The sequence below is a fragment of the Parvibaculum sp. genome (assembly GCF_045863935.1).
Lineage (GTDB): Bacteria > Pseudomonadota > Alphaproteobacteria > Parvibaculales > Parvibaculaceae > Parvibaculum.
In genome coordinates this window covers 1-55,704 of record NZ_BTVP01000026.1, presented here as the reverse complement: position 1 = coordinate 55,704, position 55,704 = coordinate 1, and the positions used below count along the sequence as shown (strand labels likewise).

Sequence of the window (55,704 nt, the reverse complement as noted above, 5' to 3'; positions counted from 1 at the left end):
CCTTCAATTGACGGACTCTACTCAAATCTGGAGGAAGTTCAGGGGCTCACGTCAAGTGGAACAGTCTTTTGTGTGGCCCCCACTCCAAAGGCATGTCGGAGCGCTTTGGGCATTGACTGGCTTGGGCCAACTCCAATCATTCGCATGACCTGCTTAACCTGCGTCCACGCGGTTGTTCGCCCCCAAGGCCATAAGCGCTCGGTCCGCCGCCCCAGATCTGATTGAGCGTCATGAAGACCGTGAACTGCCTCAAGTCGCGCGAGGAAGTGTGTTGGCACGGGCACGGCCCGAAAGACGCCACGCCGACGCTTTTTGAGACTCTCAATGATGATAATTCCAGCGCCGGTATCGATATGCTCTGGCGTCAGCGCGAGAATTTCAGATATGCGCGCGCCCGTGTAAACGAGTGCCAGGCAAAAAGTCTCCGCTTCTGGTCGCAAGCTATGTGCGGCCCCAATAAATGCCTCGCGTTCATTGATCGTGAGATATTTCCTTCGCCCCGTATTGTCGTAAATCATAATTTGAAGGTCACTCTTCCATACGCAACAAAGCGTAAGAAAGAGGTTGACCTGATTACTATTAAGTGAACAGAATTGCTCATTCTGTTCAATCTATTCTACATAAATACTGAATAGACGTTCTAGGCCGACCGAACATCGCTGGGTGAGCACTTCTTGCGAGCCAGCCTCGAGTGTTGGCTTCGGGACAGAAGCCGAATTTGCGTCTTGTGCTCTAAGCGTCAGGCTATCGAACTACAGCAGATGATCGCGAGATGCGTTCAAGGGCATGGTCAATGAGCTCCACGGCGTAGTGAATATCTTCATCGGTTGTTTCCCGTCCGAGACTGAAGCGAATCGATCCATCCGCCTGCGCTGTGCAAAGTCCGATTGCCCGCAATACATGCGATGGCTCGGGGATGCCGGACGTGCAAGCCGATCCCGTGGAGGCGGCAAGATAAGGCTGAAGCGTTCTGAGAATATCCTGGGCATCAAATCCTTCGAATCTCAAATTGGCGTTGCCCGGATGCCGACGCGCAGCGTCGGGACCATTCAAGAGGACAGGCCACGAAAGGCTTTGTACAAGACTGATGAATTCTGTGGTGCGACCCCGCAGGCGTTTGCGTTCGCTTACGGCGTCGGATGAGCAAAGGAGGCGTGTTGCTGCAGCCATACCGACGCAGAGCGGGACCGGGATTGTGCCAGCCCGTAAATTGCTTTGTTGGCCGCCGCCATAGATGAGCGGTTCGATTTGAGGGTGTAAGTCCCGGCGAATGTAGAGCGCGCCAATGCCCTTCGGGCCATAGATTTTATGAGCCGATAGGCTAAGCAGATCGGCAAATTCCGCCATGTCTGTCATATCGATCGCACACGGCGCTTGTGCGCCGTCGCAGTGGAGAAGCGCACCAACAGCCCGAACCATCTTGGAAATTACATTGATGTCTTGAATCGTGCCGATCTCATTATTCACCGGTGCGATGGAGACAAGCAGAACCTCTTCGGACAGATGTTGTTCGAGCATCGACAGATTGATGAGCCCCTGCTCATCCACAGGAAGATATTGTACATCGTACTCGAGCTGTTGCTCTAGAGTGCGGCTCGCCGCCAGAACGCATTTGTGCTCGATTGCCCCGACGAGGACGCGCCCACGCTTGCCTCCAGCCGCGCGTCGAGCGAGCCCAAGAAGGGCGAGATTGTTCGCCTCGGTAGCGCCTGATGTGAAGATGATTTCGTCTGCGTCCGCGCCAATCAGATTGCCGATCGTTGCAGCCGCAGCTTCAACCGCCTGCGATGATTCCCATCCGAGCGAATGATCTGTGGAATGTGGATTGCCGAAGCACTTCGCAAAATAGGGGGTCATTTCGGCAAAAACTTGGGAATCGACGGGTGTCGTTGCTTGGTGATCGAGATAGATAGATTTCCCAATTCGCATTTAATATCAATCACATGGTCGAACTATGTGGCCTTTGGCCATCGCCAATTCGATTGTGGCCGTTCTGGAGGACATATCCAGCCTTCATTGACCCTAACACTGTTCCCACCATACAGTCGACCTGGACGTACGATCCAGTAGCCCGGGAGAAGGCATGGCAAGAGGACCACTATATCAAGATGGCTACAGCCCGCAGTTTTCAGGCCACGAGACCTTTCCGCTTCGCTATGGGTGGCTGAAGAAGGCCTTTGACCGGGTCGCCGAAACCGAAGATGTGCCCGAGAACCGGGTGGCCTGTTGGGACGATGAGGCAATTGCGCGTTTCGGCGTCGGCAAAAATATGGTCGCGTCCATGCGGCATTGGGCAAAGGCTGCGGGCATTATTGATGAGCCAACGGTTAATAGCGTCCGCACCACCGGACTTGGACGGTTGCTCTTCAGCCCGAAGGGGGTGGACCCTTTCATGGAGCATCCGGCGACCCTGTGGCTCATCCATTGGCAATTGGCCGGCCACGCTGAGAAGACTACATGGTTCTGGGCGTTCAGCCACTATCCGGCGCTCACCTTCGAGCGTGAAAGCTTCATCAAAAAGCTCGATCGTCTGGCCAAGGATCGCAATTGGTCACGCGTGGCACAGGCCACGCTTAAAAACGACGTAGCCTGTTTCATTCGGACCTACGTCGCGCGGCCACCATCCGGCAAAGTTGGGCACGACGATGCGCTGGAATCGCCGTTGACGGAACTTGGGCTTATCAAGGCCATTGGCAAAAAGGACGGTTTTCGTTTCGTGCGCGGCACAAAATCGACTTTGGGCGATGGCGTTTTCGCCTATGCACTTCTTGATTTTTGGTCCCGCTATTCGGGAGCGGCGACACTGTCGTTCGAAGCCATTGCGCATGCGCCGGGCAGTCCAGGCCGCACCTTTCTCTTCGACGAAAATGACGTCGCAGACCGACTTGCCGGACTTGAGGAGGTCACGAACGGGGCCTTGCGATGGTCCGAGGCGGCTGGCCTGAAACAGATCGTACGCAACGCGTCGATCGACGCAGACGCTGCGTTGGCGTTGCTGATGAGGGACTATGACGATCGGACCGAGAGGGAAGCTGCCTGATGACCTTGCGCGATCATGTGCATATCGCTCGCCGGTTCATGAGATCGATCCGGATTGACGCCGATTTGGGCGATGCAGCCGCTCTTGAGGGCTTTGTTTGCCCCCAGTCGTCAGCCAACACCCTTTCAACGATGGTGCGGCATGTGTCGGAAGCGGGCCAGGGCGCATTTACCTGGACCGGCCCCTATGGCAGCGGCAAGTCGAGCCTAGTCATCGCTTTGAGTGCGCTGCTGAATGGAAATCCAGGGCTCCAAAGACAAGCCGCGAAGCTCTTTGGCCAAAAGCTGACGAAAGAGATCCACACCGCTCTTCCTACCGGCACGAAGGGGTGGCGTATCGTTCCGGTCGTTGCCCGACGTGACGATCCAGTGTCCGTGATTGGAGAAGCTGTCGCGAAGACCGGTCTCATTTCAAGGCGGCCGCGCGGCGGTTGGACTGAAAGCAACCTCATTGCCGCGCTGATCGAAGCGGCGGCTGAGAAACCGCGGACGCATGGCGGACTGCTCCTATTCATCGACGAGATGGGCAAATTTTTGGAAGGCGCAGCCCAGGACGGCTCCGACATTTTCATCTTGCAGCAGCTCGCTGAAGTCGCGTCTCGCAGCAAAGGTCGATTTCTGATTGTGGGCGTCTTGCATCAGGCCTTTGATGAATATGCGCACAGGCTGTCGCACGAAATGCGCGACGAATGGGCGAAAATACAAGGACGTTTTGTTGATCTCGTGGTCGATACCGCCGGCGAAGAACAGATCGACCTTGTCGCGCGGGCTATCGAGAGCGATCACCAGTATAAAAAGCCGGGACCCGTTGCGACGGCGGTTGCCAGGCTCGCCCACCGTGATCGCGCGGACGACAATGAGCGGCTGGCCACTATGCTGGAGGATTGCTGGCCGCTGCACCCAGTAGTCGCTTGCCTGTTGGGACCGATCTCGCGGCGGCGCTTTGGTCAGAATCAGCGTAGCATTTTTGGGTTCCTGAACTCATCGGAGCCGCATGGCTTCCAGGATTTTCTCAACCAGGCCGGCGATCGCGACCTCTACGGACCGGAACGGCTGTGGGATTATCTGCGAACCAATCTGGAGCCGTCGATCCTCGCTTCTCCCGATGGGCATCGTTGGGCGCTGGCGGCCGAGGCGCTCGAACGCTGTGAGGCGATTGGCGGCGGTGACCTGCACGTCAAGCTGCTTAAGACTGTTGCGGTCATCGATCTGTTCAAGGAACGGTCGGGCCTAGTCGCGAATTCGGCGCTCCTCAACGCTTGTTTTCCCGAGGCTTCGGCCAGGGCGCTCGAAAAAGCACTTGCCGACTTGGACCGGTGGTCCTTTACGATCTTCAAAAAATTCCTGGATGCGCGAGCGATCTTCGCCGGCAGCGATTTCGACATTGATCGAGCCGTGCGTGCCGCGCTCGACGAGGTTGATGAGATTAATTTCAAGGAATTGAAGGCGCTTGCTGGGTTGCAGCCCGTTCTAGCGAAGCGACATTATCATGAGACCGGCGCGCTACGCTGGTTTGACGTCAATATCGTGCCCGTCAGCGGCTTGGTGGATTTTGCCGCTGAGCTCGAGCCCGAGAATGACGCTATCGGTGAATTCCTGCTGGCTATTCCGACCGAGGGAGAAGATGAACAGCATACCGAAGAGCTTTGCCGCAAAGCCGCTCGCCAAAGTGATGAGTGGGATATTATTGTCGGCATATCGAAGCGCTCTTGGGCAATTTTACCGCTGGCCCGCGAGCTGTTCGCCCTTGAAAGTGTAAGCAACGATCACCCCGAACTCCAGGGCGATGCGGTTGCGCGTCGCGAAGTGTTCGCCCGCTTAGCGTCATTGCAAGCGCTTCTCGAAACGGAGCTCCACAAGGCGTTTGACAATGCGTTGTGGTTTCGCAAGAACTATCAGCCGAAGCGCTTGCGCCAGGCCGACCTGAACAGTATCGCGTCGGATTTAGCCGACCGCCGATTCGAGGAATCTCCCCGCCTGCACAACGAGTTGCTCAATCGGCAAAAGCCGTCGAGCAATGCAATTGCAGCGCAGAACAATCTTCTTCGGCGCATGGTTCTGAACGAGGGTGAGCCGCGTCTCGGGATTGAAGGATTTCCCGCGGAAGGCGGATTGTTTGCGTCTGTCCTGGAATCAACAGGCCTTTATGTGCAGGATGGCGATGTCTGGCGGTTTGCGGCGCCAAATACTGGCGCTGCTGATCCACGTCGGTTGGGTCCGATCTGGAAGAAAGCCTCCGACTACGTGCGGAGACATGCCAAGAGGACCGTGGCGATTTCCGAGCTGTTCGCGGAATGGGGCAAGCCTCCGTTCGGCGTGAAAGATGGGCTGATGCCGATCTTTGCGGTCGCCTTCATTCTATCGCAACGTGAACGGCTCGCAGTTTATCGCAATGGCATTTTCCGTTCGCGCTTCGACGATGTAGATGTTGAGCTATTGGCGAAAGACCCAGCCTTCATCCAGCTGCGCTGGATGGACTTGTCTGATGTTTCGCGACGCCTTTTGTCCGGTATGGCGGAGGTTGTGCGGAACTTGGACAAGTCTAATGATCTCGTCAATCTGGCGCCCATCGATGTGGGGCGCGGCCTCGTCGCAATTTATGATCGTTTGCCCCAATGGACGGCGCGTACAATGCGCCTGTCGTCCAATGCGGTGAATATCCGAGATCTCTTCAAGAGGGCGCACGATCCCAACCAATTCCTCTTCGACGATATTCCTGGAATACTCGGCGAAGACGTATCGTTTGGCAAAGAAGATGACTTGCGCCGTGTGATCGAGAGCGTCCGCGATGGGCTCGGCGAGTTGGTGCTCGCCTATCCGTCGATGCTGCAACGTCTGCGCGACATAATGCTCGCTGAACTGCGTGTTCCGAATGTTTCGCCCCAATCGCTGGCGGAGCTGCGCGCACGCGCGGAGAATATTCGGCAATTGGCAGGTGATTTTCGGCTTGATGCGTTCGCCGGGCGTTTGGCCCAGTTCAATGAAAGCGAAGAAAGTTTCGAAGGGATCGCAAGCCTCGCTGCGAACAAGCCTCCCCGTGATTGGGTAGACCCCGATCTCGATCGCGCCACCGTCGAGCTAGCCGAATTGGCGCAGAAATTCCTGCGCGCCGAGACCTATGCGCGGGTTAAGGGACGCCCCGATAAGCGGCAAGCCATGGCTGTTATGATTGGCGTTGATGGTCGGCCTGCCCCGTTTCTGGAGGAATTCGACATCGCGGACTCCGATCGAGAGAACGTCGACGCGCTGATTGCGCGGGTCGAAGTCATACTGGAGAATTCACACGTGAAGCAGCGAAACGTCATTCTCGCGGCTCTAGCCGAACTGACAGCAAGCTACATGCGCCCAACCGCCGAAGCAGGTTCAGAAGTAAGGATGGCTCACAATGAGTGAAGCTTCGCCCGCTGAACAACTTTGCTATGTTCAGAACTTTGAGCAGTTTCGAAGCCTCAATACGCAGATGAACCACGTGCCTGTGCTCGCTATGACGCTCACCGGCGGTCTCTGGTTTGGTGCTGGCGTTACCGAAAATCTGGATATGGAAATCAGGTTCGCGCTCATAATGCTGGCAGGTTTCAGTAACCTCGCTCTGATCTTGATTGTTTATCGAATCCGGGATGTTTTAGAGAGTTACCTTGAGCGCATCGAAGCTTTTCATCCGGCGAGCTTCGCCGGTGGCAAACCCACAAATCCTCAACTTCCCTGGCTTGGCAGCTACAGCATGATAACGATCTTCTGCACGCTCATGATGCTGGCCGCCATTTTCTCGTTTATCAGCGCTTTCTGGACGTATTGGCCATTCGCAATAAGTCGTTGCTGGGGTGTCGGCGGGTTCGTAGTGCTGTTGGCTGCCCTCTATCTGCTCATCTTCAATAGGAGCGGTCAGGGAAAAGAAAGGAAGAAGACTGGAGGCGCGAATGTTTAGCGCCGCGCTAATGGCGGTAGCGGGTGAATGTGGAACCTCCAAATACTATGAGGAGCAGGCGAGCGCATATTCGGCTGCTACGCTCGGCGTGGACATGTCGGAGGTCTATGTTCGTTTTCTGCGCTATCTTCCTAAGCACGCGCGGATACTTGATGCTGGCAGCGGCTCCGGGCGCGACACACTCGCATTCAAAGAGCGCGGATACGATGTTGATGCCTTCGACGCTTCGCCTTCGCTTTGCGCTCTATCAACGGAATTAACAGGTGTTCCCGCACGTGTTCAGCGTTTCCAGGAATTTGAATCCGAGTTGCTCTACGAAGGCATTTGGGCCTGCGCTTCTCTGCTCCATGTGCCTTCCAACGAATTGCCTGACGCATTTCGCAGGCTCGTTCAAGTACTCAGGTCCGGCGGGGCTCTCTACATCTCGTTCAAACATGGGCCAGGTGAGCGATATTCAGAAGATGGTCGTTTCTACCTAGATATGAACGAAGCCCGACTTCGCACCGTCTTGGGCAATATCGCCGGCATGGACTTGGCTGAGATTTGGATTTCCCAAGGCGAGGGTGGCCATAGAGGAAAAGATGCATGGATAAATGCCATTCTTGTCAAGAACGAGGAGGGAAAGGGAAGTCGTGAATAGATCCGTTTCAGAAAAGCACGTTCTCGGCCTCTCCGGCGGGCGCGATAGCGCGGCCCTCGCAGTCTATATGCGCCAGCACCATCCCGCGTTGGAGATCGAATATTTCTTCACCGATACCGGCAAGGAGCTTCCGGAAGTCTACGAGTACCTGGGCCGTCTGGAGGGGTTTCTGGGTCAGCCTATTCGGAGGCTCAATCCTGACCGGGATTTTGATTTCTGGCTAAAGCAGTACAACGAATTCCTGCCGTCACCGCAAACCCGCTGGTGTACGCGTCAACTCAAGCTGCGCCCGTTTGAGCACTGGCTCCGCCCGATGCTGGCCGAGGGGGCGACCATCTATAGCTATGTGGCCATTCGCAGCGATGAGGAATACCGGGAAGGTTATGCCTCAAAGCACGATAGGCTGATCGTCAAGTTGCCATTCAAACAAGCCGGTGTTGACAAGGCCGGTGTGCTAGACATCCTTGAAGGAGCCGGTTTGGGGCTTCCAAAATATTATTCATGGCGTTCACGTAGCGGCTGCACTTTCTGCTTTTTTCAGCAAAAGATCGAATGGGTTCGATTGAAAGAACACCATCCTGATGCATACGAAGAAGCGAAAGCCTATGAGAAAGACGCCGTCGAGCATGGCTCGCCTTTCACATGGAGTCAGGGCGAATCCCTTGAAGATTTGGAACGCCCGAACCGTGTTGCGCAGATAAAGTCGGATCATGAGCAGCGGATCGCGCGGCTGCGTTCTAAGGTTCAAGCGAATCCTTTAAGGGAGGATAGAGAACCTATTGATATTGATGATCTATATGGCAAGGCTAAGGTGTGTCTGACATGTCATAAGTAAAACGTAGAGCGACAGAGCGTTGAACTTGGAAAGCTTGATCGACTTTGCTAGCGCGGCCGCCGTCGATGTAGCGAAATATCGGGTCTCGGTTGTCTTGAATGCGGAAAACATTCTGAAATGACAAAGGCAGCGGGCTTTCCGACGTCTCCGGGCATTGCCCTTCAGGCCTTACTGCGGGGGGCGAAGCCGACGACGTTACGAAAGATTATTGGCCCCTCGATCATCAATACCATTGAGGCTCTTGATCCGGACATTGCGTTGGACGGGAGACTTGGCGATTTGGCCGCTCAATTGATAGATCCGTCCACGTTGCTTCGAGATATCGAGGGGCGGGAACACGTCATCCGAGCGCTACCTCTGCCGAAGGCACGAGAACTCGCACGACGCGTGGGGGTAAATGACGGACGTTCCCTTTATGCCGATTTGTGTACAAAAGCGGCAGATAGCAACACCCTTTCAATTCTGCTTTCGTTTTTTGGTGTAGTAGAGGACGAACGGGCGCCGGTGGCGGCCTCGTCCAATATGATGAAGGCTGCAGCCGGCTATGCGCTTTTCGCACATCAGCGGACAGCGGCGGATCGGGTGATTGTGGCGTTGACCTCCGCCCCCAGCAAGGTCGTGCTCCACATGCCAACCGGCGCCGGGAAAACCCGCACGGCAATGCACATCGTTGCGGACCATTTGCGGCAGCATGAATCCACAGTGGTGTGCTGGTTGGCCCAGAATGCTGAGCTGTTGGATCAGGCGGCCGATGAATTCGAGAACGCGTGGCACTTCCTTGGGAATCGCTCTTTGGACCTAGCGCGCTTTTGGGGAGGCCGAAATCCCGACCTCAGCAACATCCGTGACGGCGTGATTGTGGCTGGCTTGTCTAAGATGTCAGCCTGGGATAACCGAGACCCAGCCGCGCTCTTACGGTTGGCGGATCGAGTATCACTGACCGTTATCGACGAAGCTCATCAGGCCATCGCTCCGACATACGCGGCCATTCTAAACGCTCTGTACAGCAAGCGCGTCCGGAATGCGTTGTTGGGTTTGACGGCAACACCGGGTCGGAGCTGGTCCGACATCGGTGAAGACCAAAAGCTCTCGGAATTTTTCGACGGCCAGAAGGTGACGTTGGAGGTTGAGGGATATAGCGATCCCGTGACCTTCCTGATCGATCAGAAGTATCTGGCACGGCCGATATTCAAGACATTGAACTCGCACGCCGGCGTCAATCTGACCGAAGATGATGTTCGACTCCTGTCTGCCGATATCGATATTCCGGAGGCCATTCTGGAGCGATTGGGCGACGATACGCAACGCAATCTCCGGATCATCACCGCTGTTGAAGAACTGCTTGCGAGACATAGGCGTGTCATTGTGTTCGCACCATCAGTGGCGAACGCCCGTATGTTGACAGCAATATTGGTAGCCAGAGGGCGTCAAGCATTTGTTGTCACCGGCGAAAGCAACCAGTCCGAACGGCAAAGGATAATCAAAAGATTTAAGAGCAATGATCGTCATCCAATGGTATTGGTAAATTATGGGGTATTGACCACTGGTTTCGATGCTCCTGGCATAAGCGCTGCATTGATCGCGCGACCGACGCGGTCACTCGTCCTTTACAGTCAGATGGTCGGGCGCGCGACGAGGGGACTGCGCGCAGGCGGAAATGACGAGGCGGAGATTATAACGGTTGTAGATCCGGACTTGCCGGGGTTCGGGAGTGTCGCCGAGGCGTTCAAGAATTGGGAGGATGTTTGGAATGAGCGAGGTGACGACGGCTGAGGCTTGGAGGCTTGTCGGGGAGATTATTCCGCCAGAACTCGCCGTGAAGGCGATGCGGGATAGCGGATACAAAAACACAGCCTATGCTCTGGCAGAGTTGATCGATAATTCTGTGCAGGCCAATGCCAGCAACGTCGATCTCATTTGCCTCGAGGACTATGAGCAACTGAATGAGCGGGCACGGCGCCGTAGCCAGGCGATTGCAATCCTCGACAACGGCGATGGGATGACCCCTGAGACCCTTCGGCTTGCGCTGCAATTCGGAAATGGAACCCATTTGACGGATCGAAAAGGTATCGGTCGATTCGGCATGGGGTTGCCAAATTCGTCCATTTCGCAGTGCCGGCGGGTCGAAGTGTGGACTTGGAAAAGCGGTCCCGATAACGCGATTTACTCCTATCTCGATGTAGACGAAATTGAAGGCCGTCAGCTCTTTGCCGTGCCCGAGCCTACAGCCAAGCCGTTACCCCAAGAATGGCGAGATCGTTCTCAAGACATCGGGACGAGCGGCACTTTGGTGCTCTGGTCGAAATTTGATGAGTATCGGCTGAGCTGGCGTGGTGCTCTCGCAACCCTGCGGAATACCGAGACGCTGGTCGGCAGGATGTACCGAAAATTCATTGACGACGGTCGTCTTTCCATACGTCTAGTTGCACTAACCGACGGTGAGGTAGAGCCAAGCTACGACGACTTCGTGCGGGTGAATGATCCGCTCTACTTGATGGCAAGTTCATCGACACCTGCCCCATTCGACACCTCACCCATGTTCCAATCGTGGGGCGACGACGAGGTATTTTCCATCGCCTATGATGGAGCGATACATGATGTTGTCGTGCGCATGAGTTGGGCGCGCGAAGAGACGGTGCCAAACGATAAGAGTGATCGCGGCGCCAAGCCTTACGGCAAACACGCCGCAAAAAATGTGGGTTTATCGATCGTGCGTGAGGGGCGCGAGCTTGACCTCGATTCTGCTTGGACAAACAGCTACGATCCGGTCGAACGATGGTGGGGCGTCGAAGTTGAATTTCCTTCGACGCTGGACGAGGTGTTTGGCGTTACGAACAACAAGCAGAATGCGACCATATTCTCGCAAATGGCGCAATTTGACTGGCGCGCTGAGGCGAATCCTGGGGAGTCATTGTCGGAATTTCGGGAGCGAATCCAAAGCGAAGGAGATCCTCGATCACTCTTGCTTCCCATCGTTGATCATATCCGGCAACAGATCCAAGAAGTCAGAAAGCGGCTTAAGAAGCAAACCGAAGGGCGGCGCGCGAAGACGGACCGACACGATAAGCCGACTGTTGAGGATCTGGCCACGACCAAGTTTCGCGAACGTGCGGAACAGGGCCATTCAACCCAAGCGGATGGTGAGGAATTCACCGAGGCGGCTCGGGAGAGTTTTGAGCAGGATCTAAAGGAGGATAAGCACTATCCGGAAGATGTCGCTGAAGAGATAGCTAACGCTATCATGATGCGTAAGCGCAAGGTGGTCTTCCTGACAAAGGCGATGGAGGGTTATGCGTTTTTCAATGTCGAACATAAGCAAGGCGGCCTGACTGCCATTGTCTTCAATACGAGTCATCCCTTTTACGGACAGCTGATGGAATCTCTCGAGCCCAATATCGGTGATGAATCTGACGCCGAGCTCATGGATCGAATCCACAAAGCGGCTGACACACTAGAACTGTTGTTCGCTGCTTGGGCGCGATACGAATTGGAGGAGGTTCGGCAGCAAAACCGCTTGTTCGAGATGCGCCAGGAGTGGGGAAAAATGGCGCGCTTCTTCCTCACTGAGCGGGAAGACGACTAGGATGAGTGTAGTCGCGCCAGGGGAGGCGATGCTCGAACTCATTCGCGGCGCAACTAGTCGGATCGTCATTGCGGCACCCTATATAAAATCGCTCTCGATCAGGCGGGCGCTCTCACAATTGCCAGCAACAGTGACCGAGTGTATCTGCGTCACTCGCTGGTTGCCCGAGGACATAGCCGTCGGCGCTTGTGATCTTGAAATCTTTGATGAATTGGCTGACGCGCCTGGTGGCAAGCTATTCGTTCATCCCCACCTGCACGCAAAATATTATGCGGATGGCGTGCGAGCTTTGGTGGGCTCAGCCAATCTGACGGCCCGTGGGTTAGGTTGGCATACGCCGTCCAATGTCGAGCTTTTGGTTTCGCTTCCTCAAGAATTTCCGGGCCTTATGGATTGGGAATCAATGCTGCTGCGGTCAGCGATTCCGGCCACTGAGGAATTGCGTGACCAGATCCGGAGAAGTGCCGAAGAACTGAGGCGCGCTTATCCCATGCAGAACGTGCCAGATGTCGGCGACGAAGCAGAAGAGGAGCCTAGCGCGAGTCTTTGGATTCCTCTTTGCCCCGCCCCAGAGCGGTTGTGGGGGGTCTATCGTGGGCGCGACGCCGATACGATGGTCAGTAGTGCTTATGAGGCCGCGAGAGCCGATCTCGCAGCACTTGCGCCGCCGCAGGGATTGACGGAAAATTTGTTTGTCGCTTACCTGGCCGGAATTCTTCGCCAGATGCCGATCCTTGTCGAAATCGACAAACTCGCCACAACCGGTCTCACGGATGGTGGCGCCCATGAATTTTTAGCCGACCGTTTAGGAGAAACGTCGGAGCAGGTTGATCCCCATCAGGCATGGCGCGTCCTCAAGGCGTGGCTAGTTCATTTCTTTCCAGAGTCCTACCGATTGGAAACCGGGCAGGAGGTTTTGGTAAAGGGGCGAGAACTGCCCCGCCGCTAAGTGCCGACGTTGATCTGATCCCAAGCATAACAATTTTTGTTGCGATCTCAGCATTCGCCATGGACCGACTTTGGACCTGAGCAATCTGCGGTACTAGTGGGTGCCATCGGCATGAAGCGGGCCTACGAGCCACCCTGAAATCCTTAGTATCGAACGTCAACCTCGTCCTTACTTTCAAGTGTTAGAACGGAGACTTCCTGAGCTAGGTCCTCTGCATTCGGGCTACCCAGGGCGTCGCCGAAGATATCTCGACTCCCGCCCCCTCCCTCCCTAATCTCCTCCTGCCCACTGGTGCGGCTTCGCCAACTTGGGGCGTCGACGCTCCCTTTCCAAGGGAGTTGTTCGATGGCTCAGTACCAAAAGCAGGTCGTATCCAAAAAGGAGCTGAAGACTGTCTGTGGCATCCCGTATTCCGGCCAGCATATTGCGCGGCTCGAAGCGGCCGGGGCGTTCCCCAAACGGATCAGACTCGGCCAGAATCGTGTTGTGTGGTTGCTGTCGGAAGTCGAGGCATGGCTGGACGCGCGGATCGCATTGCGAGACGCATGAACCTGCCGCTGACACTTCCTTCTGAAGGGTCCTCGGGGACCGGGTCGCTCCCGGTCCCCATCTTTTTGGGGCACCGGAAGGCCTCGCCACCTGGGCGATAGGCTGGGGATACAGAGGGCGATACCGTATCGCCCCTCCGTCCACGGAATTCTTCCGAATATGCAAATAGATTCAATCTGTTGTGCTTGTTGTCTGCCCTTACCTGTAGTCCGACTTATTACTCCGTATCCTTCCTAATAACCCACCCCTGCCACCCAATCTCCTTGACTCTCTCCCCCTCCTTCCGCTTCGATCCTCGCAGTATCCGTAAATCGTGTGACGTCGAGTGATCTCTGGGGACAAACAGGGGGGAGCGCCCATGCGCGTGTCGATCGAGCATAAGGAAGCAGTATCGGGTCTCATCAAGAAAGTGCCGCAGGTCGAGGTGACGGCGGTTGTCCAGTTCTCGGAAGAGGAGCGGGCGATCATCAACAGCTGGAACCTCGGCGAGGTGGTTATCGTCGAGCGGCAGATGGATGCGCAGCGGGCGGCCAAACACAAGGGCGACCAATACAGCGCCCAGGCGCCCCACGAGCATCTGCGGATCGGGCATCTGACGGGAGGCCCCGACAGGTATCTGTTCGACACCCCGCATGATGCGAAGGTCTATCAGGAACGGCTGGTGGAGGGCCTCAGGACCCTCAAGGCCTATCTCGCGAATTGCGCGAGCCTTGCCGAGCCGCAAGTCTTCGAGATCTGAGGCGTGCACGGCCTCGATTTCACGAAGCCGGAGCATGTCATTCTCGGGGCGATTGTCGCGACATTCTGGCTTTTCGTGCTGATCTTCCTCGCGCCCTTCGCGATCCTGATTGCGGTCGCGGGTCTCGGTTACTGGCTTGTGAGCGCGATCTATAACCGGCCGGCGGCCCGGTTGGCGCGGGGCCGCGCGGACGCCATGCGGCTTTACGAGGCGGCACTCGTCCTCCAGAAGGAGAAGGGCTTTCCGGAGGCGGAGGCCTTCCGCTCCCGGGTCTGGGACCGGCTCTCCGAGCTTCTCGACGAACGCTATCCATCGCTTGGCATCGCCGCGGAAATGGTGACGCTCATCGAGGCGCTGTATCGGGCGGAGGGTTTCACGGGCGAGATTCCGGAACCGCCCATGGGAGTAGGGGAGATCGAGCTCGCGCGTTACCGCGACCGGATCGGGGCTTTGACGGCGAAGTTCGGCCGGCCGGAGGTGATCGAGCGGGCCTATGAGACGCTGCTGCTTGCGCTTTGGGATTTCTGCCGGTTGTTACCGCCGAACGCGCTCCAGACCCGTGATGAGCTTCTCGAAGCCGCCGAAGCCGGCCGCCTGACCGGGCCCTTCGCCGTCCGGCTGATGGACGCTTTGCCGAAGACAGGCGAAGCGGTCGAGGCGCTGGCACTCCCGTTCTATCTGCAGGACGCGGTCGAGGCGGGGCTTTTTGGCCTGCTCCGGGAACGGCTGTCGCGCAACCAGCATGGCGCCTCGGGCCTTCCCTATGAGCCTCAGTTCTACGACTCGCCGAAGCTCGTGAACCCGTCCGGCCATGAGGGCAGCGCAGACGAGATCGTCCATGCCTATTTGAAGGAGACACCCTTCGAGGGGCTCTTTTCTGCGGGCATTCCCCTGGAGATTCCGGACAGCGCCCGGTTCGAGCATCACTGGATCGTGGCGGGCTCCGGCCATGGCAAGAGCCAGACGCTCCAGTATCTGATCGCGCATGATCTCGACCGCGTCGCGAAAGGCGAGGGGAGCGTCGTCGTGATCGACTCGCAAGGCGACCTCATCCGCAATATCGCGGGGTTGAAGATTTTCGCGGCCGGCGAGCCGCTTGCCGGCAAGCTTTGTCTCATCGATCCGACCGATATCGAATATCCGCTCGCCCTCAATCTTTTCGATGCCGGCATGGAGCGGATCAATGCCTATCAGCCTCTTGAGCGGGAGCGCCTCATCAACGGCGTTCTGGAGCTTTACGATTTCGTGCTGGGGTCGCTGCTCTCGGCCGAACTCACCCAGAAGCAGAGCGTGATCTTCCGCTACATCACAAGGTTGATGCTCCATATCCCGGACGCGACCATCCACACTTTCCGGGAACTGATGGAGCCGAAGGGCTACGAAAAGTATCAAGGCCATATCGAGAAGCTCGACGGCACGGCGCGGGCGTTTTTCGAGACCGAGTTCATGAGCAAGCAGTTCGAGGAGACGAAGCGCCAGGTGGTCCGCCGTCTCTGGGGCATTCTCGAAAACCGCACCTTCGAGCGCATGTTCTCGCATCCGCGAAACAAGCTCGACCTCTTCAGCGAGATGAATGCAGGCAAGGTGATCCTGATCAATACGGCGAAAGATCTCCTGAAGCAGAACGGCACCGAGATCTTCGGGCGCTTTTTCATCGCGCTGATCGCGCAAGCCGCGCAGGAACGCGCGACGCTCGCACGAGGCGACCGGCTGCCCACCTTCGTCTATGTCGACGAATGCGCCGACTATCTCGATCAGAATGTCTCGGTGATCCTCGAACAGGCGCGGAAGTTCAATGTGGGAATGGTTCTGGCGCATCAATATATCGGGCAGCTGTCGCCGAAACTGCAGGAGAGCTTTGCCGCGAATACCAGCATCAAATTCGCGGGCGGCGTCTCGGAGAAGGATGCCCGTGCCTTGGCGCATATGCTCAGGACGACGCCGGAATTCATCGGCGCGCAAGGCAAGGGACAGTTCGCCGTCTCGATCCGCAATATGACCCAGGGCGCGATCTCGCTCGGCTTTCCCTTTGGTCACCTCGAAGCCCTGCCGCGGATGAGTGCGGAAGAGACGGAAGCCGTCCGCGACGAGATGCGGGCGCGCTATGCCGTCCATTGGGAGGAGGTTGAGCGGGAGAGGGAAGAGAAGGAAACCTCGAAGAAGGATGCCGAACCGGTGATGCCCGCAACCCGGCCCGCTCCGATCGACACGGCGCCGTCGAGCGACTGGTGAGACGTTGATGATAGGAAGACCATGACGCCGGCTGATTATATGCGCGAGATCGTACTTCCAACGCTGGCGGAGTTCCGGGAAGATCGGCGGACCCGGCGGCATGCTTATCTGGCCTGCATCGTTGCTTTTCACATCAAGGACCACTTGAAGCAGGCAGGTGAGAAACATCCAGAAGAAAAGTTGCGCGCGGTGACCGGCGGAGCCTTTGATCTGGTCCGCAGCGTCTGTAACGGCGCGAAGCATGTAGTGGCTGACAAGTCGCATGCGACAGCCTTCACAGCGGGCCGCGATGTCGACAGGCCGCCGGCGGTTGCGGGGCAAATGATGGTCGGCCTCTCATTTCTCGGCGACGCATATGGCGGCCGATCGATTGTGACCGACGATCGGCTCGTCGATGTCTATGTATGCGTCTGGCGCGTGGTTGCTGCGGCCATGTCGCAATATCCGGAACATTTTCGAGAGATGAAGATATTCGATCTGTAGATCGAATATTTATCGCCTTCTCTTAGGTATCCGTATGCGCACCCAGGTGAGCATGGCTGATCATGGCGCACGTTTTCCCGTGAAGCGGGAAGTGCTATGCGATCGTCATGACAGGAAAACCGCGCCGCTCCCGCATGAAAAGGCAAGCGACGGGCAAGAGACTTGATCTCACGCCACGCGATCTTGCGATCTTCGAACTACTGGAGCGTTATCGCTATCTGCGCTCGACGTTCATACACGCGTTCGTTGGTGGAGCATCGGAAACGCGTTTCAAGGAACGGCTCGGCGATCTCTACCATGAAGGCGGCTATCTGAACCGGCCCGAGCAGCAGTGGGAGACGGCGCATTCCCGCTACCTGCCGGCCGCCTATGAGAACAGCGATCGAGCCCGGGAGGTGCTGGCTGCGCATGGGAAGCCCGCCGAACCCTGTCCGCATATGCCATACGGGGCGAGCGGCGCAGGGCGGCAATTCGTGCATTCGCTGATGATCTGTGAGGCTCTCGCCTCTATCGAGCTGCAAACGATCGGCCGTCCGGACGTGCGTTTCGTTCCTTGGCCGGAAATTCTCGCCAAGGCACCGGAAAAGACCAGGCGCTCGGTTCTTCCGCTTCGCTTGTCCGTTCCCTGTCCATCCTTGTCTCAACGCGATACCCGAATCCCCAGTAGAGGTCAGGTCATTCCGGACGCAGTTTTCGGGCTGGAGTATCTGGTTGGCGCATCGACGTATTATCGGTTTTTCGCTCTCGAAGCCGACCGCGGAACGATGCCCATCATCCGAACAGGGGTTGGTCAATCTGCCTTTCTCGCCAAGCTTTCGATCTATGAAGACCTGCTTGCTGCCGGCGGGCACCGATCTCATTTGGGTATTCCCAATCTCCTCGTGCTGACGGTCACCGCGTCCGAGAGTCGGAAGAGACATATTATGTCGGCGCTGTCGAAGCGCTCCGGCGACAGTGCGCCATTTCTGTTCAGCGCCGTTGGCCAGAAACGCCCTGGCGCAGATGGTTGCGGATTTGAAGCTCTCTCCGGCGTGCCGTGGCAACGCGTCGGTCATGCCTCTTTGGACATATTCGAGGCCAAGCCCTGATACGACTTCCGTATTGCGTTCCGGACGCTCAACCCGGCATGCTCGTGTCTCGCTTCTGTCGTCGCCGCGGACGTCCATCGCGGGTCGCGAAGACAGGGCCGCATGCGGCATTGTTCGAAACAAACCAGGTCAGATGAACACGAACAGGGACAACGCAAGGAATGTGACGCCGGCACAGCCTTCGAGCGATCGCATAGCCCGCTCGACAAGGATCGGCCGCGTGGCGACAAGTCTCATTATGCCTTGCCGTGCAAAAATGCTTGCGCAAGCGACGCCGCAAAGCGTCGTCGCCACGCCCACCATCATGACGCCGGCGAAGGCGAGGCCCGCTTCGGGTGCGCCCCGCGAAACGGCATAGGTCATGATAAAGAGAGTGAGCGGACAGGGAATGAGGCCGACGATCACGCCAACGCTCATACCTTCGGCTGCATGGTGACGCACGCGCGGCGGCCGGAAGGCGCGCCACAGCATCCAGAACCCGATCAGGCCGAGAAAGCCGCGGCTGATATCCTCAAGCAGCGGCGCGCGGCCGGCACTGCCGAGAACGGCGGAAACCACCGGCAGGGCGAAGAGCACGATGAGGACCGCCATGCCGACATGCGTGAGGGATAGGACCAGCGCGGTCGCGAGGCCGCGCACGATATCCGCAGGCGATCCGGCAAGATAGAGGGCAAGAACGGACTTGCTGTGCCCCGGCATCAGTGCGTGAACGGCGCCGAACGCTATCCCCAGCGGGACGAAGGTTACAATGGCAAACCAGCCGCCATCGCCTGTAAAGGTCCGAATCTCTCCGGCCAGGACGCGATACATCTCTTGCTGAAGTGTAGCGATCTCCTGAAACAAGCCCGGTCACCCCAGATTGATGGCGGTAGCGGCAAGGACGATGTACCGCAAAGTCTTTGCAATTGCGACCAGCGCAAGGAATGTCGGAAAAGGCTCCCGGAGAACGCCGGCAGCAAGTGTCAGCGGATCGCCAATGATCGGCATCCAGCTCATGAGCAGCGACCATTTTCCGTACCGGCGGTACCAGACGCTTGCCTGCTCGATCTTCTCCGCGCTTACCGGAAACCAGGGCCGGGTTTCGAGATGCATGAAAGCTCTTCCGAGCCCCCAATTGACCGTCGCCCCGAGAATGTTTCCGGCGCTGGCGACCGCAACAAGCGTCCATGCCGGGTAGGTCTCCGTCATCAAAAGACCGACGAGAACGGCTTCCGACTGCATCGGCAGGAGCGTCGCCGCCACGAACGCGCTCAGGAACAACCCCGCATAAGCGCCCAGATCGAGCATTCGACAATGCCTTCCTTCTGCGCCGCCGATTTCAGCCCAGCCGGGGCCAGCTGCGATGATGGCTGTCTATCACATAGGGATGTGCATGACGAAAGCCCTGCCCGGTGGGGGCCGCATCTGCGATATGCGGATCGCCGTCATCGAGGGATCGATGTTCATGCTCGATCGTCTCCGGGTCGTGCCGGGGCCACAAGCCCGTCGCAGCAACAGCCGCTACGGCAGCGATCAGTGAGAGCACGGCAGACGTTGCCGACAGTCCGGCCGCCGCGCCGAGCCAGCCGGCGAGCGGATAGGTGATCAACCAGCAGGCATGCGACAAGGCGAATTGTGCAGCGAACAGAGCCGGCCGGTCTTCTGGTGCGGCGGACCGCCGAAGCAGGCGTCCCGAGGGTGTTTGCGCGATACCGTAACCGAGTCCGAGCCCTGCCCAAAGAGGCAGCACCCAGTTGTACCCCGGTACAACGGCAGCAGCGAGAAGACCGGCAACAAGGAGCCCTGCTCCGGCAAGCATGACCGTGCGGTCTGCAACAGCATCCAGCAGCCGGGGCAGAAAGAAGGCGGCGGCCATCGAGCCGCCACCAAAGGCTGCCAGAGCAACAGCCGTCGATTGCTGCGAGAGCCCGAAACCCGCCTGAACGAGAACGACGGTATTGACGATCACCATGGCGCCAGCCGCCGCAACGGCGAGGTTCAGTGCAAGCAGCCCGCGCAGGCGCGGTGTGGCGAGATAGATGCGGAGGCCGAGCACGGTTCGCTCATAAATACCGCGATACTCGCTATGCTTCGGACTCGGCAGCACGACGGAAACCACCAGCACTGCTGAAGCGATAAAGCCCAACGCCGTGCCTGCAAACAGCCCATGAAAACTGATGACCGTCAGAAGTGCCGCTGCGGCCATGGGGCTGAGCAGGCTCTCGAGATCATAGGCGAGGCGCGACAGGGAAAGCGCTCGCGTGTAGTCCCGTTCGTCCGGAAGCACATCGGGAATGGTTGCTTGAAATGTCGGCGTAAAAGCCGCCGAAGCCGATTGCAAAAGAAAGATCAGTACATAAATCTGCCAAATCTCGGAAACGAAGGGGAGCGCTAGGGCAATCGACGCCCGCACCAGGTCCAGGCTTACAAGCAGGGTTCTTCGCGGTACGTGTGCGGCGAAGGCGGTGGCGACCGGGGCGATACCCACGTAGGCGGCCATTTTGATCGCGAGCGCGGTCCCAAGTACGGCACCGGCCTCTGCACCGGCGAGCTCATAAGCCAGAAGGCCCAGAGCCACCGTCGCGAGACCGGTGCCGATGAGGGACAGCGCTTGCGCGGCAAACAGATGCCTGTAGGTCCTTTGTCTGAGTACTCCAAGCATGACGCTACCCGAATGGGAATCCCATGTGTTGCGGCAAGGGACGTCTTCTATCCCTCATTGAGAGCCCGCAGGAACCATATGCGGGTCGGCTAGTGGCTTGCCACCCTTCCCGTGCACAAGGCGATAGAGCGCTGGAAGAACAAGCAACGTCAGTATCGTCGAAGACAATATGCCGCCGATTACGACGGTCGCGAGCGGCCGTTGGACCTCGGCCCCGGCGCCGACGTTGAACGCCATCGGCACAAAACCGAGACTGGCGACAAGCGCGGTCATCAGCACCGGCCGCAAGCGTGTCAGCGCACCTTCGCGGATTGCTGCGTCGAGACCGATGCCGTCCGCGCGGAGCTGGCGGATGAAGCTGAGCATCACCAGCCCGTTGAGGACCGCAACGCCCGAAAGGGCGATGAAACCGACGCCGGCCGATATTGAAAGGGGCAGGTCTCGCAGCAGCAAGGCCGCGACGCCGCCGGTAAGAGCCAGCGGAACACCGGAGAAAACGATGGCCACGTCCCGGACAGACCGGAACAGGGCGTAGAGCAGGCCGAGAATAAGCAGCAAGGCGGCCGGAACGACCAGTTGCAATCGCTGTGCCGCCGATATGAGCTGCTCGAATGTGCCGCCATAGCTGACCCAGTAACCGGTCGGGATTTCGACTTCCGTATCCACCCGGTCGCGCAACTCGTTTACAAAGGAGCCGAGATCGCGGCCGCGGACATTGGCGGTGACGACGACCCTTCGCTTGCCGTCCTCCCGGCTGATCTGGTTGGGACCGATTACGATGTCGATTTCCGCCAGGTTCTCTAGAGGCACGAATTCGCGCGGGCCCGACCCCGACAGAGGAAGCGGCACGCGCAGTCTTCCGATCCGGTCGACATCGCGCCGCAGGGCTTCGGGCAACCGCACCACGATATCGAACCGCCTGTCGCCATCGAATATCTTTCCGGCGGTCCTGCCACCCATCGATATTGAAATGACGTCCTGGAGATCGCCGATATTGAGACCGTAGCGAGCAAGTGCCGCGCGGTCGGGGGTAATCTGCAACACCGGCAATCCGGTAATCTGCTCAATGCCGACATCGGCAGCGCCGGGGATACCGTTGACCACACTTTCGACAGCTTCGCCAAGGCGCAGCAGTTCGTCGAGATCGTCGCCAAAAACCTTGACGGCTACGTCCGCCCTGACGCCGGACAGAAGTTCGTTGAACCGCATCTGGATCGGCTGGGTGAATTCGTAGTTATTGCCCGGGACGGATTCGGCCACGGCCTGCATCTCCGCGACAAGCTGCGCCCGCGGCTTTCTCGGGTCCGGCCAGTCGCTCCGGTCCTTGAGCATGATGAATGTGTCGGCGACGGAGGGGGGCATCGGGTCCGTCGCAACCTCGGCGGTACCGATCTTTGTGAAAATCCTCTCAACCTCGGGGAACGGTGCAAGCTCCGCCTCGAGCGCCTGCTGCATCTGCAGCGCTTGACTGAGGCTTGTTCCCGGGATGCGCAAGGCATGGAGAGCGATATCGCCTTCATCCAGGTTCGGGATGAACTCCGATCCCATACGGCTCGCCGCAAGCGCCGATATTGCCACCAGGACGACAGCAGCCGCTACCATCGCGGTCCGAAATTTCAACGCGGCATCGAGGATCGGGGCATAGAGCCGCCGTGCCCAGCCCATCAAACGGCTGTCCTTTTCCGCAACCCTTCCGGTTACGAACATCGCAACGGCCGCCGGAACGAAGGTGAGGGACAGAAGGAGGGCAGCCGTCAAAGCCATGACGACGGTAATAGCCATCGGATGGAACATCTTTCCCTCGACGCCGGTCAGGGCGAAGATGGGCACATAGACGAGGGTAATGATCGTCACCCCGAACAGGGAAGGCCTTATGACCTCGCTGGCGGCGGATGCCGTAAGCGCGAATCTCTCGTCACGGTCGAGCAGACGCCCGAGGCGGTGCTGAGCCTCGCCCAATCGCCGCAGACAGTTCTCGACGATAATGACGGCGCCATCCACAATGAGCCCGAAATCGAGCGCACCGAGACTCATCAGGTTGCCCGAAACCTTCGACTGGACCATGCCGGTGACCGTCAGCAGCATGGAGAAGGGAATTACGGCGGCGGTGATCAATGCCGCCCGGATATTCCCGAGCAGCAGAAAGAGAACCACGATGACGAGTAGCGCCCCTTCCAGAAGGTTCTTTTCTACCGTCCGGATCGTCCGTTCGACGAGGTCCGTGCGGTCGTAGACCGCCACGGCCTCGACGCCCGGGGGCAACGCTTTCGCCGCCTCCGTAAGACGTTCGGCCGCGGCGCGGGCCACGACGCGGCTGTTCTCTCCCGCCAGCATGAATACCGTTCCGAGGACCACCTCTCGGCCGTTCTCGGTTGCCGCCCCCGTTCGCAATTCCTCGCCTGTCGCGACATCGGCAACATCCGCTATGCGGATCGGCGCTCCCGAACGATTGACGACGACGACCTGCTTCAGATCTTCTATCGCCGACGCCTGACCGGGAACGCGGATCAGATATTGTTCGCCGTAGCGTTCCACATAACCCGCACCGACATTGGCGTTGTTCTTCTCAAGCGCGCTTACAATTTCGGCCATCGTGAGGCCGTATGCCGACAGCCTGTCGGGATAGGGCGTGACGTGATACTGCCGCACGAAGCCGCCGATGCTGTTGACCTCGGTGACGCCCGGTGTGTTCCGGAGTTGTGGCCGGATGACCCAATCTTGCAGCGTTCTCAGATCCTCGGATGTATAGGCAGTCCCATCCGGTTTGCGCGCATCGGGATGTGCCTCCAGCGTGTACATGAATATCTCGCCGAGGCCTGTCGCGATGGGTCCCATTTCCGGACTGACGTCTTCCGGTAATTGATCGCGCGCACCCTGCAGCCGTTCGTTGACGAGTTGGCGGGCAAAATAGATGTCGGTACCGTCCTCGAAAACGGCCGTGACCTGGCTCAAGCCGTAACGGGATATAGACCGCGTGTAGTGCAAGCCAGGCAAACCTGCGATGGCCGTTTCAATCGGGAAGGTAATGCGGCTCTCCGCCTCGAGCGGCGTGAAGCCCGGCGCCTCGGTATTGATCTGAACCTGCACATTCGTGATGTCGGGCGTGGCGTCGATCGGCAAACGCTGGAAGCTCCAGACGCCGATCGCAACGGACAACAGCACAAGCGCCAGCACGCCCCAGCGGAAGCGGATCGACCCGGCGATGATGCGTTCGAGAAGAGGGGGCCGCAATGCTTCCGCACCGGCATTTGCGTCAATGGTCATGGCTCGCTCCCGACTTCTCGATATCCGCGCGGATCAGGAAAGCGCCCTCTGTCACATATTCCGTGCCGGGTTCGAGTCCGCCCAGCACTTCGGTCCATTCGGGCGTGCGCCGCCCAAGCTCAAGCATGCGCACCTCGTAGGTGTCGTCGACCTTTGCATAGACAACAGTGAAATCGCGGAAGCGCTGCAGTGCCCTGGTGCGGACGGCGAGAGGAGCGTCTTCGGTGGCCACCTCGAAGGAACCTTCCACGCTCATGCCGGGGCGGAAATTCGCCGCGGCCGATGGAGGCAGGACGACATAAGCTATAAGCGTCTGGCTATTGACGTCGGCGACAGGCAACACGACCTCCACTTCGCCCGGCGTCTGGACCTTATTCGAGAAACTCCGAACATCGACAGCCTGACCGGCCCGGATATTTTCCGCGTCCCCCGGATAGACAAAGAATTCGGCGTGAAGCCGTGTCGGATCGGCGACGACGAACATCGGGCGGTCGCTGATCACGTCGCCGACATTGGCGCCTTTCGCGACGATCACGCCGTTCGTAGGCGCAAGCACGGAATATTCGCGGAGGCTGTGACTCGCTTCAATGCGGGCGAGAATTTGTCCTTTGCGCACCTCTTCCCCCAATGCGCCGCGCATTTCCACGATGCGTCCCGGGTACTGACCGCGAATTTCGTTCTTGCCTTCCGGAACGATCTCGATGCGTCCGGTCAAATCGACAAGACGCTTTATGGTTGCAGGCCCGGCAATTTCTGTTTCGATTCCGCCCGCGCGCGCGGCCTCCTCCGAGATGATCGTCCGGCCCTCATAGGATTCGTAGGACCACTCGTGTTTCCGGCCGTTCTCCGCTGCCCGGACATGGACGTCGAATGAGTGCGGTTCCACGACCACGCCGTCTCCGCGCAGATAATCCTCCTGTGGCGTAAACGCGAAGCGGTCGACACGCCCGCCGAGCCGGTGGAGCTCAATGCCGAGATCGATGCCGGCGGGAGCGATCGGCTTGTCCGACCGATAGGCGTAGACACGGAACTCGGGATCGGCCCCATCCTCGAAGATGGTGATTTCTACCGCGAAATCCTCATGGCGAAGGATTCGGCCACGATGAGGGCCACGTTCATACTCCTGGTCCACGGAGGGTTCGTCATGGCCGTGGCCATGATCGGAAGAAGGAGAATCGTCGCAGCCCGCGATCAATACGAGCCCTGTGACCGCAGCCATCAGGCGGCCGATAAAGGCATGAGTCATTGCTTGTGCTCTACATTGGAAAGGAGGGAAACATGGCGGTCGCTCAGGCGATCGAGACGCATGCCGTCGAGGTGGAAACGGCGAAGCAGGTCGATCCGGCGGGAATAGGCATCGGTCAGCGCACGCTGAGATTCCGTTACATCAAGAAGCGTGAAGGCGGTACCGCCACGATTGAACCCCTCACGGACCAGCGCCAGCGCCCGTTCGAGTCGGGGAAGGATCTCGGCGTCCAGCCGTCTGATTTCAACTGCACCGGCGGATTGTGCGGCAATCAGCCTGGCTATCTCGCGTTGCCGTCTGTTCCGCGCCGCGGCAATATCGATCTCCGCCGCCAGCTGTTCGGCTTGAGCACGTTCGATACTGCTCCGGTTGGTATCGTAAACACCGAGAGGTATAGAGACACCGAACACGACGGCAACATCGTCATCCGCGGAGAAGTGACGGAGCCCAGCGCGCAATGAAACATCCTGGACGCTGTTCGCTTTTTCGAACCGGACACGAGCGGCGGCCGTCTCACGCGCCGCCGTCAGGAGCGCGAGGTCTGTGGGGTCGTCGAGTTCCCCGTTCATCGCGAGCCGGGTGAACTCTGCCTCATCCAGCCGGAAATTCCCGTCCCCGCCCCAATAGGAGGCGAGCGTCGCGCGTGTAGTCTGCGCACTCAGCGCGGCCTGTTCGCTGTCTATCTGCGCCTGGGAGAGCATTGCAAGGACGCGCTCATGCGCGAACTGCGGATCGAGAGCCCTGTCGGCGCGGCGTTGAAACTCGCGTTCCATCTGTTTGACCGCCGCGAGCCGATCGTCGGCGAGCGCCGCCGCGGCCTGCGCCGCAATTGCATCGATCCATGCGGCCTGCACCTCCGCCGCCAGATCGAGCAGGTTGGCGGTCCTTCGCTTTTCGGCCAGCGCCAGTTCCGCTCCGGCGATATCCGTTCGGGCCTTTCGTTTGCCGCCCCGTTCCCACAGCTCCTCGTAATAAAGTGTGGTCGACGTCTCGTCGAAGCGCGAATAATTGCCCGAACCTGCGAAATCCTCCATTTCAATACCGAGAACCGGGTTGGGTCTCGTATCGGCCTGGTCGAGACTGGCCTCGGCGGCCCGGATATGTGCGGCGCCGGCTCTCGCTGTCGGGTCGTAGTCAATTGTCCGCGCGAGAATGTCGGACAGGCTTAGAGTTTGAGGCTGTGCGATTGCGTCGGTCCCTGGAAGCAGGGCGAGGAGTGCAACGCCGAATGGCAACACAAGCCGATAGAGCGCCAGACGGCGCACATCGCGGATGAGCGGCATGATATGATCTCACAGGCAGACGTGAATTAGGCCGCATCCGGAGATGCGGGTGGTCAAACGCTGGCTGAGAGATGTTTGGGAGGGCGTTCGGGGCCTTGGATCGGCATATCGGAAAAGGCGTGCTCCGGCGTAATCGCCAACCTGTCCTCGTTCCGATCAATGTATATGCCGACGCTGGCCCAGATGGGCAAATTTGACTGGCAATCCCCGTGGTGATGATGTCCAAGGCCTGCAGCGCCATCCCAGTCCGCCGTGTCGCCGCTTCCGGCGAAGGCGGCAGCAAGCTGATTGACCGGATGATGACCGTGCTCGCCCTCCACGTCTCCCTGATGCCCCAGTTCGTGCAAGGCCTGCACGGTGCACACCGCTGAAAAAGTGACCGTCAAGACAATGCACAGCATCGTCAAGGCAGCTTCCAGCGGGGATTGGCGGCGCGTCATCCCGCGATCTTATGGACGAAGAGCATAGATGGCAAGGTTGTGGCCTTACGACCCAGGCAGCAGGCCGCCAGACTATGTCTTAGACGGCCTGGCGCATTGGGGAAAAGTCCGTTTCAAGCCTTGGAAATGAACCACCGATGCTGGAATGCAAAGGTGTCGCTTTTGTTGGGAGATATCAGGTGAGGGAACGTAGCAGTCTTTCCCATTGATCTATGGCATCGCGCATCTCATCCAAATAGGCATGCCGCTGGTATACGGAGACAATACCGCTTGTCGTGCCGGAGATGTGGTTCAGAAGCTTTTCGGTCACATGAACGGGAACGCCGAGAGCCGCAAGATTGGTCGCGCAGGTGCGCCTGAGATCGTGCAGGGTCCAATGCGCTATCGTGCATCCCTTGTCGAAGTTCGGTTTGCCCTTTGACCATCCGTCGAAGGGGGTGCTTTTCCCGCGAGCAGGGAAGAGCAGTTGCGGTTTTCCGTCGTCAGGTTCACCTTCTTCTTTTGCCTGTAGAGCCCTCACAAGCGCTCTTCGCAATATCTCTTCCGTCACATCTCCGAATGGAAGTATGTGCTGGCGTTTGTTTTTTGTGACTGTGCTCGGCAGCGTGATCGTCCGTTTCTCGAAATCGATCCAGTCCGACTGCAGCGATACGATTTCCCCCCGACGCTGTCCGGTCAGGAGAAGCAGTTGAACGATATAGTTGAATGTTGTGTCGTTCGCTTGCGCGTGGCTGAGAACAGCCTTTATTTCATCGTGAGTCAGGACGCGATCCCGTGCGGCGGAGCGCCTTGGCGCCTGAAGCCGTTCGCATGGACTGCGGTCGACATAGCCACGCCTGAATGCCCAATTGAAGAACAACCGGATCACCCCGAAGGCGTGATGCGCCTCGGCCGGCGTGCGATGCATTCGGTCTACAATCCGCGAGATTTCCCGCGGCTGAATATGTTCCAGCTTCTCGTGACGAAGCGATGGAAGAAAATGCTTCTCCAGAATACGCTTGGTTTCAGCCCGTGTTCGCGGCTTCGGGTAGTTCTCGGGAAAATGCGTGGCTATGAAGAGCTTGATACCGGACTCGAAATCGATCGGCGGTGCCTCATGTTTGCCGAGCGTACGCTCGGCAAGGATCTGCTTTGCCGCCTTCCTCGCATCCTGGAGGCTGATCGTAGGGTAGCGCCCGATTGTCGTCCGCTTGCGATTGCGCCCGTGAACGACAACGAAGGATTTGACGCCTCCCTGCGATATCCGCACGCCGAAGCCAGGCAAAGTGTCATCGGTATACGTCACTTGCCCCTTGACAGGCGGCTGCAAAGTTTTCAACGAAATGTCGGTGAGGCGCATTCTTAGGCTCCGCCTAGGCTCTCACATGGGCCGTGTAGGGACGATTTTGTATGTTCCAGTATGTTCTTATAACTATATGATTTTCAATGAATAAATTCACTTATGGCGAAGCTATGTTCAGCCATGAAAAGCGGAGAAATTTTGCTACGAATCTGAGGGTCGGACGTTCGAATCGTTCCGGGCGCACCATTTTCGCCAATCATCAGGGCCGTTCATTCCGAGCGGGCGGATGCCGGACCCGTCGTTCCTCCTCACCGGAACTCGAAAAGCTCGTACCTGATCTGATGGCCGGGTATGCCGTGCTCAGTTACATGACGGCGGACCGCTCCGAGCAGGCCCTTGGGACCGCAAAACGCGATATCGAGAGACGCGGCATCGGCACCGCGCAGGATCTCGTCGAAGCGGCGGGCGAAATCCTCCGATGCCGGCCCGTTTGAAATCGGCACAAATTCGATTCCGCGCATTTCCGCGAGCTCTCTTAGCACGTCGATATCCGGGAACACCCGCCCCGGCGTGAAGAAGTAGAACAATGTCACCTGGCCGAACTTGCCAGCATTCTCATCGCTCATCCATGCAATGAATGGCGAAATTCCGACGCCGCCCCCGATCCATATCTCGCGGTGGCACTCCGGCTTCCTTTCGAAGCGGCCGTAGGGCGCATAGACATCGGCATGCATGCCCGGCTCCACCATGGCGACGAGCACCTTCGTATAATCGCCAAGGACCCGGATAACGAAACTGATCCTGCCATCGGCACGCGGCGCCGAGGCAATGGTAAAGGGATGGGGCTCGCGCAATCCATCGACTCTCATGCGCAGGAATCCGAAATGACCGGCATGAAAGGCGGCGGGGCGGCTTACCGGCTCCAGTTCGATTTCGACCGCAGCAGGACCGCGCGTGACATTCACGACCTTGTAGTGGCCATGCCGCGCCACGAGCGGGTAAAGCACCAGCTTGTAAGTGGCGGCAATCACGGCCAGCGCCGACAATCCGGCAAGCCACATTCCGGCGGCGCTCTCGAGCGCCACGGGCGACTTGATGCTGAGCCAGTGGGCAACCACGATCAGGAAGAGCGGCCCCGACAGGCGGTGCCACCACCGCCACGCGCTATACGGAATGTTCCGATTGAGCGCGAGAATGACGATCACAATCAGCGCGACAAAACTTGCTTGCCGCACGAAGCGGGTCCACGCGGGCTGCAGGCTGAGGATCGCCTCGGCGCTCCACAGCGGATCGTCGGCCTTGAAAAGAAGATGCACCGACGCGAACACAAGCGCAAAGACACCCATCCATTTGTGAGCGTCGTATACGCGGTCCAGTCCGCCGAATATGCTTTCGACCGCCTGCCAGCGTGCAGCCAGAATGGCTGCAAACGCCATCAGCGACAGCGCCGAAATCCCGCTGGCAAGGCTAAGCGTGGCAAGTGTCAGCCAGGTCTCCGAGGGAATCTCCACCAGGGTCACGATCAGGCTGACAGCCGTGATTACGATAATCGCCTGCCACGACTTCATGTTACCTGTCTCCCCGGATTGATGTGATTGAGGGCCGTGCTGGAATTCCAGCATGCATCCGGGTATGCGGTATCGTCAAACCGGGCCCTGTGCCGCTCCGCGCTTGTGTCTTGATCCGGCAGGATGCGTCATGCCTTGCGACGGATATTCCGCTCTGGTCGGACGTCCGGAAAAAGAAACGCCGCCTCTGCCCGTCAAAGCAGAAAGCGGCGCTTGACGTATCGGCGCGCTGGGGAAATCCGTCAGCCCGGCCAGTAGATATATTCGTCCTCTTCCGTTGCCGGCTCTTCCAGCGTCTTGTCGATGGTGACCGGCATTTCGCCGACCGCCGGGAAGAGCGGCGCGCGCTGCGTTGCGTTATGCGCCTCGATCAGCGCCCTGAGCTCCGCAACCTTTTCCGGATTTTCCTCCGCGACATTGCGCTGCTCCGTCGGATCTTCGTCGAGATGGAAGAGCCATGTTTTCTTCGGGCGCTCGGCAAACTGAAGCTTCCAGCCGCCTGCGCGAACGGCATGGTAGTGCCCGTCCCGCCAGAAGATCGGACGCTCGGGCGCGGGACCCGCCGCGGTGCCGGTCGCGTAAGGCAGAATGTCGATGCCGTCGATCACGCGGTCCGTTGGGAGCGGCGCACCCGCCGCCGCAACGATGGTCGGGAAAAGGTCGAGATGCGCGACCGGCATGTCCCGCTCCGTGCCCGGCGCAATCTTGCCCGGCCAGCGCGCGAAAAGCGGCACGCGAATGCCGCCCTCGAAATAGGTGAGCTTCCAGCCGCGATAGGGTTTGTTCACGTCCGGAATGCCGATATAGCCGGGCGCGCCATTGTCGCTGGAGAAGATAACGAGCGTATTCTCGTCGAGCCCGTTGTCTTTGAGCGCCTGCAGGACGCGGCCGACGCTGCGGTCGAGCGCAACGATCATCGCCGCATAGACGCGCAAGCGCTCGTCCTTGATCTCCGAAAGCGCGTCGTAATCCGCTTTCGATGCCTGCAGCGGCGTATGCACGCCCCAATGCGCGAGATAGAGGAAGAAGGGCCGGTTGCGGTTTGCTTCGATCGCCTTCACCGCCTCGTCCGTATAGAAATCCGTGAGATATCCCTTCGGCTCGAACCACTCGCTGTTGTTGTAGGACGTCGCATATTGCATCCGTGCCCAGAGGAACTGGTCGATGGGATCGAAAGGCAGCTTCGCGTTCACGACGTCGGGGCTGTCCTCCGGCAGGAACAGTCCGCTTTCCAGCATCACGCTCTCGTCGAAGCCCTGCGCATTGGGCAGGAACTCGGGCGAATTGCCGAGATGCCACTTGCCGATATGCATGGTGTGATAGCCCTGCGGCTTCAGCGCCTCGGCCAGCGTGATCTCGCTGCCCGGCAGGCCCTGTTCCCTGAAGGGCGGTGCGTTCGCCGCCGCTTCCTTGTCGAACAGCATTTCGTGCCGCCGCGTGCCGTCATTGTAGAAGAGGTCCATTATCCGGGTCATGCCGGGCGGCGTCGGTGTGAATTCGAAGCCCGTGCGCGTTCCGTAGCGCCCGGTCATGATCATCGCGCGCGAAGGTGCGCAGGCCGCCGTGCCCGCATAGGCATGGGAGAAGTTCGCACCGTCCTTCGCGATGGAGTCGATGTTGGGCGTCTGCACGAGCCCGTCCGCCGCGCCGCCGCCGAAATAGCTGATATCGTTGAAGCCGAGATCGTCGGCCAGGATGACGACGACGTTGGGCGGCCGCTGTCCCGCCGGTGCGCTCGCCGTTTCGGGGCCCTTCTGCCAGACGATCTCGCGGTTCGGCGCGACAGGGGTCGCATCCCGCGCGCGCTTCGCCACGACATAGAGGATGATGTCCTTGCGGAAGCCGTAGCCCGTTCCCGCCAGCGCCGCCAGCACGACCGCGGCTGCCAGCGCATAAATCTGCCACTTCTTCAGATTGCCCATCGGTTCCCCCAGACCCTCAGTTGAAACTATTGGCACTATTAATGGCATAAATTAAGCGGCCGAGGAAGCCTGCTTGCCGCAGCGGGGGGCGGGCGGCCGGGCAGAAAGGCGCAACCGGCTGTTCGCGGCTGAACGGCGGCAGCGCGCCTCCCAAGTTCCGAAATCGCACCGATAAGGCTATCTTGGCTCCAGCAACCGGCCGCCGCCCCTGGCGCCGCGGCACAACAAGCATTCGGGAGACGTCCTTCATGAAGACGCGCATTACGGAACTCTTCGGCATTCAGCATCCGATCGTCCAGGGAGGCATGCATTTCGTCGGCCTCGCCGAAATGGCGGCCGCCGTTTCGAGCGCCGGCGGCCTCGGCATCATCACGGGCCTCACCCAGCCGACGCCGAAGGATCTCGCCAACGAGATCGCCAAGTGCAACAAGATGACCGACAAGCCCTTCGGCGTGAACCTCACCTTCCTGCCGGGCTTCGCCAATCCGCCTTATCCAGAATACATCAAGGCCATCATCGATGGCGGCGTCCGCATCGTGGAAACGGCGGGCCGCAGCCCGGAAGCCTACATGCCGGCGATGAAGGAAGCGGGCATCAAGGTCATCCACAAATGCACCTCCGTCCGCCACTCGCTGAAGGCCGAGCGCATCGGCTGCGACGCCGTCAGCGTCGACGGTTTCGAATGCGGCGGACATCCGGGCGAGGACGACATCCCGAACATGATCCTGCTGCCGCGCGCCGCCGAAGAACTGAAAATCCCCTTCGTCGCTTCGGGCGGCATGGGCACTGCCTCGCAGCTCGTGGCCGCGCTCGCGCTCGGCGCCGACGGCATCAACATGGGCACGCGCTTCATCGCCACGAAGGAAGCGCCCGTGCATGAGAACGTGAAGAAGGCGCTCATCGCCGCGTCGGAACTCGACACCCGCCTCATCATGCGCCCGCTCAAGAACACGGAGCGTGTGCTGAGCAATCCGGCGGTCGAGAAGATCGTCGCGATCGAGCGCGAGAAGGGCGCAAGCCTCGGCATCGAGGACATTCGAGAGCTGGTGGGCGGCGTCTATCCGCGCGTCATGCAGGAAGGCGACATGGATGCGGGCGCCTGGAGCTGCGGCATGGTCGCGGGATTGATCCACGACATCCCCACCTGCAAGGAACTGATCGACCGCATGATGTCGGAAGCCGAGCAGATCATCCGCAAGCGTCTCGAAGGCCTGCTCGCGGCCTGATCTGCGCGGACATTGAAACGCGTCAGGGGCGGCTCTCGGGCCGCCCCTTTTTCGTCACGCCATCTCGAAATCGTCCCATTGAGGCTCGCTCATGTCCGCTTCGAATTTCTCGAAGGTCCATGGCCATGAGGCGATATTGCCGTGGCGGTCGATGTACCAGCTGCTGCAGCCCGTCGCCCAGACCGTGCCGGGCAACGCCTCGCGGATCTGCTCGTTGAAACGCCGCGAGGCTTCGCGCTTTGGCGCGATCTCCGAGACATTGCCGCGCGCGAGGCGCTGGATCAGTTTCAGCGCGTAGCCGAACTGGTTCTCCGCCGTCAGCAGCCATGAGAAGTTGCCGATCGGGCTGTTCGGCCCGCCGATCATGAACCAGTTGGGGAAACCCGGCACCGTCACGGCGAGATAGCCCTGGTTGCCTTCCGCCCAAACCTCATCGAGCGTCCGCCCATCCTGGCCCCGCGCCTCCATCGGCCGCATCAGCTTGTGCGTGTCGAAGCCTGTCGCGAAGACGATGACGTCGAGTTCGTGAAGCCGTCCATCGGCGGTGCGGATGCCGCGTTCCTCGATCCGCTCGATGCGGTCGGTCACGAGCTCGGCATTCGGATGCTGGATCGCCTCGTAGAAATTCTCCGACAGGATCAGCCGCTTGCAGCCCACCGCGTAGGTCGGCGTGAGCTTCGCCCGGAGCTCCGGGTCGCGCACGCTGGTTTCGAGATAGTCGCGGCAGACCTGCACGAGCTTTTCATAGGCGCGCGGGTTGGCGCCGACGATGGCGGCGGCGAACTTCGAATTGTTCTCATGCGAGATGCGCTCATACTCCGCCTGCAGCAGGTCGGGCCTCTCGCGGAAGAGAGCCTTCTGCTCTTCCGGTATCGGTCCTTGCGGCAGCGGCGCGATCCATTGCGCGGTCCGCTGGAAGAGCGCGTAATGCGCGACTTCAGGCACGAGCGCACCGGTAATCTGCGTCGCCGTCGAGCCTGTGCCGATCACGCCGACGCGCTTTCCCTTGAGCGAAAGACCGTCCTTCCATCGCGCCGTATGAAAGGCGTCGCCCTCGAACGTATCGATGCCCGGAATGTCGGGATAGTTCGGATGATGCAGGACGCCGGTGGCCGTGACCACCGCGTCGAAGGCGCCTTGCGGTCCCGACGTGGTCTCGATCTCCCATCGCCCGTCGCACCAGCGGGCGCTCGACACTTCCTCACCGAAGCGGATCGAGCGCTCCAGGTCGTATTTGCGCGCCACGTTCTTCAGATAATCGAGAATTTCATCGCCCGGCGCGCAGACGCGGCTCCACTCCGCGTTGGGCTCGAAGGAATACCGGTAGCCATGCGAAGGCACGTCGCAGGTGACGCCCGGATAGCGGTTGTCGCGCCACGTGCCGCCCAGCGTCTCCGCCTTCTCATAGATGGTGACGTCCTGAAAGCCCGCCTCACGCAGCCGGATAAGCGCCATCAGGCCCGATGCACCTGCGCCGATCACGGCCAGTCTCAATTGTCTCGCACCCGTCATGCCGCACCCGCCTGTTGCTATGCCGTCTTCGCGACTTCGAGCTTCAGCTCCTCGATCATCGCGTCGCGGATCTGGAACTTCTGCACCTTGCCCGTCACCGTCATCGGAAACTCGCCGACGAAGCGCACATAGCGCGGCACCTTGTAATGGGCGATCTGCCCTTTGCAGAAGTCCTTGATCTCGTCTTCCGTCGCGCTCTCGCCGGGCTTCAGCTTCACCCAGGCGCAGATCTCCTCGCCGAATTTCGGGTCCGGCACGCCGACGACGGCCACATCCTCCACCTTCGGATGCCGGTAGAGATATTCCTCGATCTCGCGCGGATAGACGTTCTCGCCGCCCCGGATCACCATGTCCTTCAGGCGGCCGACGATATTGCCATAGCCTTCCCCGTCGATGGTCGCGAGGTCGCCCGTATGCATCCAGCCCTCGGCGTCGATGGCCTCTGCCGTCTTCTCCGGATCGTCCCAATAGCCGATCATCACCGAATAGCCGCGCGTGCACAATTCGCCCGGCGTGCCCGCCGGCACCGTGTTGCCGTCGAGATCGACCGCCTTGCATTCGAGATGCGGCTGCACCCGCCCGATGGTCGAAACGCGCCGCTCAAGCGGATCGTCCTCGCCCGTCTGGAAACTCACCGGGCTCGTCTCCGTCATGCCATAGGCGATGGTGACGTCCGTCATGTGCATGTCGGAGATCACCCGCTTCATCACCTCGACAGGGCAGGGCGATCCCGCCATGCAGCCTGTGCGCAGCGAGGAAAGATCGAATTTCGCGAAATCGGGATGGCCGAGTTCCGCGATGAACATGGTCGGCACGCCATAAAGCCCCGTGCAGCGCTCCTTCTCCACCGTCTGCAACACGGCGAGCGGATCGAAGGCATCGGCCGGATAGACCATGGTCGCGCCATGCGTGAGACAGCCGAGATTGCCCATCACCATGCCGAAGCAGTGATAGAGCGGCACGGGAATGCAGAGCCGGTCGCCTTCCTTCAGGCCAATCGACCTCCCGACGAAGAAGCCGTTGTTGAGAATGTTGAAGTGGGAAAGCGTCGCGCCCTTCGGCAGGCCCGTCGTCCCGCTCGTGAACTGGATGTTGATCGGCTCGTAAGCGTCGAGTTCTTTCGCCGTGCCCGCGATGGCGCGCTTGTCTTCCGCCGTCGCGCGCGCCGCGATGCCGTCGAAACCGAGCCAGCCTTTGGCCGGTGTGCCGCCGATCTGGATCGCGTGCTTCAGATGCGGCAGCCGCGCCGACGCGATGACGCCGGTGGAGCGCGCGATCTCTGGCGCGAGTTCGTTCACCATCGCCACATATTCGGATGTCTTGAAGCGCTCCGGCGTCACCAGCGCGGTGACGCCCACCTTGTTCAGCGTGTATTCGAGTTCGGAAAGCCGGTAGGCTGGATTGATGTTGACGAGAATGATGCCGGCCTTCGCGGTCGCGAATTGCGTCAGCGTCCATTCCGCGCAATTGGGCGCCCAGATGCCGAGCCGGTCGCCGCGCCGGAGCCCAAGCGAGAACAATCCGGCGGCAAGAGCCTCCGCCTTCGCGTTCAACTCGGCCCAGCTCCAGCGGATGCCCTGATGAACGGAGACCAGCGCCTCTCCATCGGGCCACCGTTCTGCCGCAGCGGAAAGCGCATCGCCGATCGTCTCCTGACGTAGCGGCGGCGTCGTTGCGCCGCGCACATGAGACAGCTGCGTCATTTTTCTTCCTCCCTTTACCCGAAGCGTGCCTCTCCGCATGCGGCCGGTCAATTGGATAAGCCCCGTGCCTTGTGATAAATCCGATGGTTCGCAAGGGAGGAAACGCAATGAAGGACATGGATTTCACCGGCAAGCGTGCGCTCGTCGTCGGCGGATCGAGCGGCATCGGCAATGGCATCGCCCATGCCTTTCGCGAGCGCGGCGCCGAGGTCCACATCTGGGGCACGCGCGCCTCGGCGAAGGACTACGAAGGCACCGAAGGCTCCGGCATGACGGGCCTTCACTACGCGCGGATGGATATTTCCGATTTCGACGCCATCGAGGCGTACAAGCCGCCCTTCTCCTCGCTCGACATTCTCGTGCTCTCCCAGGGCACGGTCATCTACAAGCGCGGCGAATTCAGGATGGATGGCTTCCAGAAGGTCATGGATGTGAACCTGAACAGCCTCATGGCCTGCGCCATCAAATTTCACGACATGCTGGCCGCCGCGAAAGGCACGCTCATCACCGTGAGCTCGACGGCGGGCTTCCATGCGACGCGCGGCAACCCCGCCTACAACGCATCGAAGACGGGCGCCGTCGGTCTCACGCGCACATTGGGAGAGGCTTGGGCAGGCGACGGCATCCGCGTGAACGGCATCGCGCCGGGTCTCGTCGATACCAAGCTCACGAAAGTGACGACGGACGATCCCAAGCGCCGCGAAATGGCTATCCGCGGCATCCCGGCAGGCCGCCTCGGCACGCCGGAGGATATGGCGGGCGCCGCGCTCTTCCTCGCCTCGCCGCTCTCCTCCTACATCTACGGGCAGACGCTCATCGTCGATGGCGGGCTGATCTTGTCCTGAAGCAGTAAGTCGCGATCACCGGTCGAGGTTGAAGCGGATCGGCACGGTCACTTCGAGCGTCGGCCCGGAGATCGCGTCCGGCAGGGGCGGGAAGGGATCGGCTCTCACCACCGTTTCCAGCCCGCCGGCATCGAGCTGCGAATTACCCGAACTCTTGCCAAGGCTGTGCGAGAGAAGCTTCCCTTGCCGGTCGATCTCGAAGCGCACATAGACGACACCCTCCTGGCCGCGCCGCTGCGGCCCGCGCGGATAGCGCTTGTAGCGTTCCAGATGCGCGAGCAGCATCTGCTGATACGTGGGCAGGGCGCGGGTCCTGGCGTCGCTCGGCGCGGCATTCGCGGGTGCTGCGGTCGTTGCGGCGGGCGGCAGGTTCTGCGCGCGCGGCGCCGTCGCCTCCTTCACTTCCTTCTTTACCGGTTCGGGTTTTTTTTCCGGTTCCGCGACCGCGTCGCGCGGCAGCGGCGGTTCGGGCAGCGGCGCGGGCTCCACGATCTCCTCGGGTGTCTCTTCTTCCTTGGGGCCCTCGGGCAGGTTCGTTTCCGGCACGGGCGGCGCGCTCACCATCGGCGCGAGATCGATCGTGAAGGCAGCCGCACTCTCCTGCGGCGGCTCATGACCGAACTGCCAGAAGATGACCCCCGCCGCCACCGCCGCATGGGCGGCAATGGCGAAAGCGGCGCCGCCTCGCCAGAAAGGCGCAACGCCGGTATGCCCCGCCTCGCGAGGAGAAATATGAGCCCCACCGGAGAGAGCGATGCTCATGGCGCTGCCGCGGCTTCCAGGCTGACAAGGGCGATTTTCAGATAGCCCGCGCGGCGAAGCTCGTTCATCACGTCCATCAGCGCGCCGTAATCGACCGTCTTGTCGGCGCGCAGGAAGATGCGCTGCTCGCGGTCGCCGCCCGTCTTCGCTTCGAGAGCGGCAGCAAGCCCCTCTTCGCTCACCGGTTCCTCGCCGATGAGCAGGCCGAGATCGGACGTCACCGACAGGTACAGCGGCTCCGTCGGGCGTGGCTGCGGTTCGGCATTGGCCGAGGGCAGGTCCACCGGCACATCCACCGTCGCAAGCGGCGCCGCGATCATGAACACGATCAGCAGCACCAGGATCACGTCGATGAACGGCGTGACGTTGATTTCATGAACTTCGGCGAGATCGTCGTCGCCATGATCGAGACGGACGGCCATGGCTCAATCCGCCGCCTTGGCGAGCCGCGGGCGGCGGCCCATGTCGAGGTCGCGGCTGACGAGGCGCAGCAGTTCAGCCGAGCTGTCGGCGACGAGCGCGCGGTAGCCCGCGATCGAGCGCGAGAAGGAGTTGTAGATCACCACCGCCGGGATGGCGGCGACAAGGCCGAGCCCCGTCGCGAGCAGCGCTTCGGCGATGCCGGGCGCGACGACGGCGAGGTTCGTCGTCTGCGTATGCGCGATGCCGATGAAGCTGTTCATGATGCCCCAGACCGTGCCGAACAACCCGACGAAAGGCGCCGTCGCGCCGATGGTCGCGAGCACGCCCGTGCCGATGCCGATTTCGCGCGCGGCATTCGCCTCGATGCGCTGGAAGCGCCAGGCGATGCGTTCCTTCACGCCTTCCTTTTCGGGCGTGTCGCCGGAAATCGCGACTTCCTGAATCGCCGCATCGGCGAGCAGCGTCACCGGGCCTCTGGATTTTGCAAGGCCCGCGCCCGCTTCGTCGAGAGAGGTTGCGGCCGCAAGCGTTGCGAAGGCGGCTCTGGCGCGGCGGCTGGCGCGCGAAATTTCCAGGTGCTTGGCAAACCAGATCGTCCATGTGACGACCGACGCGAAGACGAGGCCGATCATCACCGCTTTCACAACGATGTCGGCGGCGAGGAACATGCCCCAGGGCGAGAGGTCGGTGGGCAGGGCGAGGCTCGTCTCCGCATCCGCGGCGCCTGCCAGCCCTTCTTCCGTGACGCCGATGGCGCCTTCGGGCATTGCGGCGCCTTCGTCCGGCGCCGTGCCGGTGAGCGTCGGTTCCGAAGCGGGGGTCTCCTGCGCCATTGCGGGCGCAGCGAGGAAAAGCGCGCCGGCCAGCGCCGCAAAACAAAGCTTGAGCAGAATTGCGTGCCCGCAGAACGCTTTACCGTCGGTCATGTCGTCACCATCTGATCTCGGCGTATCGTCGCACCATTGGGACGCCTTCGCCATCGGCCGTTGTTCAAACACAAATAATAATGCTTCGCAATATCATTCAACCGGATACTGCCGCCTGTTCTGCGCCATTCCGGGTCCTCAGTCTAATACCCTGAAAAAATTGGCGTTTTTATAGGCTTCGTAGCGTACTAGGCTCACACACGGCTGCGCGAATTGTCGCGGGGGCTCCCGCGGTAGAGCAGCAGCGCCAACGGGGGGACCTGCATGAGCACCGGGAATGTGCAGAGACGCGCGATCACCCTGCCACCCATCGCACTCGACGCCGAGTTGGACTTCAACCATCCGGCGTTGAACGAAGGTCTCGCTTATTGGCGCGAGAAGGCGGCAGGCCGGGCCATGCCTTGTCTCTCGGACATCCGCCCGGAGGAAATTCCCGGCATCCTGCCGTACCTGTCGCTTTTCGAAATCCGCCGCGCGGGCGGTGCCTCCGAAATCTTTCCCCGGCTAGCCGCGCCGAAGATGGAGGAAGTCTTCGGGCCCCTCCACCAGAAGCCGCTCCACACGGTGCTCGCGCCGGAAATCCTGCAGCGCTGGGAGGGCGCGGTGCGAACGGTGATCGAAATGGGCGCGCCCCTTCGCGGGGCGGGCGAGGTTCTGCATGAAGGCAAGTCCTTCATCGCCGCCGAGCTTCTGCTCGCACCGCTGAGCCGCACCGGGGGCGAAATCGACCTGATCTTCCTCCTTTCGCATTTCGACCTGTCCCCGCCATCCGCCTGACGCGCCCACGGCCCCGCTTGGTCCGGCTGCCCCCGCGATATACTCTCCCGCCACACTGCAAGAGCGCCCGCCACGAGGCGCCGATTCGCACAGGGACAGCCGGGGGAGAACGTCATGGAACAGCCGAAGGACGCCACAGAAGCAACCAGGCGCGCGCTCGCGGAATTCGCAAAGACGCTGCCGCCCGACAGCGGCGCCGACTTCGAACTGGTGAAGCGCGGCTTCATTGCCACCATTCCCGACGCGAAGGTGCTGAACGAGGCAGGGCATGCCGTCTGGGACATGGGCACATTCGCCTTCGCGGGTGAGCATTGCGATTGCCCCGACACGGTGAACCCGAGCCTCTGGCGCCAGGCGAAGCTGAATTCCGTCCACGGCCTCTTCGAGGTCACGAAGGGCATCTATCAGGTCCGCAACTTCGATCTTTCGAACATCACCTTCATCGAAGGCGACACCGGCTACCTCGTCATCGACCCGCTGATTTCGGCCGAGCCCGCCGCCGCCGCTCTCGCGCTGATGCGCAAGCACAGGGGCGACAAGCCTGTCACGGGCGTCATCTACACCCACAGCCATGTCGATCATTATGGCGGCATCAAGGGTGTGCTCTCCGACGAAGATATCGAAAAGGGCCTGCGCATCATTGCACCCGAAGGGTTCCTCGAGGAGGCGGTGAGCGAGAACGTGCTTGCGGGCAATGCCATGGGCCGCCGCGCGACTTATATGTATGGCGCGCTCCTGCCGCGCAATGCGAAGGGCCATGTCGATTCCGGCCTCGGCAAGACGGTGTCGATGGGGCAGGTGAGCCTCGTGCCGCCGACCGAAAGCATCTCGCAGACGGGCACGAAGATCGTCGTCGACGGCATCGAGATCGTCTTCCAGGTCACGCCCGACACCGAGGCGCCCGCCGAGATGAATTTCTACTTCCCGCAGTTCAAGGCGCTCTGCATGGCCGAGAACTGCTCCTGCCATCTCCACAACATCTACACGCCGCGCGGCGCGCAGGTGCGCGATGCGAAATCCTGGAGCTGGTACATCGACGAGGCGATCGAACTCTTCGGGAAGGAAACGGATGTCCTCTTCGCCAGCCACCACTGGCCGCGCTGGGGTTCGGGTGCCGCCACCGCCTTTCTGAAGAAGCAGCGCGACCTCTACAAATATATCCACGACCAGACATTGCGCATGGCCAATCACGGCCTCACGCCGCTCGAAATCGCGGAAGCGATCGCACTCCCGCCGACGCTCGCCGCCGAGTGGTACACGCGCGGCTATTACGGCACGCTCAATCACAATGCGAAGGCCGTCTACCAGCGTTACCTCGGCTGGTTCGACGGCAACCCCGCGAACCTCCACAAGTACCCCCCGGTCGAAGCCGCGAAGCGCTATGTCGATCTGGCGGGCGGTGCGGCGGCGCTCCTCGAAAAGGCGCGCGCCGCCTTCGCGAAGGGCGACTACCGCTGGGTGGCGGAACTCGTGAACCATCTCGTCTTCGCCGATCCCGCGAATGCGGATGCCCGACACCTGCAGGCGGATGCGCTGGAGCAGCTCGGCTATCAGGCGGAGTCCGGTCCCTGGCGCGCCTTCTACCTCACGGCAGCGATGGAGCTTCGCAATCCGCGCCCGCCTTCCGATGTGCCGCGTCAGGGAGCGGCCGGTCAGTTGCGCTCGCTGCCGGCGGACCGGTTGCTCGATTCGCTGTCCGTCCGTCTCAACGGAGAGCGGGCAGGGGCGCGCGAGATTGCGCTGAACCTCCGCTTCACCGACACGGGCGAACGCTTTCTCGTTACCGTCGAGAACGCCGTCTTCCATCACTATCCGGACCGCGTGGCGAAAGATGCGCCCACTGTCTCGCTCACGCGGGGCGCACTTGCGAGCCTCGTCATCGGCGAGATCGCCTTGCCGCATGAAAGCGTTGCGGTCGATGGTGACGCCGAGCCCTTCGCCACTTTCCTTTCGCTCCTCGACCGTTTCGATTTCTGGTTCGAAATCGTGATGCCGTGAGGCCGAGGCGCACCGCCATTCCGCTATCGCAACCCGGAGACCATCCATGAAAAACGACGTCAACCGCCAGTTCCGCCTGAAAACGCGCCCCACCGGCCGCATCGAAAAGTCGAATTTCGATTTCGTGGAGGAGAGCATTCCCGAGCCCGGCCCCGGCGAGGCGCTCGTGCGTGTGCTTTATCTCAGCCTCGATCCGACGAACCGCATCTGGATGAGCGACATGGACCAGTACATGCCGCCCGTCGGCATCGGCGAGGTCATGCGGGGCGGCGGCGTCGGCGTCGTCGTGAAGTCGAATTCTGCGCGCTACAAGGAAGGCGATCATGTGAGCGGCCTCACCGGCTGGCAGGACTACTGCATCGCCGACGAAGGGATGCGCGCCATGAGCGTCCTGCCGAAAGGCCTGCCGGTCGATCTGCCGGTCATGCTCGGCGCCTGCGGCATGACGGGTCTCACCGCCTATTTCGGCCTGCTCGATCTTGGCCGCCCGAAGGCCGGCGAGACCGTTGTCGTCTCGGCGGCGGCGGGCGCCGTCGGCTCCGTCGTCGGACAGATCGCGAAGATCAAGGGATGTCGCGCCGTCGGCATCGCGGGTGGGCCGGACAAGTGCCGCCACATCGTCGAGGATCTCGGCTTCGATGCCGCCGTCGATTACAAGCGCGCCGACTGGCGCGAACAGCTCGCCGCCGCGACGCCGGACGGCATCGACGTCAATTTCGAGAATGTCGGCGGCGAGATCATGGAAGCCGTCATGGCCCGCATGAACCTCTTCAGCCGCATGCCCCTCTGCGGCATGATCTCCGGCTACAATACCGGCGATCCGGCGATGCGCGGCGACTTCTCGCCCATCCTGATGCGCCGCATCGAAGTGCGCGGCTTCATCGTCATCGACTTCATGGAGAAGTTCGCCGAAGGCGCGATGCAGCTTGCCCAGTGGGTGGTGGAAGGAAAGCTCAAGCATCGCGAGACCATCGTGGATGGCCTCGAAAACGCGCCCGTCGCCGTCAACAAGCTCTTCGACGGCGGCAATATCGGCAAGCTCGTGGTGAAGCTCTAGCTTTCTATGCGGCGCGTCTTGCCGGCATTGCTCCTGAGATGCGCCGTATAGGTCATGCGGCCGCCCGTCTCCACCTTGGTGATGGTCGCGTCGACCGGAAACTCCGTGCCGTCCTTCCTGAGGCCGGTCACGGGGCCGCGGTCGCTCATCCAGCGCGAGGCATCCCGGCCCCTGCCGAAATCCACGAGCTGCTTGTTATGGGCGGCGCGGTAGCGCTCCGGCAGCAACATCGCGAGCGGTTGGCCGAGCACTTCCTCCGCGCGATAGCCGAACATCTGCTCGGCCTTCAGGTTGAAGAAGGCGATCTTCTGGTCCGCATCGACCGAAATGATGCCGTCTTCCGCCACCATCAGGATGCGGGAGAAGAGCAGGTTCTTCTCCTTGAAGGCGATATGTTCCTGCCGTCGCGTCGTGTTGTCCCGGAACGTGATGAGAAACCGGCGCGCCCCGTCGAGCTTCGCCTCCACCACGCGCACATCGGCGGGAAATTCCGTGCCGTCCTTGCGCCGCGCGATGAGGTCGAGATAGCGCGACTGCTCATGTTCGGGTTCCGCCGCCCAGCGCTGCAGCCACTTCACGGGGTCTGCCCGCTGCCCCGGCTGTTGCGGAACGAGCGTCGCGATGTTGCGTCCGGTCACTTCCGCGGCGCTGTAGCCGAGCAGCCGTTCGGAAGCCGGGTTGAAATAGGTGATCTCGCCTTCGGGTGTCGAAACGATGATCGCTTCGGGCACGCCCTCCACCAGCATCCGGTGGAATCCGGCGGTCGCGCTGTCGTCCTTGCTCATGAGTGTGCTCCCGCCTCATTCGGATAAGAGACCCCGGCGGCGGCGCCGCCGGGGTAGTCGTCATTATACTCGTCTTTGCTCAGGCCGCGTTGCCCGTCGGGTGGCCGCCTTCCATCGCCTGCAGCACGCGGATGTCGTCGAACACGGGAATACCCGCTTCGTCGTACTTCTTGCGCGCCGTCGGCGTCAGCAGGCCCACACGGGCGAGCGCCGGCATCATCAGGTCCTTCAGCGCATGCACCTGGCCGGGTGGCAATTCGCTGGCGATGCCCGCATCCGCCGCTTCCTGCAGGCCCTTGAAGAAGTCGTCGGCGTCGATGCCGCTATTCTCCAGCACCTGCATGAAGCCGGGATCGACCTTGTTGGCGATCGTCCCCGCCGTCTGCGCCTTGACGAGGATATTCACCGCCTGGAACGCGAAATCGGCGAGTTCCTCCAGGTCGTCCTTGTGCATCTTCTTGAACACCGGCCCGAGGAACACATGGCCGAACGACACATGCCGGCTCTCGTCGCGCATCACGTTGAAGGTGAGCTGCTTCAGCAGCGGGCAGGTCGTGGTGCGGTACATGTTGTTGAAGGCACCGAGTGCGAGACCCTCGACGATCATGTTCATGCCGATCATCACCTTCTCGTAGCGGTCGGACTGAAGCGTCACGTCGATGAGCTGCTTCAGCCAGGGCGACATCGGGTAGATGATCGCGATCTTGTCGCAATACTTCGAATAGACCTCGACATGCCGCGCTTCGTCCATCGTCTGCGTCGCCGCATAGAGCTTCGCGCCTTCATCGGGCACGGAATGCGTCACGCAGGCCGCCGTCATCAGCGCGCCCTGTTCGCCATGCAGGAATTGCGACAGGAGCTGCGCGGTCGAATGCGCGGTAAAGGTTTCCTGCTGCGATTTCGAGAGCTTCTTGAAGAACGGCATCTTGTGATAGATGTCGCTGTCGTTCGCGATCAGCGGACGGGAAGGGTCCACCTGCGTGTCCCAGGGCAGCAGATCGTCCGAATCCCACTGGTTCTGCTTCGCCCGCTTGTACAGGTCCTCGACCTTGTCTTCCGAGAACATGTAGTCGAACGTCCAGGCGATATCCATCGGGTTGCGGTAGATGTCGTCCGGCGTCATCGTCACTTTCCAGTCGCCCTTGTTGACGACCTTCGCTTTCGCACTCATGGCCTTCCTCCTGATTTGGGCCGCTTGCCGTTCTTCTTGCGGCCGGGGTTCTCGTTCGTTTCAGTACTGACGGGCAGGCGTGCGCACGACGAGGCCGTCGAGCGATGGGTCCACCTTGATCTGGCATGAGAGTCGGCTGTTCGGATGCACATCGAAGGCGAAGTCGAGCATGTCCCGCTCGAGTTCATCCATCGGGGTTAGCTTTTCGAACCAGCCGTCTTCGACATAGACATGGCACGTGGCGCAGGCGCAGGCCCCGCCGCAGTCGCCTTCGATGCCGGGAATGGTGTAGCGGGTCGCGCCTTCCATGACGGAGAGCCCCTCCGCCACGTCGACCGTGTGTTCCGTGCCGTTGTTTTCGATATAGGTAATCTTGGTCATCTCGGTACTCAGCCACTCTCTTCCCGGGGCCCGGTTGCTTCCGGGTCTGATATCCATAGAAAAATTATACCTATTTCCGTCCCCCCGGCTCCGCGACAGAATGTCCATTGGCCGCCCGGCCCATGCGGCAGATTGTCCATTGCTGCGGACGCAAAAAGCTTGCTGCAACAGCGAAATCCGCGCGCGGACAGTCTTGTCCGTGCACGGAGGAAAAGCGCCCGCCCGGCACGCCTGTCCCGAGGCGGGACGGCTCAAATTGGCGGCGGATCGTGGCAAATCCGCCGCTCCCCGGGGCTGGGATTTGCTGTAAGCTGACTTAAATAGTGGTCGAAGGGCGAACCCGCCCCCTCTTGAAGGCGCATTGGCATGAGCGGAAAGAACTTGTTCCTCGGTATCGCGTTGGCATCGGCTCTGCCCCTGCTCGCCGTTTCGGCTGCCCTCGCCGAGGAGCCGGCAGCGGCCCCCTCGGGCGACATCCATTACGAGACGGCGGACCCCGTGGACTCGCCTCCGGTCAACTATCGCTCCGACGTCGAAGAGGAATTCGACACGCCTGAAAATCGCGATGCGGAAATGTATGCCGAAGAATATGAGCGGCGGCAGCGCGAGGAGAAAATCCGCAAGCAGGAGCAGCTCGACCGGATCCAGGACTTCACCTCCGGCGCCCACACGACCGATGGCGTCACGCCGGATGGCGGCTTCGGCCGCTGACAAGACAATAACTCAGTAGTCCCACTTCCAGTTGACGCCGACGTCGCTTGAGGCGTCGTTGCCGATCTTTGTGTCGACGCTGATATTGTCGGTAACGTCGATCTCGATCTTCACGTTCGAGTCGCTCGCCAGCGCGCCCTGTTCCACGCCCACATAGACGCCCTCGCGGAGGTATTTTCCGGCCGAAACGGTGGTGCCTCCGGAAGCGCCCGTGTCGACGCGCAACACGTCGAGACCGAGCTCGTTCTGTATGTTGCTCAGGAGGCCGAAGCCGCCGATGCCGCTGCCGGAAAGCTCCGCCGCCGTATTGGCAAGCTGCGCCGCCTCGAAGGCGCTGAGTTCGCCCACATTCTTCCCGAACAGGATGCGCGAGATGATCTCGTCGCGCGGCAGCGACGGCTCGGAGGTGAGGTCGATCGCGGGCGACGAGCCGTGTCCGCTGACGCCGACCGTCGCGCTGAAGTCGCTGCGCGAATAGACCAGCGCGATGTCGATATTCGGGTCGATCGGCTTCTCGCCCGCAAAGGCCACGCTCCCGCGCTTCAGCGTGAATGTCTTGCCCGCGAAATCGAGCGTGCCGCGCTCGGCGGTGAGTTTTCCATCGAGCACCGGATCCTCGACAAGGCCGGTCGCCGTCACCGCGCCCGTCCACAGCGAATTGACGCCGCGCCCCGTCACCTGCGCGGGCGGAGTGCCGATCCGGAGCGTCACGTCCAGCACCATAGGCAAGGGCGGCGTCTCCTGCGGGTCTTCCACAACCTCCTCGCCGGGCCCCTGAACTTCGATCACGTCGATATGCGGCACCCCGCCGCCGATCCGGTCGGGAATGCGAAAGCGCGCGGTTGTCGTCGTGAGTTCACCTTCGAGGCGCAGCGGTTCCTCGAGGCTCGCCGGAAGCGCGTGCCCCGTCAGCGTCAGCGTGCCGTCCATGCCGAGCACGAGGTCGCGCCGCCGGACCATCTCCATCTTGTCGAGCTGCACCCGCATGCTGAGGGCGTCCGCCGCATCGGCCGCAAGCGACACCGTGCCCTCCGCCTCGATCCGGCCTTGCCCCGCGTCGCGCGCGCTCATCGTGAAGCGCAGCCGCTCGCTGCGTTCCCCCTCCACCGTGATGTCGAGATCGCGCATCGCCGTGCCGGTCTCGAAATTCTCGAACGTGCCGTTCCGCAGGGTTGCCCGCCCCGAAACGAGCGGCGCCGATATGTCGCCTTCCGCCCGGAGCGCGACATCCGTATCGCCCGTGAGCCTTTGTCCAGGCAGGTCGGCAAGCGCCATCAGCGACGCCATCGGCCCCTGCCAGGTGAGCGAGGCTTCGACGGGCCCGCGTGCCGCCGCCACCGGCCATGCGCCTTGCGGGTCGCGCACCAGCGGCAGCGATCCGTCGAGCATGAAGGGCTCTTTTGAAATGCCGCGCGCCCGCGCCGAAATTTCGAGCCGCCGCTTCGCCCATGTAGCATCCAGCGTTGCGCCGAAGGCGGGAAGCCGGTCGAGCCCCGCTTCCGTCAGCACCACATCCTCGAAAGAGAGATTGAATTGGCCTCCCTCGCGGCCGGTATCGAGATCGGCCTTGCCCGAGATCGTGCCGCCCACCGCTTCCATCGGCAGGAAGGGCACGACGAGTTCGACCGGCAGCGTCGCGAGCATCGCGGTGAGCGTTGCAGCACGCGGCCGGAGCGTCAGCGAGGCGTCGAGGCGGCCGGGGCCTTTCGGCCCGTTGAAGTCGAGCGCGAGGCTCTTTATCCGCGTCAGTCCCTCTTTCAGTTCGACGGTTGCGGGCGAAGCGAGCGCGGCCCGCGCCTCTCCCACCTGCGCCTCGAAGCGGCTGAGCGTCACGCCGGCGGGCTCGTAGAGCGCCTCCGCGTCGAGCGCCACGGGTTCCGCCTCCAGGGTCAGCCGCTCGCCCCGGAGCGCTGCCGAAATCACGATCCGGTCGAAGGGGCCTTTCGCGTTCGCCGTCATTTCCGTGAAGCGCGTATTGCCGCTGCCGCCGCCTTCCGCCGAGACCCGCGCGTCGAGCACGCCATCGCCGAAAGCATCCGACACTTTTGCTTCCGCTTCCACGCGCTCCAGCGTCACGCTGCCGGTGAGTTGCATGTCGATCTTGCGCGAGGTGAGACGCGCCTGCGCGCTCTGCTTGCCCCCCTGCGCATCGAGGGCGATCTCGATCGCCGCGCTGCCTTCCATCGCGATGCCCGCAAGCGCGCCGAGCGGCTGCAGCGCCACGCGCTCGCCGGCGAGCCTGCCGCTCAGAAGCCCGGCATCGGAAACGGCCATGTCGCCCTGCAGCCGCGCGCCGAAAAGATTGGCGTCGATGCGCTCGAAGCGCGCGCCGCCTTCCGGCGGCAGCGTGAGGTCCGTGTCGAGCCGCGCCGTGCCGTCGGCGCCCTTCATCGTGAAGGAGACCGGTCCCTTGCCCTGACTTATATCCGCCTTGAGCCTCGCCTCGCGCGCATCCATGCCGCCAAGCGTGCCCTTTGTCAGCGCCGCATCGAGCGCGAGACCCGGCCTCTCCATGCTTCCCGACAGAAGCGCCGTCGCATCGAGCGCGCCGCTCGCCACGCCAGCCGCGATCCCGGAAATCTCGTCTGCCGCGATCCGCGCCTCGCCATCGAGCGCGCCTCCCGCATCGAGACTGAATTGTCCCTCCGCCGTAAAACCTTGCGCCGCCTTGAGCGTGACGCCGGATGCGGAAAAGCCGCCATCCGCGCCAAAGGCGAGGTCCGCCTTTCCGCGCAGGCCTTCGGCGAGCAACGCGTCGAGGCTTTCATCGCCCGTCTCAATGGCGCTCGTTTCGAGTGCGACGCCCGCGGCGCCGCCGGTCTCGTCATAGCGCAGCCCCGCAACGGTGAGCATGCCCTTGCCCGTCAGGCGCTGTCCGGCCATTTCGCCAAGGGGGGCAAGATCGGTGATCTCCGCCCGTCCATCGCCGGCGATCGCGAAGCCGTCCTCGCCATCCGTCATCTCGCCGCTGAAGCGCGCTATGCCCACTTCCGTTTTCAGCACAGCCTCGCCGATGCTGACTTGCGTGAAGCCGCTATCCGTATCGCCCTTGATCTGCCAGCCCGCCGCGTCGAGAAGCGAAGCATCCTCGAGCCCGGCAACCCTGCCGAGCCCCGTCAGCGTGCCTTCCGCGTCGAGCGTCCATCGCGCTTGCGCCGGCGCTTCCACCATGCCGGAGCCGGTCAGCGCGAGCGCGCCCGCTTCCGCGTTCAGCATCTCGATGTGATAGCTGCCCGCCTCCCGCGCCGCGATCTTGCCTTCGATGCGCGCATGGCGCGGTGCGGCCCCTCCGGGGACGGCGGCAAAGTCGAGCGTCTCCGCAACGAGAGTGCCTGCCGCATCCACCGCGACATTGAGATTGGTGTTCTCCGCGATCCCGCCATGCGCCTTCGCGTCGAGCGTCAGCGCCTCTCCCGCATCGAGCCTCGCGCGCCCGGTCATGAGCCCCGCAAGGCTCTGGCCCTCGGCTGTGAGCGTCACATGGTCGAACTCGCGCATCCCGGTCAGCGCCGCCGCGATGCCGGGCTTGTCCTTGCTGCCGTCTTCCGCGTCGATTTTGAGACGCCCGCGTTCCGGACCGTTCACATAAGAGATGTCGGCATCGATCCGCCCCGGCGTTTCGTCCGTCCGCCGGGCCTGCAGCGTGAGCGCGCTGCCGCCGCGCGTCATCGCCAGCGCGCCCTCCGCCTCGAAGGCGACGGCCTCGCCAATGACGGGCTGCCCGATCGAAATGCCTTTCGTCTCGAAGCTGTCGAGTACGATCTCGAAGGGAAGGGCGGTCAGCGAAAATCCGCCATCCGCCGTGCTCTCTTCGCCGCCTTCCGGCAGCCGTGCGACGTCGAGCCCCGTCACGTCGAGCCGCGTCGCGTGAAACTGTCCTTGCCACAGCGCCAGCGGCCGCCAGTCGAGTTCGGCCTCGTCGAGCCGGAGCCAGGTCCCTTGCGCGTCGGCGATGGTGAGACCTTCGAGACGCAGCCGCGCGGGCCAGGCGCCGCCGATGTCGCCGATCTCGACCTTCGTCTCGCCCGAATTCACCGCGTCGAGCGCGATCTGAAGAAGCGCATGCCGGAGCGGCGCGATGTTGAGAAGCCCGGCGCCGAGCGCGACGAGCGCGAGCGCAAATCCGGCAAGCATGAAGACGAGCGCCATTACGGCGCCTGCGATCCGTCGGGTGCGCCCGCGCTCGCGCGAATATGTCTCCGCCCGCGCCATCAGAAAGCCTGCCCCAGCGAAACATAGATCTGGAATGCGTCGTCCACGCTCTTGCGCCGGTTGAGTGGGATCGCGACGTCGGCGCGCACCGGCCCGATCGGCGTGTAGTAGCGCAGGCCGAGCCCCGCGCCCCAGAGCAGCGGATCGCTGAACGACGGCACGGTGTTTTCGAAGGCCTGTCCGCCATCGATGAAGGCGACAAGACCGATATCCTCGAAGGCGCGCCAGCGCGCTTCCGCATTCGCTTCGAGCACGGAGCGCCCGCCCGTCGGGTCGTTGTTGGCGTCGAGCGGCCCCGCCATCTGGTAGCCATAGCCGCGCACGGAACCGCCGCCGCCCGCATGGAAGCGCGTCGAGCCCGGCACATCCGCCGTCTCCCCCGCCGCGATCATGCCGTAGCGCCCGCGAAAGGCGAAGGTGAGGCCGTCGACCGGCGTGAGATAGGTGGCGGCAACGCCTTCAAGCTTGGTAAAGGTCGTCGCCTTCTCGTCGCTGGTGCCGAAATAGGGCGTCCCCTGCAGCATCGCGCGCAACCCCTCCGTCGGATCGAGCAGGTCGTCCGAGGTGTCGTAGCGGAGCGTCAGCGGCACGCCGAAGAGCTGGTAGCTGATGCGCCCGTTCGAATCTTCAGTCTCCGAGAGCTGGAAGGTCACGCCGAGCGATCCCGTCCATGTCTCGCTCAGCACCCGTTCGAGCGAGACGCCCGTCTTGATGCGGTCTTCCTTGTAGGCCTCGCTGTCCTCATGCGCGATTTCGAAACCGGCGAGCAGGCTCTGGTCGGGCCGGAGGAAATGCGGCTTGCGGAAATCGGCCGTCGCCGATTGTTCGATCTCCGCGATGGAGAGCGCGAGTGTCAGCGTCTCGGCCCGGCCGAAGAGATTGCGGTGCTCCCAGCTCCCGGTCACGCCCGCGCCCTCGCTGGTCGACCATTGGACGCCGAGCCGCACCGTGCGCGCCTCGCGCTCGGTAAGCTCGATCCGCTGCGGCAGGGCGCCGTCTTCCGCCTCGCCGGACGAAATGGCAATGCCTGAAAAGAGCCCCGTCTTTCTCAGCGCATCCGTCGTCGCATCCACCTGCGCGCGGCTATAGATCGTGCCGGGTTCGATTGCCGCGAGTTCGCGCACGTAGTCCTCGTCCGTGCGGCCCCCTTCATTCGTCACCAGCATCGGCCCGAAGAGATATCGCTCCCCCGCCGTGATGAAGAGCGTCGCATCGGCAAGGCTTGCCGAAAGATCGACGATAACGCGCCGCCGGTCGAGCTGCGCGTCCGGATAGCCATTATTGTAAAGATGCTGGATCGCCTGCTGCGTGAGGTCGATCACGCGCTGCGCGGTTGCCGCGCGCTCCGGCTGCAGCCCGAGTTCGGTGGCGTCCTCGACGAGCCCCGGCCCGCCATCTGGATGTCCGCTATAGCGCATCGTGAAGCTGCGGATCATGGTGCGCGGCCCGAGCACCGCGAGATAGACGATCTCGAAAGCGCCGCCTTGCTCCTGCCTGACCGAGGCGCTCACGCTGCCATTGTAATAGGCCTCCGAGCGCAGCACTTCCTTGAGCTGCTTTGCGTCTTCCTCCGCGCGGCGGCGAAGCTGCGCCAGCGTCGTCGGCGGCGGCACGCCGTCTTCCGCTTCCGGCCGCAGCGCCTGCGCCTCCTCCATCAGGCTGCGCAGGTAATCGGGAATGCGCCGCCCCTCGATCCGCGTGGTAAAGGCAATGGCACTTTCCGGCCGTTCCCAGGAATAGGCCTCGCGCTCGCCGCTCTCTGCCGTCTCCTCCGCATAAGCCGGTGCCGCCGCCAGCGCGGCGAGCAGAACGGCGATCGCGAAGTGTTTGATGGCAGCAGGCAAAAGCGCACAACCTCTCGAGTGCCCGGACGCGGCGTCTTTCCAAGTGCCAGCCCGGCTCCCGGGCGTCAAGCATACCCCGCCCTTGACCTTCCAGTTGCTGGAAGCCCTATCTTCCTGCCCTTGACCGGATAAGGAGAAATCGAGCGATGAACGGTGAAGGCAAGGTTCTGGACCCCGTCTGCGGCATGGAAGTCGTGCCGGGCAAGACGCCCCATACCCATGAACATGAAGGGCAGACCTTCCATTTCTGCTCGGCCTCCTGCGCGGGCAAATTCGCGGCCGATCCGCAGAAATACCTCGCGCCTGCGCAGCCGGAGGCCTCCTGCTGCCACGGCCACGCCCATCATGCGCCCGCGAAGCCCTCCGGCCCCGTTGCGCCCGGCACTAGATATACCTGCCCCATGCACCCGGAAATCGTCCGCGACGGTCCCGGCTCCTGCCCCATCTGCGGCATGGCGCTGGAGCCCATGACCGTCTCGCGCGAGAAGCCGGAAAACGAGGAGCTGCGCGACATGACGCGCCGCTTCTGGATCGGTCTCGTCCTCACGCTGCCGCTCTTCGCCCTGGAAATGGGCGGTCATCTCCTCGGCCTTCATCTGCCCATTTCCGCGCGCGCCTCGGGCTTCGCGCAGCTTGCGCTGGCAACGCCCGTCGTCCTCTGGGCGGGCTGGCCCTTCTTCGTTCGCGGTTGGGCCTCGCTCCGCACGATGAACCTCAACATGTTCACGCTGATCGCCATCGGCACCGGCGCGGCCTATGCCTATTCGCTCGTCGCCGTCCTCGCCCCCGGCCTCTTCCCGGAAGCCTTCCGGATGGAAGACGGTTCCGTGCCCCTCTATTTCGAGGCCGCCGCCGTCATCACCGTGCTGGTGCTGCTCGGCCAGGTGCTGGAACTGCGCGCCCGCGAGCGCACCGGCGACGCGTTGCGCGCGCTTCTCGACCTCGCCCCCCGCACCGCCCGCCGCGTCGGCGAGAGCGGCGACGAGGAAGTGCCGCTCGAGGAGGTGGCGAAGGGCGACCGTCTCCGCGTCCGCCCCGGCGAGCGCGTGCCCGTCGACGGCGACATCGTGGAGGGCCGCAGCGCGGTCGACGAATCCATGGTCACCGGCGAAAGCCTCCCCCAGGAGAAGGAGCCGGGCGCCCGCGTCATCGGCGGCACGTTGAACGGGCAGGGCAGTTTCGTCATGCGCGCCGAAGGCGTCGGCGAGGACACGGTGCTCGCCCGTATCGTCGCCCTCGTCGCGGAGGCGGGCCGCTCGCGCGCGCCCATCCAGGGCCTCGCCGACAAGGTCGCGTCATATTTCGTCCCCGCCGTCATCGCCGTCGCGGTCCTCGCCTTCGCCGCCTGGATGGTCTTCGGCCCCGAGCCTGCCTTCTCTTATGCGCTCGTCGCCGCCGTCTCCGTCCTCATCATCGCCTGCCCCTGCGCGCTCGGCCTTGCCACGCCCATGTCCATCATGGTGGCGACGGGCCGCGGCGCGGGCCTTGGCGTCCTCATCCGCAGCGCCGAGGCGCTGGAGCGTTTCGAGAAGGTCGACACGCTGGTCATCGACAAGACGGGCACCATCACCGAAGGAAAGCCCGTGCTGCGCGCCGTCGAGCCGGTGGAAGGCACCTCGCGCGCAGACCTGTTGACGCTCGCCGCCAGCCTCGAAAACGGCAGCGAGCACCCGCTCGCCTCCGCCATCGTCGCCGCCGCGAAACAGGAGGGCCTGAACCTTCAGCAGGCGGAGGATTTCGACGCGCCCTCCGGCAAGGGCGTCACGGGCTCCATCGGCGGCCCGGAAAACAGGAAGCAAGTCGCCCTCGGCAACCGTGCCCTGTTCGATGAGCTGGGTGTGGATGTGACGCCGCTCGTCCCCCGTGCCGATGCGCTGCGTGGCGAGGGCGCCACCGTCGTCTTCGTCGCCGTCGGCGGGAAACTCGCCGGCCTCGTCGCCGTCGCCGACCCGATCAAGAAAACAAGCGCCGAAGCGCTCCGCCGCCTGCGCGAGGAGGGCCTGCGCATCGTCATGCTCACCGGCGACGGCCGCCTGACCGCCGAAGCGGTCGCCCGCGAAATCGGCATCGATGAGGTCGAGGCCGAAGTCCTGCCGGAAGACAAGAGCAATGTCGTGAAGCGCCTGCAAGCCGAAGGCCGCGTCGTCGCCATGGCGGGCGACGGCGTGAACGACGCCCCCGCGCTCGCCGCCGCCGATGTCGGCATCGCCATGGGCTCGGGCACCGATGTCGCGATGGAAAGCGCGGGCGTCACGCTGGTGAAGGGCGATCTCATCGGCATCCTGCGCGCCCGCGAACTCAGCCAGGCCGCCATGCGTAACATCCGCCAGAACCTCTTCTTCGCCTTCGTCTACAACGCGGCGGGCGTCCCCATCGCCGCCGGCCTCCTCTACCCCGCCTTCGGCCTCCTCCTGAGCCCCATCTTCGCCGCAGCGGCCATGTCGCTGTCGTCCGTGTCGGTCATCGGGAATGCGCTGCGGCTGAGGAGGGTGCGGCTTTAAATATTGGCAAATCAGGCATTTAGGAAAATAATCCCCGGATAGATGGCTTAGGGGGACACTATGGCGACGACAATCGCAAACGTTGCAATTCATCATCTCAAGCGAAAAGACGATGCTTACGTTGTTACCAAGGGGAACAGCAACGTTGCGGTAAGTGCGACGGTCCAGCGCCTAGTGGATGAGCTTCACAACTTATATGGACGGCGTACCTCTAAAGCCTACGGGAAGTTCTCTGAGAAGGTAGACAACTACCCCACTTCAAAGAATTTGAAGATTTACATCGAGGGTAAATCAACCTTCGACGAGCTTACCTTGGCACTCATGGATACCCTCCAAAAAGAAGCACAGGCGAAAGTTGCTTCAACCGGGGGGCATGTATTTTTCACGCATTTCTCTTCGGATGGTTCGCAGTACTTTCTCGTCGCTATCGTTACGGACAAGCTCAGCGCGATGCTCACAAAGAATGACAACTTGGAAGATGTTACGCATCTTGATGTGGAGGGGTTTCGTTTTGCGGGGCGGGTGAACCTGTCAGGTTGGGCAAACGATGAGGCGCGATACATTGGTTTCGTGAAAGGAAAAGGGAACGTCGCAGACTACTTCAAAGAATTTCTCGGTTGCGATACCGCAATTCAAAACAGAGTTGAAACGACTTCTTTGGTGTCAGCTCTAAAACGATTTGCAGACCAGCAGAAACTGGACGCGGTAGCGCGAGAAGAGTTCATGCAAAAAGCACGTGATATATGTGACCGTGACGCGCGTGCGAACAAACCAATTGATTTCGAAGCTCTTTCCAATGAGCTGTATCCGCATGAACCGAAGAAGTTGTCGGATGTCTTGTGTGATCCCAACCTTAGTCTGAATGATGGTTTCGTGGCTGACCGCCGGGCGTTGAAGGGGTTGATCAACTTCAAGAGAAAGACCGCCAACTGGTCAGTGGAGTTTGAGCGCTCCGCGCTCCACGCAGGCAAGGTAAGCTACAATCCAAAGGAAAACAGCATCACGTTGTTTGATGTGCCCGACGATCTGAGATCTGAACTCAACGAAGAAGTCGGCCATGCCTAACGATGTTAACTGGGACGATCTTCTGCGTGTCTATCAGCACACCTGACGTGAGCCCCTGAACTTCCTCCAGATTTGAGTAGAGTCCGTCAATTGAAGG

The 55,704-nt window shown here is 61.3% G+C and carries 43 protein-coding genes; 21 read left to right on the top strand and 22 right to left on the bottom strand.

Annotated elements, in window-relative coordinates; all coding sequences use genetic code 11:
- Window positions 1-38: 38 nt before the first annotated feature.
- Both ACKUUH_RS11945 and ACKUUH_RS11940 read right to left on the bottom strand, forming a co-directional pair.
- Window positions 39-518 (bottom strand): tyrosine-type recombinase/integrase, encoded by a 480-nt coding sequence (locus ACKUUH_RS11945; RefSeq protein WP_407950146.1) that lies wholly within the window; start codon window positions 516-518, stop codon window positions 39-41.
- A 226-nt stretch (window positions 519-744) separates the two neighbouring features.
- Window positions 745-1,929 (bottom strand): cysteine desulfurase family protein, encoded by a 1,185-nt coding sequence (locus ACKUUH_RS11940; protein ID WP_407950145.1) that lies wholly within the window; start codon window positions 1,927-1,929, stop codon window positions 745-747.
- A 154-nt stretch (window positions 1,930-2,083) separates the two neighbouring features.
- Between ACKUUH_RS11940 and ACKUUH_RS11935 the strand changes: the two genes are divergently transcribed.
- The 13 genes from ACKUUH_RS11935 (at window position 2,084) to ACKUUH_RS11875 (ending at window position 18,062) form a co-directional block, all read left to right on the top strand.
- Window positions 2,084-3,040, top strand: a complete 957-nt coding sequence (locus ACKUUH_RS11935; protein WP_407950144.1) for a DUF4007 family protein — start codon at window positions 2,084-2,086, stop codon at window positions 3,038-3,040.
- Window positions 3,040-6,432, top strand: coding sequence for an ATP-binding protein (locus ACKUUH_RS11930; protein WP_407950143.1), 3,393 nt, complete (start codon window positions 3,040-3,042; stop codon window positions 6,430-6,432). The genes ACKUUH_RS11935 and ACKUUH_RS11930 overlap by 1 nt, the downstream gene beginning before the upstream one ends.
- Window positions 6,425-6,964 (top strand): hypothetical protein, encoded by a 540-nt coding sequence (locus tag ACKUUH_RS11925; protein ID WP_407950142.1) that lies wholly within the window; start codon window positions 6,425-6,427, stop codon window positions 6,962-6,964. The genes ACKUUH_RS11930 and ACKUUH_RS11925 overlap by 8 nt, the downstream gene beginning before the upstream one ends.
- Window positions 6,957-7,604, top strand: a complete 648-nt coding sequence (locus tag ACKUUH_RS11920) for a class I SAM-dependent methyltransferase (protein ID WP_407950141.1) — start codon at window positions 6,957-6,959, stop codon at window positions 7,602-7,604. Before ACKUUH_RS11925 ends, ACKUUH_RS11920 begins: the two co-directional genes overlap by 8 nt.
- Complete coding sequence (locus tag ACKUUH_RS11915; protein WP_407950140.1) at window positions 7,597-8,439, top strand: phosphoadenosine phosphosulfate reductase family protein; 843 nt, start codon at window positions 7,597-7,599, stop codon at window positions 8,437-8,439. Before ACKUUH_RS11920 ends, ACKUUH_RS11915 begins: the two co-directional genes overlap by 8 nt.
- Window positions 8,440-8,556: 117 nt before the next feature.
- Window positions 8,557-10,212, top strand: a complete 1,656-nt coding sequence (locus ACKUUH_RS11910) for a DEAD/DEAH box helicase (protein ID WP_407950139.1) — start codon at window positions 8,557-8,559, stop codon at window positions 10,210-10,212.
- Window positions 10,190-12,022 carry an ATP-binding protein gene (locus ACKUUH_RS11905; RefSeq protein WP_407950138.1) on the top strand — a complete coding sequence of 611 codons (1,833 nt, stop codon included), beginning with the start codon at window positions 10,190-10,192 and terminating at the stop codon, window positions 12,020-12,022. Before ACKUUH_RS11910 ends, ACKUUH_RS11905 begins: the two co-directional genes overlap by 23 nt.
- Window positions 12,023-12,050: 28 nt before the next feature.
- Complete coding sequence (locus ACKUUH_RS11900; RefSeq protein ID WP_407950137.1) at window positions 12,051-12,971, top strand: phospholipase D family protein; 921 nt, start codon at window positions 12,051-12,053, stop codon at window positions 12,969-12,971.
- A 345-nt stretch (window positions 12,972-13,316) separates the two neighbouring features.
- Window positions 13,317-13,520, top strand: a complete 204-nt coding sequence (locus tag ACKUUH_RS11895) for an AlpA family transcriptional regulator (protein ID WP_293509144.1) — start codon at window positions 13,317-13,319, stop codon at window positions 13,518-13,520.
- Window positions 13,521-13,878: 358 nt separating this feature from the next.
- A complete protein-coding gene (locus ACKUUH_RS11890) occupies window positions 13,879-14,259 on the top strand; it encodes a hypothetical protein (protein WP_407950136.1) in 381 nt (126 codons plus the stop codon).
- Between the two features lie 3 nt (window positions 14,260-14,262).
- Entirely contained in the window at window positions 14,263-16,491 is a 2,229-nt protein-coding gene (locus tag ACKUUH_RS11885) for an ATP-binding protein (RefSeq protein WP_407950135.1), read from the top strand.
- Between the two features lie 21 nt (window positions 16,492-16,512).
- Window positions 16,513-16,974: a hypothetical protein gene (locus ACKUUH_RS11880; RefSeq protein WP_407950134.1), complete on the top strand. Its 462-nt coding sequence runs from the start codon at window positions 16,513-16,515 to the stop codon at window positions 16,972-16,974.
- Window positions 16,975-17,081: 107 nt separating this feature from the next.
- Window positions 17,082-18,062 carry a replication-relaxation family protein gene (locus tag ACKUUH_RS11875; protein ID WP_407950133.1) on the top strand — a complete coding sequence of 327 codons (981 nt, stop codon included), beginning with the start codon at window positions 17,082-17,084 and terminating at the stop codon, window positions 18,060-18,062.
- A 129-nt stretch (window positions 18,063-18,191) separates the two neighbouring features.
- On the opposite strand, the gene ACKUUH_RS11870 is transcribed toward ACKUUH_RS11875, so the two are convergent.
- From ACKUUH_RS11870 to ACKUUH_RS11825, 10 genes are all read right to left on the bottom strand, one after another.
- On the bottom strand, window positions 18,192-18,905 hold the full coding sequence (locus ACKUUH_RS11870) for a sulfite exporter TauE/SafE family protein (RefSeq protein ID WP_407950132.1): 714 nt from the start codon (window positions 18,903-18,905) through the stop codon (window positions 18,192-18,194).
- Between the two features lie 6 nt (window positions 18,906-18,911).
- Entirely contained in the window at window positions 18,912-19,349 is a 438-nt protein-coding gene (locus tag ACKUUH_RS11865) for a YqaA family protein (RefSeq protein ID WP_407950131.1), read from the bottom strand.
- Window positions 19,350-19,380: 31 nt separating this feature from the next.
- Complete coding sequence (locus ACKUUH_RS11860; RefSeq protein ID WP_407950130.1) at window positions 19,381-20,703, bottom strand: MFS transporter; 1,323 nt, start codon at window positions 20,701-20,703, stop codon at window positions 19,381-19,383.
- A gap of 54 nt (window positions 20,704-20,757) precedes the next feature.
- Entirely contained in the window at window positions 20,758-23,967 is a 3,210-nt protein-coding gene (locus ACKUUH_RS11855) for an efflux RND transporter permease subunit (protein WP_407950129.1), read from the bottom strand.
- Window positions 23,957-25,213 (bottom strand): efflux RND transporter periplasmic adaptor subunit, encoded by a 1,257-nt coding sequence (locus ACKUUH_RS11850; protein WP_407950128.1) that lies wholly within the window; start codon window positions 25,211-25,213, stop codon window positions 23,957-23,959. The genes ACKUUH_RS11855 and ACKUUH_RS11850 overlap by 11 nt, the downstream gene beginning before the upstream one ends.
- Window positions 25,210-26,496 carry a TolC family protein gene (locus ACKUUH_RS11845; RefSeq protein ID WP_407950127.1) on the bottom strand — a complete coding sequence of 429 codons (1,287 nt, stop codon included), beginning with the start codon at window positions 26,494-26,496 and terminating at the stop codon, window positions 25,210-25,212. Before ACKUUH_RS11845 ends, ACKUUH_RS11850 begins: the two co-directional genes overlap by 4 nt.
- Window positions 26,497-26,549: 53 nt before the next feature.
- Window positions 26,550-26,936 carry a hypothetical protein gene (locus tag ACKUUH_RS11840; protein ID WP_407950126.1) on the bottom strand — a complete coding sequence of 129 codons (387 nt, stop codon included), beginning with the start codon at window positions 26,934-26,936 and terminating at the stop codon, window positions 26,550-26,552.
- 175 nt (window positions 26,937-27,111) lie between these two features.
- On the bottom strand, window positions 27,112-28,275 hold the full coding sequence (locus ACKUUH_RS11835; RefSeq protein ID WP_407950125.1) for a tyrosine-type recombinase/integrase: 1,164 nt from the start codon (window positions 28,273-28,275) through the stop codon (window positions 27,112-27,114).
- A gap of 251 nt (window positions 28,276-28,526) precedes the next feature.
- Window positions 28,527-29,840, bottom strand: a complete 1,314-nt coding sequence (locus ACKUUH_RS11830; RefSeq protein ID WP_407950124.1) for a ferric reductase-like transmembrane domain-containing protein — start codon at window positions 29,838-29,840, stop codon at window positions 28,527-28,529.
- 188 nt (window positions 29,841-30,028) lie between these two features.
- Window positions 30,029-31,708 carry a sulfatase gene (locus tag ACKUUH_RS11825; RefSeq protein WP_407950123.1) on the bottom strand — a complete coding sequence of 560 codons (1,680 nt, stop codon included), beginning with the start codon at window positions 31,706-31,708 and terminating at the stop codon, window positions 30,029-30,031.
- A 248-nt stretch (window positions 31,709-31,956) separates the two neighbouring features.
- On the opposite strand from ACKUUH_RS11825, the gene ACKUUH_RS11820 reads away from it, so the two are divergent.
- The gene (locus ACKUUH_RS11820) at window positions 31,957-32,934 is read left to right on the top strand and encodes an NAD(P)H-dependent flavin oxidoreductase (RefSeq protein ID WP_407950122.1); all 978 of its coding nucleotides are present in this window, start codon (window positions 31,957-31,959) and stop codon (window positions 32,932-32,934) included.
- Between the two features lie 54 nt (window positions 32,935-32,988).
- Here the strand turns inward: ACKUUH_RS11820 and ACKUUH_RS11815 are convergent, their stop codons facing one another.
- Entirely contained in the window at window positions 32,989-34,446 is a 1,458-nt protein-coding gene (locus ACKUUH_RS11815; protein ID WP_407950121.1) for a flavin-containing monooxygenase, read from the bottom strand.
- Between the two features lie 17 nt (window positions 34,447-34,463).
- Entirely contained in the window at window positions 34,464-36,149 is a 1,686-nt protein-coding gene (locus tag ACKUUH_RS11810) for an AMP-binding protein (RefSeq protein WP_407950120.1), read from the bottom strand.
- 107 nt (window positions 36,150-36,256) lie between these two features.
- On the opposite strand from ACKUUH_RS11810, the gene ACKUUH_RS11805 reads away from it, so the two are divergent.
- Window positions 36,257-36,994 (top strand): SDR family NAD(P)-dependent oxidoreductase, encoded by a 738-nt coding sequence (locus ACKUUH_RS11805; protein ID WP_407950119.1) that lies wholly within the window; start codon window positions 36,257-36,259, stop codon window positions 36,992-36,994.
- Window positions 36,995-37,009: 15 nt separating this feature from the next.
- Here ACKUUH_RS11805 and ACKUUH_RS11800 read toward each other — a convergent pair whose 3' ends face one another.
- The 3 genes from ACKUUH_RS11800 to exbB are packed head-to-tail and all read right to left on the bottom strand — an operon-like array spanning window position 37,010 to window position 39,105.
- Window positions 37,010-37,756, bottom strand: a complete 747-nt coding sequence (locus tag ACKUUH_RS11800; protein WP_407950118.1) for a TonB family protein — start codon at window positions 37,754-37,756, stop codon at window positions 37,010-37,012.
- On the bottom strand, window positions 37,753-38,178 hold the full coding sequence (gene exbD, locus ACKUUH_RS11795) for a TonB system transport protein ExbD (protein WP_407950117.1): 426 nt from the start codon (window positions 38,176-38,178) through the stop codon (window positions 37,753-37,755). Before exbD ends, ACKUUH_RS11800 begins: the two co-directional genes overlap by 4 nt.
- Window positions 38,179-38,181: 3 nt before the next feature.
- Complete coding sequence (exbB, locus tag ACKUUH_RS11790) at window positions 38,182-39,105, bottom strand: tonB-system energizer ExbB (RefSeq protein WP_407950116.1); 924 nt, start codon at window positions 39,103-39,105, stop codon at window positions 38,182-38,184.
- A gap of 264 nt (window positions 39,106-39,369) precedes the next feature.
- Here exbB and ACKUUH_RS11785 point away from each other — a divergent pair, with 264 nt between their 5' ends.
- From ACKUUH_RS11785 to ACKUUH_RS11775, 3 genes are all read left to right on the top strand, one after another.
- Entirely contained in the window at window positions 39,370-39,882 is a 513-nt protein-coding gene (locus ACKUUH_RS11785) for a PAS domain-containing protein (RefSeq protein WP_407950115.1), read from the top strand.
- A 114-nt stretch (window positions 39,883-39,996) separates the two neighbouring features.
- The gene (locus ACKUUH_RS11780) at window positions 39,997-41,880 is read left to right on the top strand and encodes an alkyl/aryl-sulfatase (RefSeq protein WP_407950114.1); all 1,884 of its coding nucleotides are present in this window, start codon (window positions 39,997-39,999) and stop codon (window positions 41,878-41,880) included.
- Window positions 41,881-41,926: 46 nt separating this feature from the next.
- Window positions 41,927-42,937 carry an NADP-dependent oxidoreductase gene (locus tag ACKUUH_RS11775; protein WP_407950113.1) on the top strand — a complete coding sequence of 337 codons (1,011 nt, stop codon included), beginning with the start codon at window positions 41,927-41,929 and terminating at the stop codon, window positions 42,935-42,937.
- Here the strand turns inward: ACKUUH_RS11775 and ACKUUH_RS11770 are convergent.
- The 3 genes from ACKUUH_RS11770 to ACKUUH_RS11760 form a co-directional block, all read right to left on the bottom strand.
- A complete protein-coding gene (locus ACKUUH_RS11770; protein ID WP_407950112.1) occupies window positions 42,934-43,722 on the bottom strand; it encodes a PAS domain-containing protein in 789 nt (262 codons plus the stop codon). The genes ACKUUH_RS11775 and ACKUUH_RS11770 overlap by 4 nt on opposite strands.
- Before the next feature lie 79 nt (window positions 43,723-43,801).
- On the bottom strand, window positions 43,802-44,893 hold the full coding sequence (locus ACKUUH_RS11765) for a ferritin-like domain-containing protein (RefSeq protein WP_407950111.1): 1,092 nt from the start codon (window positions 44,891-44,893) through the stop codon (window positions 43,802-43,804).
- 60 nt (window positions 44,894-44,953) lie between these two features.
- Window positions 44,954-45,274 carry a 2Fe-2S iron-sulfur cluster-binding protein gene (locus ACKUUH_RS11760; RefSeq protein WP_407950110.1) on the bottom strand — a complete coding sequence of 107 codons (321 nt, stop codon included), beginning with the start codon at window positions 45,272-45,274 and terminating at the stop codon, window positions 44,954-44,956.
- Between the two features lie 366 nt (window positions 45,275-45,640).
- Here ACKUUH_RS11760 and ACKUUH_RS11755 point away from each other — a divergent pair, with 366 nt between their 5' ends.
- Window positions 45,641-45,985: a hypothetical protein gene (locus ACKUUH_RS11755; protein ID WP_407950109.1), complete on the top strand. Its 345-nt coding sequence runs from the start codon at window positions 45,641-45,643 to the stop codon at window positions 45,983-45,985.
- A gap of 12 nt (window positions 45,986-45,997) precedes the next feature.
- Here the strand turns inward: ACKUUH_RS11755 and ACKUUH_RS11750 are convergent, their stop codons facing one another.
- Both ACKUUH_RS11750 and ACKUUH_RS11745 read right to left on the bottom strand, forming a co-directional pair.
- A complete protein-coding gene (locus ACKUUH_RS11750; RefSeq protein ID WP_407950108.1) occupies window positions 45,998-50,197 on the bottom strand; it encodes a translocation/assembly module TamB domain-containing protein in 4,200 nt (1,399 codons plus the stop codon).
- On the bottom strand, window positions 50,197-52,041 hold the full coding sequence (locus tag ACKUUH_RS11745; protein WP_407950107.1) for an autotransporter assembly complex protein TamA: 1,845 nt from the start codon (window positions 52,039-52,041) through the stop codon (window positions 50,197-50,199). The genes ACKUUH_RS11750 and ACKUUH_RS11745 overlap by 1 nt, the downstream gene beginning before the upstream one ends.
- Before the next feature lie 128 nt (window positions 52,042-52,169).
- Between ACKUUH_RS11745 and ACKUUH_RS11740 the strand changes: the two genes are divergently transcribed.
- Together ACKUUH_RS11740 and ACKUUH_RS11735 are read left to right on the top strand one after the other, a co-directional pair.
- Window positions 52,170-54,542 (top strand): heavy metal translocating P-type ATPase, encoded by a 2,373-nt coding sequence (locus ACKUUH_RS11740; protein ID WP_407950147.1) that lies wholly within the window; start codon window positions 52,170-52,172, stop codon window positions 54,540-54,542.
- Between the two features lie 60 nt (window positions 54,543-54,602).
- On the top strand, window positions 54,603-55,607 hold the full coding sequence (locus ACKUUH_RS11735) for a nucleoid-associated protein (protein WP_407950106.1): 1,005 nt from the start codon (window positions 54,603-54,605) through the stop codon (window positions 55,605-55,607).
- The last annotated feature ends 97 nt before the right edge of the window (window positions 55,608-55,704 follow it).

Excerpts from the sequence above, each read along its gene's own strand:
- ACKUUH_RS11945 (WP_407950146.1), bottom strand. The coding sequence starts at position 518 with ATGATTTACGACAATACGGGGCGAAGGAAATATCTCACGATCAATGAA.
- ACKUUH_RS11940 (WP_407950145.1), bottom strand. The coding sequence starts at position 1,929 with ATGCGAATTGGGAAATCTATCTATCTCGATCACCAAGCAACGACACCC.
- ACKUUH_RS11935 (WP_407950144.1), top strand. The coding sequence starts at position 2,084 with ATGGCAAGAGGACCACTATATCAAGATGGCTACAGCCCGCAGTTTTCA.
- ACKUUH_RS11930 (WP_407950143.1), top strand. The coding sequence starts at position 3,040 with ATGACCTTGCGCGATCATGTGCATATCGCTCGCCGGTTCATGAGATCG.
- ACKUUH_RS11925 (WP_407950142.1), top strand. The coding sequence starts at position 6,425 with ATGAGTGAAGCTTCGCCCGCTGAACAACTTTGCTATGTTCAGAACTTT.
- ACKUUH_RS11920 (WP_407950141.1), top strand. The coding sequence starts at position 6,957 with ATGTTTAGCGCCGCGCTAATGGCGGTAGCGGGTGAATGTGGAACCTCC.
- ACKUUH_RS11910 (WP_407950139.1), top strand. The coding sequence starts at position 8,557 with ATGACAAAGGCAGCGGGCTTTCCGACGTCTCCGGGCATTGCCCTTCAG.
- ACKUUH_RS11905 (WP_407950138.1), top strand. The coding sequence starts at position 10,190 with ATGAGCGAGGTGACGACGGCTGAGGCTTGGAGGCTTGTCGGGGAGATT.
- ACKUUH_RS11900 (WP_407950137.1), top strand. The coding sequence starts at position 12,051 with ATGCTCGAACTCATTCGCGGCGCAACTAGTCGGATCGTCATTGCGGCA.
- ACKUUH_RS11895 (WP_293509144.1), top strand. The coding sequence starts at position 13,317 with ATGGCTCAGTACCAAAAGCAGGTCGTATCCAAAAAGGAGCTGAAGACT.
- ACKUUH_RS11890 (WP_407950136.1), top strand. The coding sequence starts at position 13,879 with ATGCGCGTGTCGATCGAGCATAAGGAAGCAGTATCGGGTCTCATCAAG.
- ACKUUH_RS11880 (WP_407950134.1), top strand. The coding sequence starts at position 16,513 with ATGACGCCGGCTGATTATATGCGCGAGATCGTACTTCCAACGCTGGCG.
- ACKUUH_RS11875 (WP_407950133.1), top strand. The coding sequence starts at position 17,082 with ATGACAGGAAAACCGCGCCGCTCCCGCATGAAAAGGCAAGCGACGGGC.
- ACKUUH_RS11865 (WP_407950131.1), bottom strand. The coding sequence starts at position 19,349 with ATGCTCGATCTGGGCGCTTATGCGGGGTTGTTCCTGAGCGCGTTCGTG.
- ACKUUH_RS11860 (WP_407950130.1), bottom strand. The coding sequence starts at position 20,703 with ATGCTTGGAGTACTCAGACAAAGGACCTACAGGCATCTGTTTGCCGCG.
- ACKUUH_RS11855 (WP_407950129.1), bottom strand. The coding sequence starts at position 23,967 with ATGACCATTGACGCAAATGCCGGTGCGGAAGCATTGCGGCCCCCTCTT.
- ACKUUH_RS11850 (WP_407950128.1), bottom strand. The coding sequence starts at position 25,213 with ATGACTCATGCCTTTATCGGCCGCCTGATGGCTGCGGTCACAGGGCTC.
- ACKUUH_RS11845 (WP_407950127.1), bottom strand. The coding sequence starts at position 26,496 with ATGCCGCTCATCCGCGATGTGCGCCGTCTGGCGCTCTATCGGCTTGTG.
- ACKUUH_RS11840 (WP_407950126.1), bottom strand. The coding sequence starts at position 26,936 with ATGACGCGCCGCCAATCCCCGCTGGAAGCTGCCTTGACGATGCTGTGC.
- ACKUUH_RS11835 (WP_407950125.1), bottom strand. The coding sequence starts at position 28,275 with ATGCGCCTCACCGACATTTCGTTGAAAACTTTGCAGCCGCCTGTCAAG.
- ACKUUH_RS11830 (WP_407950124.1), bottom strand. The coding sequence starts at position 29,840 with ATGCTGGAATTCCAGCACGGCCCTCAATCACATCAATCCGGGGAGACA.
- ACKUUH_RS11825 (WP_407950123.1), bottom strand. The coding sequence starts at position 31,708 with ATGGGCAATCTGAAGAAGTGGCAGATTTATGCGCTGGCAGCCGCGGTC.
- ACKUUH_RS11820 (WP_407950122.1), top strand. The coding sequence starts at position 31,957 with ATGAAGACGCGCATTACGGAACTCTTCGGCATTCAGCATCCGATCGTC.
- ACKUUH_RS11815 (WP_407950121.1), bottom strand. The coding sequence starts at position 34,446 with ATGACGGGTGCGAGACAATTGAGACTGGCCGTGATCGGCGCAGGTGCA.
- ACKUUH_RS11810 (WP_407950120.1), bottom strand. The coding sequence starts at position 36,149 with ATGACGCAGCTGTCTCATGTGCGCGGCGCAACGACGCCGCCGCTACGT.
- ACKUUH_RS11805 (WP_407950119.1), top strand. The coding sequence starts at position 36,257 with ATGAAGGACATGGATTTCACCGGCAAGCGTGCGCTCGTCGTCGGCGGA.
- ACKUUH_RS11800 (WP_407950118.1), bottom strand. The coding sequence starts at position 37,756 with ATGAGCATCGCTCTCTCCGGTGGGGCTCATATTTCTCCTCGCGAGGCG.
- exbD (WP_407950117.1), bottom strand. The coding sequence starts at position 38,178 with ATGGCCGTCCGTCTCGATCATGGCGACGACGATCTCGCCGAAGTTCAT.
- exbB (WP_407950116.1), bottom strand. The coding sequence starts at position 39,105 with ATGACCGACGGTAAAGCGTTCTGCGGGCACGCAATTCTGCTCAAGCTT.
- ACKUUH_RS11785 (WP_407950115.1), top strand. The coding sequence starts at position 39,370 with ATGAGCACCGGGAATGTGCAGAGACGCGCGATCACCCTGCCACCCATC.
- ACKUUH_RS11780 (WP_407950114.1), top strand. The coding sequence starts at position 39,997 with ATGGAACAGCCGAAGGACGCCACAGAAGCAACCAGGCGCGCGCTCGCG.
- ACKUUH_RS11775 (WP_407950113.1), top strand. The coding sequence starts at position 41,927 with ATGAAAAACGACGTCAACCGCCAGTTCCGCCTGAAAACGCGCCCCACC.
- ACKUUH_RS11770 (WP_407950112.1), bottom strand. The coding sequence starts at position 43,722 with ATGAGCAAGGACGACAGCGCGACCGCCGGATTCCACCGGATGCTGGTG.
- ACKUUH_RS11765 (WP_407950111.1), bottom strand. The coding sequence starts at position 44,893 with ATGAGTGCGAAAGCGAAGGTCGTCAACAAGGGCGACTGGAAAGTGACG.
- ACKUUH_RS11760 (WP_407950110.1), bottom strand. The coding sequence starts at position 45,274 with ATGACCAAGATTACCTATATCGAAAACAACGGCACGGAACACACGGTC.
- ACKUUH_RS11755 (WP_407950109.1), top strand. The coding sequence starts at position 45,641 with ATGAGCGGAAAGAACTTGTTCCTCGGTATCGCGTTGGCATCGGCTCTG.
- ACKUUH_RS11750 (WP_407950108.1), bottom strand. The coding sequence starts at position 50,197 with ATGGCGCGGGCGGAGACATATTCGCGCGAGCGCGGGCGCACCCGACGG.
- ACKUUH_RS11735 (WP_407950106.1), top strand. The coding sequence starts at position 54,603 with ATGGCGACGACAATCGCAAACGTTGCAATTCATCATCTCAAGCGAAAA.